Raw genomic sequence first — 57671 nt, 5'->3', positions numbered from 1 at the left:
CTTGTTGGAAGTACGTAAATTGCGTTACTTCCATGCCGTTTAGCCAGATTTCCCAGCCTAAACCCCAAGCACCCAATGTTGGGTTTTCCCAGTTGTCTTCTACGAAACGAATATCATGAACAAGAGGATCGATACCAAGCACTTCTAAAGAACCTAAGTACAGTTCTTGAATATTATCTGGAGAAGGCTTTAACGCTACCTGAAATTGATAGTAGTGCTGCAGACGGTTAGGGTTTTCACCATAACGGCCATCCGTAGGACGACGAGATGGTTGAACATAAGCGGTAGCCATTGGCTCTGGGCCAAGCGCTCGCAGACATGTCATTGGGTGAGATGTACCTGCGCCCACTTCCATATCTAATGGCTGTACAATCGTACAACCCTGTTGTGCCCAATAATCCTGCAGCGCGAGGATCATTCCCTGGAAGGTTTTGATATCGTATTTTTGCATAATTTAATTCGCGCGATCGTTGATAAATATAACCAAGAAGTATACCTCGCAGACCTCTTTGGGAGTAGTGAAAATAGACACTTTGTGTAAATTCACCTCACCTTTGTGGCTGAATATATAAAAACACGACTCATCTTGGTGCTTTATCTCTGTTTGGTGTTGAGGTATGTTGTTAAAACAATCAATACATCCACTCTCTAATTATCACGGTAGTCGTAATGAAGTTTACTCAATTTGGCGAAAAATTTACTCGTTACAGCGGGATCACCCAATTAATGGATGATTTAAATGATGGCTTGCGTACCCCTGGTGCAATCATGCTCGGTGGCGGTAACCCTGCGGGTATTCCTGCCATGCTCGACTACTTTAAAAGTGCCTCACAAAAGATGCTCGATTCAGGTGAGCTGATCGCTGCTATGGCAAATTATGACGGCCCACAAGGTAAGGACAGCTTTGTTAAGGCCCTAGCTAAGCTGCTTAAAGAAACCTATGGTTGGGACATCAGTTCTAAAAACATTAGCCTAACCAATGGTTCTCAAAGTGCGTTCTTTAGCTTATTCAATTTATTAGCGGGAACTTATGCTGATGGCTCTAAAAAGAAAATTTTATTGCCCCTCGCGCCAGAATACATTGGTTATGCCGATTCTGAATTAGAAGTTGATAGCTTTATTTCTTACCGTCCAGAAATTGAATTGCTCGATAATGGTCAGTTCAAATACCACGTTGATTTTAGCCAATTAAAAGTGGATGACACCATAGGCGCTATTTGTATCTCTCGCCCAACAAACCCAACAGGCAACGTGATCACCGACGATGAAGTGATCAAGCTTGATAAGCTTGCGCGTGAAAATAACATTCCCTTAATTCTCGATAATGCTTATGGCACGCCTTTCCCTAATATTATTTTTGAAGAAGTGACGCCGTTTTGGAATGAAAACACCATTCTTTGCATGAGCCTTTCTAAATTAGGTTTACCGGGCTTACGCTGCGGTATTGTGATTGCCAATGAGAAAATGACGGAAGCGATGACTAACCTGAATGGCATTATCAGTTTAGCGCCGGGAAGTATGGGACCTGCGATGGGTTTACACATGATTGAGTCTGGTGATTTATTACGTTTAAGTGAAGATGTCATTCAGCCTTTCTACCGTCACAAATCTCAAGCTGCGGTTAAGATGCTACAAACGGCGATTACCGATCCTCGTTTCCGCATTCATAAACCTGAAGGCGCGATTTTCTTGTGGCTATGGTTTGATGAGCTGCCAATCACAACCATGGAACTGTACAAACGCTTGAAAGCACGCGGCGTGCTGATCGTCCCGGGCGAGTATTTCTTTATTGGTCAAGACGACAGCTGGGATCACGCTCACCAATGTTTGCGTATGAACTACGTGCAAGATGAAGCAATGATGCAAAAAGGCATCGATATTATTGCGGAAGAAGTGTTGAAGGCGTATTCAGAATAACCAAAATAGACTTAGCCTTGAGTCATTAATATGATGACTCAAATAATGGTTTGTTGCTTTGGAATCAGCAATTCTGTTTGTCATCATCAAATGAACAGCGCTTACAAATGCCATCTATTGATGATGGAAAAGCAATAATCCATAAATTCATAGCTCAGCGAATAGCAGACACAAAAAAGGCGCTATCACAGCGCCTTCATTTCAAATCTTTACCAATCTACGATTAGCTTTCCAGTAAATTATTGCCGTTAATAGCAATCTTACGTGGTTGCATCGCTTCTGGAATTTCACGTTCTAAATCAACATGCAGTAAACCATTTTCCATGGTTGCGCCCACCACTTTCACGTAATCTGCTAATTGGAATTTGCGTTCAAAGTTACGCTCTGCAATCCCTTGATATAGGTAGGTTTTTGTTTCATCCGTTTCAGGACGTTCACCACGTACAATCAGCATATTTTCGTGTTGAGTCAAATCGATTTGTTCTTCAGCAAACCCCGCCACCGCCATGGTGATACGGTAGTTATGTTCTGATTTTTGCTCGATGTTATACGGAGGGTAACCGCCATTTGTTTTTGCCGTGTTGTTTTCCATTAGATTGAAAAGACGATCAAAACCAATTGCTGAACGGTACAATGGTGTGAAATCTACATTACGCATAATACTATCCTTTACTTTAAGCAATAGTGAGTACAACTACCCCAAACTTGGGTCCTTAGTTGCCTCTATAAAATTATAAGACTTTCCATTTTGGACAAGTCATTTTTCAGAAGACCCTTTCGGCATCCCCTTCATAACTAGATATGTGGTTCAGCTATTTTACTTTCAAGAGGTACTGACTATTTATTTTTAGATTTAAACTAAAAACACCGCTAACCCCCTGAACAATAAATAAAAACAACCCCTAAATTCCAGATAAAAAAAGCACTGCTAATTAGCAGTGCTTCTTAATTTTCAACTTAAGCATTTATGATTCTAGATGAAGTCAGTTCGTTCTAATTCAAGAAGAAGGCGCGGAGCTTATGAACATAAGTGAGCACCTTCGACGCAGAAGTAGGACTAACTGGCAAAATATAGAATTATAAAAAGTTTAAACGTCTAGGTTAGCTACACGTAAGGCATTTTCTTCAATGAAGTTACGACGCGGCTCAACATGGTCACCCATTAACGTAGTAAACAACTCATCCGCACTTACTGCATCGTTGATAGTTACTTGCATCATACGACGAGAATCAGGATCCATTGTTGTTTCCCAAAGCTGCTCAGGGTTCATTTCACCTAGACCTTTGTAACGCTGTAAGTACACACCACGACGAGAGTCTTTAATTAACCATGCAATGGCTTCATCTAACGTTTCGATCGTTAGTTTACGCTCTCCACGCTGTACGTAAGCGCCTTCTTCAATCAGACCATTCAGTGATTCTGACAATTCAGCAATACGGCCGTACTCTTTCGAGTTAAGCAAATCAGCACTTAGTACGTATTCATGTTGAACACCGTGAGTACGAACAACAAGCTTCGGCTGGTGAATGTTTAACTCTTCGTTAAACTGCAGCGCAGCGGTGTACTGGCTTGCGCCTGTTTCATGCTCATTCAATGCGATAACTAACGCTTCAGTCCATGCTTGAACTGTTGCTTCGTTTTCACACTCATCTTGTGTTAAACGTGATGTATAAACTAAACGATTTAACAATGGCAATGGGTAACGGCGACTCATACGGTCAAGCAGTTTCATTACACTGTTAAATTTACGAATTAAGTTTTCAAGCTCTTGACCAAAAATTGATTCGTGAGGATTAACAAAAAGCGAAGCATTATCTAACGCTTGCGTTATTTGATATTCAGCCATCGCTTCTTCATCTTTAATGTATTGCTCTTGTTTGCCTTTCTTTACTTTGTAAAGAGGTGGTTGAGCAATGTAGATGTAGCCACGTTCAATCAATTCTGGCATTTGACGATAGAAAAACGTCAATAGCAAAGTACGGATGTGTGAACCATCGACATCGGCATCGGTCATGATGATGATGTTGTGGTAACGCAATTTATCCGGATTGTATTCGTCACGACCAATACCACAACCTAATGCAGTGATTAGCGTACCAACCTCTTGAGAAGAGATCATTTTATCAAAACGTGCTTTTTCTACGTTTAGAATTTTACCTTTAAGCGGAAGGATCGCTTGGTTTTTACGGTTACGTCCCTGCTTGGCTGAACCGCCAGCAGAGTCCCCTTCCACTATGTATAGTTCAGATTGAGCAGGATCTTTTTCCTGACAATCCGCAAGCTTACCAGGAAGACCAGCGATATCTAACGCGCCTTTACGACGAGTCATTTCACGAGCTTTACGAGCCGCTTCACGTGCGCGAGCCGCATCAATGATTTTAGAACAAACCATTTTAGCTTCGCCTGGGTTTTCCGCTAAGAATTCAGCTAATTTTTCATTCATTGCCGATTCAACCGCAGACTTCACTTCTGAAGAAACCAGTTTATCTTTAGTTTGGCTTGAGAACTTAGGATCAGGCACTTTAACAGAAACAACGGCAGTTAGGCCTTCACGAGCATCATCACCTGATGCTGATGATTTTGCTTTCTTAGAAAAGCCTTCTTTGTCCATGAACGAATTCAAAGTACGTGTTAACGCAGAGCGGAAGCCAGATAAGTGAGCACCGCCATCACGTTGTGGGATGTTATTCGTATAACAGAAAATGTTCTCTTGGTAAGAGTCATTCCACTGCATCGCTACTTCTACAACAATACCGTCTTCTTTGCGCTCAGCATCAAAATAAAATATTTTCTGGTGAACTGGTGTTTTGTTACGGTTCAAGTGAGTAACAAACGCTTTGATGCCGCCTTCAAACATGAAGTGATCAGATTTATCTTCTTCACGCATGTCTTGTAGACGGATAGATACGCCAGAGTTTAAGAAAGAAAGCTCACGTAAGCGTTTTGCTAGAATGTCATACACAAATTCAATATTTGCGAACGTTTGGTCACTCGGCCAAAAACGGATTTTAGTACCCGTAGTATCTGTTGTACCAATAACGGCTAGTGGCGCCTGAGGAACACCATGACAATAAATTTGTTGGAAAATTTCGCCTCGACGATTAATCGTCAGCTCCACTTTCTCTGATAATGCGTTTACAACCGAAACACCAACACCGTGAAGGCCACCCGATACTTTGTATGAGTTATCATCAAACTTACCACCTGCGTGAAGTACCGTCATGATAACTTCTGCAGCAGATACGCCTTCTTCTTCGTGAATTTCAGTTGGTATACCACGACCATCATCACTTACAGAAACAGAGTTATCTTCATGAATCGTAACTATGATGTCGCTACAGTGACCAGCAAGAGCTTCATCGATTGAGTTATCGACAACCTCAAACACCATGTGGTGAAGACCAGTACCGTCGTCGGTGTCGCCGATATACATACCCGGACGCTTACGTACCGCATCCAGACCTTTTAGTACTTTAATACTCGATGAATCATAATTTTCTGACATGAGTTACTCTCGCGTTTTTATCCTTGGGCTATTTTGCCATGTTCTATCTCAAACATCTTGCTTTCTTCATCATGCATATCTGCAATCTGTTCAGCAGTAATTGAACTAATAAACACCTGTGCCTTTGTTTGTTTCAAATATTGAGCCAACAATTGGCGGCGGTGGCTATCCAGTTCAGAAGCAAAATCGTCTATTAAATAGATGCACTGTTTTCCTGTTGCTTCAGTTAAATGCTGTCCTTGTGCTAATCGTAACGCACATACCATCAACTTTAGTTGACCTCTAGACAGCACATCTTCAACAGGAGTACCGGCAACTTTAATTCTTAAGTCGGCTTTATTTGGGCCGCCGACGGTATAACCCAGCTGCTTATCTCGCTCAAAGTTTCGTTTAAGCAATTCCGCATAAGGAGTCTCTCTCTCCCAACCACGGTAGTATGACAGCTTTATGTCGTATTCTGGTAAGAATGCCTGACATATTTGTTGAGTTGCTTCAGATATGTGATTGATGTAATCCACTCGCCACTGATCTATCTTCTCAGCAAGGCTGGCAAGTTCCAAATCCCAATAACTCAACTCTCGATAGCTTTGTGCCGTTTTTAATAAGGCATTTCGTTGTTTGGTTAACCGTTTCACTCGGCTCCATGCTTCATAAAAAGCAGGTTCCACGTGAAACACTCCCCAATCAATAAAGGCACGACGGAACTTAGGTCCATCAGTTACCAACTCAAACCCTTCAGGATGAATCAGTTGCAGTGGTAAAACCTTGGCTAATTGTGCCAGTTTTTGACCACTTTCTCCGCCTATTTTTACTTCCGTTGTGCCGTCTCTCTGTTTATTTATGCCAATTGGCAATTCAAACTGCTCTGGCGTAGTAAATCGACCATGAATAAAAAGCTCGTCACAGCTATTTCGAATAATTCGACCTGTTAACGAGCTTTTAAAAGAACGCCCGTGTCCGAGCAAGTATATCGCTTCAAGGACACTGGTTTTCCCACTTCCATTAGGACCGATAACAAAATTAAAGCCGGTAGATAATTGAATATCACACGTTTCAATATTGCGAAAATCATTAATAATTAAACGTGATAACGGCATCTATTTTTGTCTTTTACAGACGAATTGGCATAACAACATATTGTGCTTCATCGTTCGCACAATCTTCCACTAATGCACTCGCATTTGCTGTTGTCATCGAAATTCGTACTCGTTCACATTTCAACGTATTAAGTACATCTAGTACATAGCTAACGTTAAAACCAATTTCAATGTCTTCACCTTGGAAATCGACATCTAAGATTTCTTCTGCTTCTTCTTGCTCTGGGTTGTTCGCTGTAATACGCATTTGGTTGTTTGCCAAATTAACACGAACACCTCGGAATTTTTCATTCGATAAAATAGCAGCACGCGCAAACGCTTGACGCAATTCATCACAATCGGCTTCTAGTGTTTTATTACTGCTTTGCGGCATTACTCGTCGATAATCAGGAAAACGACCATCAACAAGCTTAGAAGTGAAGATAAAGTTATTCACTTCAGCCCGTACATTTGAATTACCAAACTGTAACGTAACACTCTGTTCTGGCGAGTCAAGAAGGCGCACTAGCTCTTGAATACCTTTGCGTGGCATGATCACTTGTTGCTCAGGAAGTTCTGACTCTACTGGCATGTTACATACTGCCATTCGGTGCCCATCTGTCGCAACGGAGCGAAAAATAGTCCCCTGAGTTTCAAACATCATGCCATTAAGGTAATAACGAACATCTTGGTTTGCCATTGAGAATTGCGTACTTTCAATTAGCTTACGAAGTTGTGCTTGAGAAAGCGTAATTTCAACTTCACTTTGCCAGCCTTCTATATTCGGAAAATCTTGAGCTGGTAAGGTTGCTAATGTAAATCGGCTACGTCCAGAACGAACTAAAACACGATCGCCTTCCAAAACAATAGTAATATTTGCACCGTCAGGTAAACCACGACAGATATCTAAGAACTTACGAGAAGGCACCGTAATCGCACCCGCTTCAAAATCCCCTTCTAACAGAATATTACTAATAAGTTCTACTTCAAGATCTGTTGCTGTCATCGACAGTTGACCATTTTCAACTTGAAGCAAAATATTACCTAAAATAGGCAATGATGGACGGCCACCTAAGGCTCCAGATACTTGTTGCAGCGGTTTTAATAAATGGCTGCGTTCAATAGAAAATTTCATAATACTCGTTTATATAAAAGTAGATAAATAGCTTACGATGATAATGTTCTGATCAGATTAGAGTAATCTTCTTTAATATCATGGCTTTCTTCGCGTAACTGAGCGATTTTACGACAAGCGTGAAGCACTGTCGTATGATCTCTGCCACCAAATGCATCACCAATCTCAGGTAAACTGTGGTTCGTTAGTTCTTTTGATAACGCCATCGCTAGTTGACGTGGACGAGCAACTGAACGAGAACGGCGTTTAGACAATAAATCAGCCATTTTAATTTTATAGTATTCAGCGACTGTCTTTTGAATATTATCAATTGTCACTAGCTTTTCTTGCAAGGCTAATAAATCTCGCAACGCTTCACGAACAAAATCAATCGTAATCGCACGACCAGTGAAGTTAGCATTAGCAACGACACGGTTCAAGGCGCCTTCCAGTTCACGTACATTCGAACGTAAACGCTTCGCTATAAAGAACGCAACTTCATCCGCTAAGTGAATCTGATGATCTTCTGCTTTCTTCATCAAGATAGCAACACGGGTTTCTAATTCTGGTGGTTCAATCGCAACCGTAAGACCCCAACCAAAACGAGACTTTAGACGGTCTTCTACGCCATTAATCTCTTTAGGGTATCGATCTGACGTTAGGATAATTTGTTGATTGCCTTCCAATAGCGCATTAAACGTATGGAAGAACTCTTCTTGGGAACGCTCTTTATTAGCAAAGAATTGAATATCATCGATCAATAAGGCATCAACACTGCGGTAATAACGTTTAAATTCTTCGATCGCGTTATTTTGCAATGCTTTTACCATATCTTGCACAAAACGTTCTGAGTGCATGTAAACCACTTTTGCGTTTGGTTTACGTTCAAGAATGGCATTACCAACCGCTTGCAATAAATGCGTCTTACCTAAACCAGTGCCGCCATATAAAAACAATGGATTATAAGCCGTTCCTGGATTATCAGAAACCTGACGAGCAGCAGCCAAACCAAGTTGGTTTGATTTACCTTCTACGAAGTTAGTAAATTTGTGTTTAGGGTTCACGTTTGAGCGGTGATTTAGATCATCAACAGGCTCTGGTCCTCTTGATTCCCATGGTTTATGCAATGATTGTCTTGCTTGCATTTGTGCAGGAGCCGACGTTGCAGCAGCGACATCAGCCGCCGTTCTTTGTGGGCGAGGTGGTGCAGATATAGGTTTGCTTCCCACTTCAAAACGTAAAGTAGGTATATCACCACCACAGAACTCATTTAATAACGAGTTAATGCTATTTAAGTATTTATCACGAACCCAATCGAGAACAAATCGATTTGGGGCAAATAGCGTAAGGGTATTGTCATTTAATTCAGCTTGTAGGGGTCTAACCCACATACTAAATTCTGCGGAAGGTAATTCTTCTTGAAGGCGCTGTAAACACTGCAGCCAAAGCGATGAAGACACGGACAACCCCACTCATTATATTAATTGCAAAAGGTCGTTAATTTTATACTGTGGATAACTAGAGTGCCAGTGTTAGATCGAAGATCCAGTGAATAAGATCGAAGTTATTCACACTGATCACGCTTTTTTACCTAGATCGACACACTTTTTACCTTACTTATACCCAAAACCATCAACAGGCGGTTAAAAAATGACTTAAATGATTATTTAGTTATTAAAAATAACCATAGGGTATTTAGAGCTCACTCGCAAAAAACGTATCATGCATATCACAGTCGATAACGAGATATCATTATGAAATGGACAAAACAAATTCTAACCGGTTTAGCACTCACTTTAGCTGCAACTCAATTTGCTCAAGCCGCCACTGAAGTTAAAGTTGGGATGTCTGGTCGCTATTTCCCATTTACCTTTGTTAAGTTGGACAAACTGCAAGGGTTTGAAGTGGATTTATGGGATGAAATTGGTCGTCGTAATGACTATAAAATAGAATATGTAACAGCGAGTTTCTCTGGCTTATTTGGTTTATTAGAAACGGGTCGAATTGATACCATTTCAAATCAAATAACAAAAACAGAAGCACGTGAAGCAAAATATCTATTTGCTGACCCTTATGTTGTCGACGGCGCTCAAATTACCGTACGTAAAGGCAATGAAAGCATTAAAGGCATTGAAGACCTGGCCGGCAAAACCGTTGCCGTGAATTTAGGGTCTAACTTTGAGAAACTGTTGCGAGATAACGACAAATCGAATCAAATTGACATTAAAACCTACGATACAGGCATTGAACACGATGTCGCTTTAGGCCGCTCGGATGCGTTTGTAATGGATCGTCTTTCTGCTGCACAATTGATTAAAAAATCAGGTTTGCCTCTACAACTTGCTGGCGAACCTTTTGAAACCATTGAAAACGCTTGGCCATTTGTAAAAAATGAAAAAGGCCAAAAACTTCAACAAGAAGTAAATAAAGCCCTGTCAGAAATGCGTACTGACGGTACCTTGGCTGAAATATCTCAAAAATGGTTTGATGCAGACGTAACAAAATAACCGCAGTAATATAAAAGTGAGTATTCACTTCGATAAAAATGACACAAAACCCACTATCATTACCCTTTAGTGGGTTTTGTGTTTATTGCTTATCTGATTTATATAGCTGACACTATCTACCGCACTTTTCTTTAAACCAATAATAGAGAGCATCATGGGATTTGATTTTGCGTATATGATTGAGCTCTTACCTATACTATTTAAATACTTAGGTACGACACTCGAAATGGCAGTATGGGGGTTATTCTTTGCCTTAGCGCTCGCGTTAGTGTTAGCGAACCTAAGAGTATTTAAAGTCCCTGTACTTGATCAACTCAGCCAACTTTACATCAGTTTCTTTCGAGGTACGCCTTTATTGGTGCAATTGTTTCTTCTTTATTATGGGCTTCCTCAAGTCTTTCCTATTTTTGTTGGCTTAGATGCATTTAGTGCTGCTGTCATAGGCTTAACACTTCATTTTGCTGCCTATATGGCAGAAAGTATTCGTGCCGCGATTATCGGTGTTGATCGCAGTCAAATGGAAGCCAGTCTTTCGATAGGAATGACAACCTCTCAAGCGATGCGCCGAATCATTCTTCCTCAAGCCACACGAATTGCGTTGCCTTCTTTAATGAATTATTTCATTGATATGATTAAATCGACGTCATTAGCTTTTACACTCGGTGTTTCTGAGATTATGGCAAAAGCACAGATGGAAGCTTCTTCCAGTTTTAAATTTTTTGAAGCGTTTTTAGCGGTTGCTCTTATCTATTGGGGTGTCGTCATTATTCTTACTCAAGTCCAAACTTGGGCTGAAAAAAAATTAAATAAGGCCTATGTACGATGATAAAAATAACCAATCTACATAAAAGCTTTGGAACCACAGAAGTCCTCTCTGGCATCGATTTAACGATTAATAAAGGAGAGATAATTGCGATTATAGGATCGAGTGGAACGGGTAAATCAACGCTACTCAGATGCATCAATTTTCTTGAAACCGCAGACAAAGGCACCATAACAATCGATGATGTCAGTGTTAATACAGAAAAATATACCAAAACAGAAGTACTCGCATTACGACGAAAAACAGGGTTTATCTTTCAAAACTACGCCCTTTTCGCCCACTTAACGGCAAGGCAAAACATTGCAGAAGGCTTAATAACTGTCCACAAGTGGAATAAAGCCGATGCATTAAAACGATCACAACAAATCTTAGATGATATTGGACTCCGAGACAAAGGGGATAGCTATCCTGCGGCCCTCTCTGGAGGACAACAACAACGTGTTGGTATTGGTAGAGCAATGGCATTAGAAACAGAGTTGCTATTGTTTGATGAACCCACGTCAGCACTCGATCCTGAATGGGTAAATGAAGTTCTGACATTGATGAAAAAACTGGCTACCCAACATCAAACGATGTTAGTCGTTACGCATGAAATGCAATTTGCCAAAGAAGTGGCTGATCGTGTTATCTATATGGCCGATGGAAAGATCGTAGAACAAGGAACACCAGAGCAGATTTTTGGTTATCCACAGGATCTGAAATTAAAGAAATTCTTAAATCAAGTTGGGATCGCATAAAGATCCTTGCGCTCTCGCTCACAAAAAGTATAATTCACCGTCCGGAAAATACGTGGAACCTCTTATTGACTATTTTTCTGCCAATGATTACAATTCCGCCTCTTTGTTGAGAGGCGTCGGAATGTACGTCCCACGCCGGGTTTAAATTAAACCTAAAAACTACTGATCAGTAATAAGGTAATACCAATGAAACGCACTTTCCAACCTTCAGTTCTTAAACGTAAACGTTCTCACGGTTTCCGTGCTCGCATGGCAACTAAGAACGGTCGTAACACAATTAACGCTCGTCGTGCTAAAGGCCGTAAGCGTCTATCTAAGTAATCACCAGATTATTTTGATGAATTACGACTTCTCTCGGGAGTTACGCTTGTTAACTCCCGAAGATTACAAATCAGTTTTCAAGCAAGCTCACCGAGCCGGCTCACCTCACTTCACCATTCTTGCCAGAGAAAATTCACTATCACACCCTCGTTTAGGTCTTGCTGTTCCTAAGAAGCAAATTAAAACTGCTGTTGGTCGCAATAAGTTTAAACGTATAACTCGTGAAAGTTTCCGCAATAAGCAACATTCCTTACCTGCGAAAGACTTTGTGGTTATCGCTAAAAAGAGTGCTCAAGAATTGAGTAACGAAGACTTTAACAAGCTATTAGATAAATTATGGCATCGCCTGTCTCGCCCTTCTCGTGGATAGCAATCGGTCTTATCCGTTTTTATCAACTCGTCATCAGTCCAATGATTGGACCTCGCTGTCGATTTACTCCAACGTGTTCACATTATGCAATTGACGCACTAAAGTCACACGGTTTAGTAAAAGGGTGTTGGCTAACTGGCAAACGTCTATTAAAATGTCATCCTTTGAATGATGGGGGCTATGACCCCGTCCCACCCAAGCAGCATAAAGACAGAGAACAATAACGATGGATACCCAACGTAATATTCTGTTGCTTGCACTGGCTTTAGTTTCTTTTTTACTTTTCCAACAATGGCAAGTAGAAACTAATCCGCAGCAACCAGCTACAGTTAGTACCGTTCAACAGACACACAAGAACGGTGATGTTCCAACTTCGTCAACAGCAAACAGTGATGCACCAGTGGATTCAGCTCAGTCTGATAAACTGATCACAATTACGACTGATGTGCTTACTTTAAAAGTAGATACATTAGGCGGTGACATTATTGAATCTGTTCTTAATAAATACGATGCTGAATTAGACTCTAAAGCAAAATTCGTTCTTCTTAAGAATGATGCTGATCATAGCTATATTGCTCAAAGTGGTTTGATCGGTCCTCAAGGTATTGATTCAAATACCGGCCGTGCACAATTTACGGCTAAAAAAACAGATTACGTTTTAGCTGATGGCCAAAACGAATTACGCATTCCTTTAACATTAGAGAAAAACGGTATTACTTATACTAAAACTCTAATCGTTAAGCGTGACAGCTACGCAATTGATGTTGAATATACGGTGAACAACCAATCTTCAGCACCAGCGACAGTAGAAATGTACGCAAACTTAAAGCAAAACTTATTGGATGACGGTGGCAGTTTAACAATGCCTACGTACCGTGGTGGTGCTTATTCAACTGAAGACACTCGCTATAAAAAATACAGCTTTGATGACATGGAAGATAAGAACTTATCTATCGACATGACAAATGGTCAAGGTTGGGCTGGTATGTTGCAACATTATTTTGCATCCGCTTGGATCCCTCGTAACGTTAATGACGCAACACTGACGACTCGTGTTGCTGGTGATTACGGTTACATTGGCGTTCGTATGCCTTCAGTAACGATTCCTGCAGGTCAAGAAGATACGTTGACTGCTACGCTTTGGACAGGTCCAAAACTTCAACCACAAATGGCAGCGACTGCTAAATACTTAGATTTAAGTGTTGATTACGGTTGGTTATGGTTCATCGCTTCTCCACTTCACAAACTATTGTCTTTCATTCAAAGCATCGTTGGAAACTGGGGTCTAGCAATTATGATCCTAACGTTCATCGTTCGTGGTGCAATGTACCCGCTAACGAAAGCACAATATACATCAATGGCTAAAATGCGCATGCTTCAACCTAAGTTGGCAGCAATGCGTGAACGCATTGGCGATGACCGTCAACGCATGAGCCAAGAAATGATGGAGCTTTATAAGAAAGAAAAAGTAAACCCATTAGGTGGTTGTTTACCTATCGTTCTTCAAATGCCAATCTTTATTTCGCTATATTGGGCACTAATGGAATCCGTTGAACTTCGTCATGCACCATTCTTTGGTTGGATCACGGATTTATCAGCACAAGACCCGTACTACATCCTGCCGTTGTTAATGGGTGCGAGTATGTTCTTAATCCAGAAAATGAGCCCTACAACAGTAACGGATCCAATGCAACAGAAGATCATGACATTCATGCCTGTTATGTTCACCGTGTTCTTCTTATGGTTCCCTGCTGGCCTAGTTCTTTACTGGTTAGTATCAAACGTCGTAACGTTAATTCAGCAAACTCTGATTTATCGTGCACTTGAGAAAAAAGGCTTACATTCTAAGTAAGTTAACTTTCTAAAGAAATAAACAAAAGGCGGCCATTGGTCGCCTTTTTTGTTTTATCGGCTTACAATATGCTCAAGCAATAGACATTAAGAATAATCATGACATTACATACAGACACCATCGTTGCACAAGCAACAGCCCCTGGACGAGGCGGCGTAGGCATCATTCGAGTATCAGGTCCTAAAGCTCAACAAGTCGCCCTAGAAGTCGTAGGAAAGACACTTAAGCCGCGTTACGCTGAGTACACGCCATTTAAAGATGATAATGGTTTAGAACTTGATCAAGGTATCGCCCTGTATTTTCCTAATCCACATTCTTTTACTGGTGAAGATGTTCTAGAGCTTCAAGGACATGGCGGTCCTGTCGTTATGGATATGTTGATTAAACGCATCTTAAAAATTGAAGGGATCCGAACGGCTCGCCCAGGAGAGTTCTCAGAAAGAGCTTTTTTGAACGATAAAATGGATTTAGCCCAAGCAGAAGCCATTGCCGATTTAATTGATGCAAGTTCAGAAGAAGCAGCAAAATCAGCACTTAATTCATTACAAGGTGTTTTCTCTAGAAAAATAAACACCTTAGTTGAATCACTTATTTATCTGCGTATCTACGTTGAAGCTGCGATAGATTTCCCAGAAGAAGAAATCGACTTTCTGGCGGATGGCAAAGTGAGTGGTGACTTACAAGGCATTATTGATAACCTTAACGCGGTTCGCCAAGAAGCGAATCAAGGTGCCATTATGCGTGAAGGTATGAAGGTAGTTATTGCAGGTCGCCCAAACGCAGGTAAATCGAGCCTTCTGAACGCATTATCAGGCAAAGACAGCGCTATCGTTACTGATATCGCAGGCACAACCCGTGATGTCTTGAGAGAGCATATTCACATTGATGGTATGCCATTGCATATTATTGATACCGCAGGTCTTCGAGAAGCGTCAGATGAAGTAGAACGTATTGGTATAGAACGCGCGTGGCAAGAAATAGCCCAAGCAGACCGAGTTTTATTTATGGTTGATGGCACAACAACTGATGCAACTGACCCTAAAGTTATCTGGCCTGAATTTCTAGATCGATTACCTAAGAATATGGGTATGACAGTCATTCGAAATAAAGCCGATCAAACCGGTGAAAATCTTGGTATTTGCCACGTTAACGATCCTACTCTTATTCGCTTATCAGCAAAAACAGGTGAAGGTGTTGATGCTTTGCGATTGCATTTAAAAGAATGCATGGGCTTCTCTGGCAATCAAGAAGGTGGCTTTATGGCACGCAGACGTCATCTCGAAGCATTAGAAAAGGCATCTGAACACCTTGATATCGGTCAGCAACAACTTGAAGGTTATATGGCAGGAGAAATCCTTGCTGAAGAACTAAGAATCGCTCAACAACACCTAAGTGAAATAACCGGTGAATTCAGTTCTGATGACTTATTAGGGCGGATTTTTACTTCTTTCTGTATTGGTAAATAAATCCTTCCAGCATAAACACAATCAATAATGGGCTATTACGGCCCATTTTTTATAGGAAAAATTCATGAAAAACGCATCAATTATTACAGGTAGCACCCTTGGTGCTGCTGAATACGTTGGCGACCATATCGCAGATTTATTAGAAGAAATGGACTTTGCTACTGATATTCATAATCAACCAATTCTCTCTGAAATTGATACAAAAGGCCTCTGGATTTTGGTCGTATCAACACATGGTGCAGGGGATTATCCAGACAACATAAAGCCTTTTATTCAAGAGTTAGAAGAAGGTTCGCAAGACTTATCAGACGTCGAGTTCGCCATCATCGCTATTGGTGATTCTAACTACGATACCTTCTGTGCTGCTGGAAAATCATTACAAAAAGTACTTCATAATCGCAATGTAAAAGAAATATTTCCATTATTAGAGATTGATGTCACTCAAAATCCAATACCAGAGGAACCTGCTGAGTTGTGGTTAAAACAACACATATGTTAATAAAATGATGCAATGCATGAGTGAAAGTTATTAAATAAGCAAAACATTTATTGTGGATAACTAGGCTATGATCCAGTGATCAAGTCATAGTTATCCATTGAATAAGATCTTACCCTCTCCCCCCTTGTGGATAAGTAAGCTTTTTACCCACAAGCAGTCCGATCGAAGATCAACGTTAAATAACATCTTTAGATCGATCCAAAGATATTGATCTCGTTGATCATTTAGCACTTATCCACAGAGATCGGCGATCTATATAATAGATCTAATAAGAGATCTCTTTAAAAGATCTTATATATATTAAGTGATCTTAAATTTTAAAACTTCATCATTTTTTCATTTCTCTCAAGCCTAGAAAAAGGGTAAAATACTCCTCCTTGATTAAATTCATCCAACTCTTTAAAACACCTAAGGTCTAATCATGTTTTACCAAGAAAACTTTGATGTCATTGTTATTGGCGGTGGTCATGCTGGTACAGAGGCAGCACTTGCTGCAGCTAGAACCGGACAAAAGACACTCTTACTTACTCATAACATTGATACATTAGGTCAAATGTCGTGTAACCCAGCAATTGGTGGGATCGGCAAGGGCCATTTGGTAAAAGAAGTCGATGCTTTAGGCGGGTTAATGGCTGAAGCCATTGATCACAGTGGTATACAATTTAGAACACTGAATGCATCGAAAGGACCAGCAGTTCGAGCAACTCGTGCCCAAGCCGATCGCGCGTTATACAAAGCCTACGTACGTTCTGTATTAGAAAATCAACCAAACTTAACCTTGTTTCAGCAAGCGGTAGACGATTTGATCATTGAAAATGATAAAGTTATCGGTGCTGTCACTCAAATGGGCCTTAAATTCCGTGCTAAATCAGTTGTACTGACTGCTGGCACATTTTTAGGGGGTCAGATACATATCGGAATGGAAAACTTCTCAGGAGGCCGTGCAGGAGATCCTTCTTCGATCACTCTTGCTCAACGTTTAAGAGATCGTCCGTTTAGAATAGATCGTCTGAAAACAGGTACTCCACCTCGAATTGATGCAAGAAGTGTTGATTTCTCCAATTTAGAAGCACAACCCGGTGATAATCCAACCCCTGTATTTTCCTTTTTAGGTAACCGTCAACAACATCCACAACAAGTAAATTGTTTTATTACTCACACTAATGAAAAAACGCATGATGTCATTCGTAAAAATTTAGACCGTAGCCCTATGTATGCGGGAGTTATTGAAGGTATTGGTCCACGTTACTGTCCTTCAATTGAAGATAAAGTAATGCGTTTTGCAGATAAAGACAGTCACCAAATATTCATTGAGCCAGAAGGACTAACAACCCACGAATTGTACCCGAATGGCATTTCAACAAGCCTTCCCTTTGACGTTCAATTACAAATTGTTCGTTCAATGAAAGGATTCGAAAATGCACACATTGTGCGTCCAGGTTATGCGATAGAATACGATTTCTTTGATCCTCGAGATTTAAAAGCAACGTATGAAACGAAGTTCATTGAAGGCTTATTCTTTGCTGGTCAAATAAACGGAACGACCGGTTATGAAGAAGCGGCTGCGCAAGGCTTAATGGCTGGTTTAAATGCAAGCTTATTCTCTCAAGGAAAAGAAGGCTGGAGCCCGCGTCGTGATGAAGCCTACATGGGCGTATTAATTGATGATTTATCAACGCTTGGCACAAAAGAACCTTACAGAATGTTCACTTCTCGTGCTGAATACCGCTTATCATTACGTGAAGATAACGCTGATTTACGCTTAACTGAACAAGGTCGAGAACTTGGACTTGTTGATGATATTCGTTGGTCTCGTTTTAATGAAAAAGTAGAAAATATTGAAAAAGAACGCCAACGTTTAAAAGATATTTGGATCAATCCAACGTCTGAAAATATAGATCAAGTTAACTCGATCTTAAAAACACCGATCGTTCGTGAAGCAAGTGGTGAGGATCTTCTTCGTCGCCCAGAAGTTACGTATTCATCATTAATGACAATTGAAAAATTTGGTCCTGCTAGTGATGATCAACAAGCGTCTGAACAAGTTGAAATTCAAACTAAGTACGCGGGTTATATTCAACGTCAACGTGATGAAATTGAAAAATCATTACGTCATGAAAATACAAAATTGCCGTTTGATTTGGAATACAACAAAGTTAAAGGTCTTTCAAATGAAGTAGTCGCAAAATTAAGCGACGCAAAACCTGAAAGTATTGGTATCGCATCTCGAATTTCAGGAATTACACCGGCTGCGATTTCAATTTTGTTAGTTCATTTAAAAAAACATGGTTTATTGAAGAAAGGTGAGTAACGTGACCGATTTATCTCAACAATTCGATCGTTTGATTGCTCAAACTGATTTAACTGTCTCTGAATTGCAAAAAGAACAATTACTTGGTTATGTCGCTCTACTTCATAAGTGGAATAAAGCGTATAACTTAACCTCAGTAAGAAACCCAAGTGAAATGGTAATTAAACATATCTTGGATAGTATTGTTGTTAGTCCAAATCTATCTGGTGAGCGATTTATTGATGTTGGTACAGGTCCTGGTTTACCAGGGATACCATTAGCTATCATGAATCCTGAAAAGTCATTTACACTGCTCGATAGCTTAGGAAAGCGAATTCGCTTTATTAAACAAGTGATTCATGAATTAAAAATAACCAATGTCACTCCGATTCAAAGTCGTGTTGAAGACTTCCAACCGGAAGAAAAGTTTGATGCAGTCCTAAGTCGTGCGTTTGCGTCAATGACAGACATGGTGAATTGGTGTCATCATCTACCAAAAGAAGATGGTGTGTTTTTGGCATTAAAAGGGATCTACTCAGAAGAAGAAGCAAATGATCTTCCTGAATGGTGTTCAGTCAGAGATGTAGTGACATTGATCGTTCCGGAGTTAGAGGGTGAAAGACACTTAGTCACCTTAACCGGAAAAAAATAATGGAATGAGGTTAATGTGGGAAGAGTTATCTCTATTGCGAACCAAAAAGGTGGCGTAGGCAAAACAACAACGGCGGTGAACCTTGCCGCTTCAATGGCTGCAACAAATCGTAAAGTATTACTGATTGACTTAGATGCTCAAGGTAATGCTACTATGGCCAGTGGCGTAGATAAATACGATGTAGATGCAACGGCTTATGAGTTGTTGGTTGATGAAGTGCCTTTTGATAAGGTAGTTATAGAAGAAACCTCTGGTGGTTATGATCTCATAGCCGCTAATGGTGACATTACAGCTGCTGAAATTAAATTGATGGAAGTGTTTGCGCGTGAAGTTCGTTTACGCAATATGATCTACCCAGTTCGTGGTAACTATGATTTCATCTTTATTGATTGCCCTCCTGCATTAAATCTCCTTACAATTAACGCCATGGCTGCGTCCGATTCTGTATTAGTCCCTATGCAATGTGAATATTATGCACTAGAGGGGCTAACCGCATTAATTGACACTATTAGTAAATTAGCGGCAGTAGTTAATGCAGATTTGAAAATTGAAGGTCTACTTAGAACCATGTATGACCCTCGAAATCGATTAGCTAATGATGTGTCTGATCAACTTAAAAAACATTTCGGAGATAAAGTGTATCGCACTGTTATTCCTCGTAATGTTCGATTAGCGGAAGCGCCAAGTCATGGTAAACCTGCAATGTATTATGATAAATACTCAAATGGTGCAAAAGCATACCTTGCTCTTGCCGGAGAGATAATCCGCCGTGACGAACTGGAAAAAGAAAGGGAAACAAAAATTCATGAGTAATAAACGTGGTTTAGGGAAAGGACTTGATGCGCTATTAGCGACAAGCTCATTAGCTCGTGAAAAGCAGACTGCCGCTGTTCAAAGTGAGTCATTAGCAAAAAATTCTCAATTAATTGAGCTTGGTATTCATCAATTAACTCCTGGTCAGTATCAACCGCGTAAGATCATGGAAAAAGAAGCCTTAGATGAACTTGCTTTGTCTATTCGTTCTCAAGGGATTATTCAACCTATCGTTGTTCGTGAAATTGCACCATTACAATATGAAATTATTGCAGGTGAACGACGTTTTAGAGCGGCAAAACAAGCTGGGTTAAAACACATTCCATGTGTTGTTAAAGTCGCTGAAGACAAAGCCGCTATTGCGATGGCTCTGATTGAAAACATTCAACGTGAAGATTTAAATGCGATTGAAGAAGCTCAAGCGTTAGAACGTTTACAGAGAGAATTTGAATTAACGCATCAACAAATTTCGGATGTGATAGGAAAATCTCGCACTACGGTTACTAACCTATTACGCTTGAACGCATTATCTGATGAAGTTAAAGCATTAGTTGAAGCTAAATCTTTAGAAATGGGTCACGCCCGTGCTTTGTTAGCTTTAGAGTCTGAATTACAGATTGAATTAGCGCATATTGTCGTGAAAAAGAAGCTGACGGTTCGTCAAACTGAACAACAAGTGAAGAAATTATTAGCGCCTGTTGTTGAAGTGGAAGTCAGTGAGAAAGACGCTCAAATTGAAGCTCTATCTACAAAACTGTCAGAGACTTTGGGTTCAAAAGTCGTTATTACGCAAAATACGTCGGGTAAAGGTAAGTTAACGATTAGCTTTGACGAGGCTCACAAATTAGAACAACTGATTACAAAGCTAGAAAGTTAAATGTGATATAAAGCAGTAGTTGACATTATTATTGTATTTTTCATCGTAAAACTTACTGTTTTGTTCTCATAAATGTAACTATTTGATGCTATTTGATTGCATTCATATTAGTGCAACGTATAATTTTTGCAAAATCTTCACCTTGTGTTGATTTATATCAAGGTAAAGATGCTTTTAAGGAAGAATACATGGTAGCTACGTTAGCTAGACCTGGCCGTTTGCTAGCCAAACGACTGATTATGATCCAGCTTAGCGTGGTTATTTTCATGGCAGTAGGAATGAGCTTAGCCGTTAGTGCTAGCTGGGGGATCTCTGCGCTTATTGGGGGTGGCATTTATGTCATTGCTAATGCGGTATTTGCAGGGTGTGCATTTATGTTCAGTGGAGCAAGAGCGGCTAAAAAGGTTGCTGTTTCTTTCTATGCTGGCGAAGTGTTAAAAATTCTTATAACAGTCGTCTTATTTTCTGTTGCCTACGTGTATATGGAGGTGGAACTTGTTCCCCTCAAACTAACCTATTTGCTGGTACTGGGTATTAATATCTTTGCACCAGTTCTCTTTATTAACAACAGAAAATAGGAAAAGTTATGGCTGCGCCAGGCGAAGCGCTAACACAATCTGGATATATTGAGCATCACCTATCAAACCTGTCTCTTGCGAAACTAGGTATGGTTGCTGATGAAACAAGCTTCTGGAACGTACATATCGATAGCCTGTTCTTTTCTGTGCTTACAGGGATGTTATTCCTTTGGGTTTTTCGTTCTGTAGCAAAGAAAGCAACAACAGGAGTACCAGGAAAGCTACAATGTTTTGTTGAAATGGTCGTGGAATTCGTTGCTGACAACGTTAAAGAAACTTTCCATGGACGCAATCCATTAGTTGCTCCACTGGCACTAACTATCTTCTGCTGGGTTATTTTAATGAACTTGATGGATTTAATTCCAATCGATTTCTTACCATACTCTGCAGCGCATTGGTTAGGTATCCCTTATCTTAAGGTGGTTCCTTCTGCTGATGTGAATATCACCATGGCAATGGCGTTAGGTGTTTTTGCGTTGATGATCTATTACAGCATCAAGGTTAAAGGACTTGGCGGGTTCGCTAAAGAATTAGCACTTCACCCGTTTAATCACCCAATCATGATTCCATTCAACCTACTATTGGAAGTTATTTCGTTATTAGCGAAGCCTCTTTCTTTAGGTATGCGTTTGTTTGGTAATATGTTTGCTGGTGAGGTGGTGTTTATTCTTATTGCGGCAATGCTACCGTGGTATTTACAATGGGTAGGTGCACTACCTTGGGCTATCTTCCACATTTTAGTTATTTTGATTCAGGCGTTCGTATTCATGATGTTGACAATCGTTTATCTGTCAATGGCTCATGAAGATCCTGATCATTAATTTTAATAAAATATATTTATCAATGGCACTTTGCCGACAACAACAAAACTGGAGAAAGTAAATGGAAACTTTACTGAGCTTTTCTGCAATCGCCGTAGGCATCATTGTAGGTCTTGCTTCACTTGGCACAGCGATTGGATTCGCAATTCTTGGCGGTAAATTCCTTGAAGGCGCTGCACGTCAACCTGAAATGGCTCCAATGCTACAAGTTAAGATGTTCATCATCGCTGGTCTATTGGATGCGGTTCCAATGATCGGTATCGTTATCGCGCTACTATTCACATTTGCTAACCCATTTGTTGGTCAACTAGCGGGCTAATTGCCACTGCTAATTGAATTTTTGTAGCTGATTCTTAACGAGGGGTAGCTGTTTTGAATATGAACGCAACTCTGCTTGGTCAAGCAATCGCTTTTGCTCTGTTTGTTTGGTTCTGCATGAAATATGTATGGCCACCAATCATGGAAGCGATAGAGGAACGTCAGAAGAAAATTGCTGACGGTTTATCTGCCGCTGAACGCGCAGCTAAAGACCTTGACTTGGCACAAGCGAATGCTTCTGATCAATTGAAAGAAGCAAAGCGCGCTGCAACTGAGATCATCGAACAAGCAAATAAGCGTAAAGGTCAAATTTTAGATGAAGCTCGTGAAGAAGCTCTGACAGAACGTCAGAAGATTCTTACTCAAGGTGAAGCTGAACTTGAAACTGAACGCAACCGTGCTCGCGATGAACTGCGTAAACAAGTTGCAACTCTGGCTGTGATTGGTGCTGAGAAAATCTTGGAGCGTTCTATTAATTTAGAAGCGCAGAAAGATATTCTTGATAACATCACTGCGAAATTGTAAGTAAAAGGGGCCAAGATATGTCGACAATGACAACCATCGCACGCCCCTACGCGAAAGCAGCTTTTGACTTTGCGGTCGAAAAGAACGAATTGAACCAATGGGTTCAAATGTTAACTTTTTGTTCAGAAGTTACAAAAAATAAAGACATGGCTCAATTGCTAGATGGTGCAGTTGCACCAGAAAAATTAGCGGAAATCTTTATTTCTATTTGTGGCGAACAACTGAACGAGTTTGGACAGAATCTTATTCACATAATGGCTGAAAACGGTCGTTTGAAGGTTCTACCTGATGTGTTAGATCAATATATCTTTTTACAACATGAGTTTGAAAAAGTGATTGATGCTGAAATTATTTCGGCAATTGAACTAACTGAACAGCAGAAAGCTGACATTGGCGCCAAACTTGAAGCTCGTTTAGAGCGCAAAGTGAAGCTGAATTGTAGCGTAGATGAGGCCCTGTTAGCTGGGGTCATAATTCGAGCCGGAGACCTAGTCATTGATAACTCAGTTAGAGGCCGTTTGAGCCGACTGAGTGAAACATTGCAGTCTTGATGGGGAATGGAGCATGCAACTTAATTCCACGGAAATTAGCGATCTGATCAAACAACGTATTGAAAAATTCAACGTTGCAAGTGAAGCTCGTAATGAAGGTACAATCGTTTCTGTAAGCGACGGTATTATTCGTATCCACGGCCTTGCTGATGTTATGCAAGGCGAAATGATAGAACTACCTGGTGGCCATTATGCACTAGCACTTAACCTTGAGCGTGACTCAGTGGGTGCTGTTGTAATGGGCCCTTATGCTGACTTACAAGAAGGCATGAAAGTTACAGGTACTGGTCGTATCCTTGAAGTACCAGTAGGCCCAGAAATGTTAGGTCGTGTTGTAAACACACTTGGCGAGCCTATTGATGGTAAAGGACCTATTGATGCGAAATTAACTTCTCCAGTAGAAGTGATTGCACCTGGTGTAATCGATCGTAAATCAGTAGACCAACCACTACAGACTGGTTATAAGTCAGTTGACTCAATGATCCCAATCGGCCGTGGTCAGCGTGAGCTAATCATCGGTGACCGTCAGACTGGTAAAACAGCAATGGCGATCGATGCGATCATTAACCAGAAAGATTCTGGTATTTACGCTATCTATGTTGCGATTGGCCAAAAGGCATCAACAATTGCTAACGTAGTTCGCAAATTGGAAGAACATGGCGCACTAGCGAACACTATCGTTGTTGTTGCCTCTGCTTCTGAATCTGCTGCGCTGCAATATCTTGCACCGTATTCAGGTTGTGCGATGGGTGAATACTTCCGTGACCGCGGTGAAGATGCTCTGATTGTTTATGATGATCTATCTAAGCAAGCAGTAGCTTATCGTCAGATTTCTCTACTATTGAAACGTCCACCGGGCCGTGAAGCGTTCCCTGGCGATGTATTCTATTTACACTCCCGTCTACTAGAGCGTGCTGCTCGTGTAAGCGAAGCGTACGTTGAGAAATTCACTAATGGTGAAGTGAAAGGTAAAACAGGTTCTTTGACTGCTCTACCTATCATCGAAACTCAAGCTGGTGATGTATCTGCATTTGTACCAACTAACGTAATCTCGATTACTGATGGTCAGATCTTCCTACAAACAGAACTGTTCACCGCTGGTGTTCGTCCTGCTGTAGATCCAGGTATCTCTGTATCTCGTGTAGGTGGTGCTGCGCAAACTAAGATCATTAAGAAACTGTCTGGTGGTATTCGTACTGCTCTTGCACAGTATCGTGAACTTGCAGCATTTGCTCAGTTCTCATCTGATCTTGATGAAGCGACTAAAAAGCAACTTGATCACGGTGAGAAAGTAACTGAGCTTATGAAGCAGAAACAGTACGCTCCAATGTCTGTTTTTGATCAAGCATTAGTTATCTTTACAGCTGAGAAAGGCTATTTGAATGACATCGAGCTTTCTAAGCTTGCGGATTTCGAAGAAGCGTTGCTGTCGTATGCTCGTGGTCAATTTGCCGATCTAGCAAAAGAGATCGACTCATCGGGTGCTTGGAATAAAGAAATTGAAGATCAGTTCGTGAAACTGGTTGAAGATTTCAAAGCAACCCAGACCTGGTAATTCGTTGGTGGCCTGTTATGGGTCACCCGAAAACGGAGAGTAACGATGGCCGGTGCGAAAGAGATTCGTAACAAGATCGGGAGTGTTAAAAGCACTCAAAAGATCACGAAAGCAATGGAAATGGTAGCCGCTTCTAAAATGCGTCGCTCGCAAGAGTCGATGGCAGCGTCTCGTCCGTATGCTGACACAATGCGTAAAGTAATCGGTCATTTAGCGCTTGGTAACCTTGAGTATCGTCATCCGTATCTTGAGGAACGCGAAGCTAAGCGTGTTGGTTACATTGTTATTTCTAGTGATCGTGGTTTGTGTGGTGGCTTAAACATTAACTTGTTTAAAAAAGTCATGGCAGGAATGAAAACATGGTCAGAAGATGGTGTTGAAATTGATTTAGCCGTTATCGGCTCTAAAGCAACAGCATTCTTTAATAACTATGGTGGTAACGTGATTGCTCAAAATTCTGGTCTAGGTGATAAACCTAGCTTAGAAGAGCTGATCGGTACTGTTGGCGTTATGCTTAAGAAATACGATGAAGGCCAACTGGATCGCTTGTATGTAGTGAACAATAAGTTCATTAATACTATGGTACAAGAGCCAACAATTGACCAATTACTTCCTTTGCCTAAATCTGAAGATGAAGCAATGAAACGCACTCATGCTTGGGACTATATTTATGAGCCTGAGCCAAAACCATTACTAGATGCCCTATTGGTTCGATACGTTGAATCACAAGTGTATCAAGGTGTGGTTGAGAATTTAGCCTGCGAACACGTAGCGCGAATGATTGCGATGAAAGCAGCAACTGATAACGCTGGTGACATTATTGATGAACTGCAACTTGTGTATAACAAAGCCCGTCAATCGGCTATTACACAAGAGCTTTCTGAAATTGTTTCAGGCGCATCAGCGGTTTAAGCATAGGTATTTAAACAGTTTAGAGGATTAACGATGACTACAGGTAAGATCGTACAGATCATCGGTGCGGTAGTCGATGTAGAGTTCCCACAAGGCAGTGTACCTCGTGTATACGATGCTCTGAATGTTGTTGATGCAAAAGAACGTCTTGTTCTTGAAGTTCAACAGCAGATTGGCGGTGGCGTTGTTCGCGCAATCGTAATGGGTAGCTCAGATGGTTTACGTCGTGGCTTAACAGTAGAAAATACTGGCGCGCCAATTACTGTTCCAGTGGGTACTAAAACGTTAGGCCGTATCATGAACGTTCTTGGGGACGCGATTGATGAGTGTGGTGAAATTGGTGCTGAAGAGCATTATTCAATTCACCGTGCAGCGCCTAGCTATGAAGAGCAGGCAAACTCGACTGAACTTCTAGAGACGGGTGTTAAAGTAATCGATTTGATTTGTCCATTCGCTAAGGGTGGTAAAATCGGTCTATTCGGTGGTGCTGGTGTAGGTAAGACTGTCAACATGATGGAACTTATCAATAACATCGCACTACAGCACTCTGGCCTATCTGTGTTTGCAGGTGTAGGTGAGCGTACTCGTGAAGGTAATGATTTCTACTTTGAAATGCAGGAAGCTGGTGTTGTAAACATCGAACATCCTGAAGAATCAAAAGTAGCGATGGTTTACGGTCAAATGAATGAGCCACCGGGTAACCGTTTACGTGTTGCTTTGACTGGTCTAACAATGGCAGAGCGTTTCCGTGACGAAGGTCGTGACGTTTTACTATTCATTGATAACATCTATCGTTATACGCTTGCCGGAACTGAAGTATCAGCTCTGCTAGGTCGTATGCCATCAGCAGTAGGTTACCAACCTACACTAGCTGAAGAGATGGGTGTTCTTCAGGAACGTATCACTTCAACTCGTAGTGGTTCTATCACTTCAGTTCAAGCGGTATATGTACCTGCGGATGACTTAACGGATCCATCTCCAGCAACAACGTTTGCTCACTTAGATGCGACAGTTGTACTTAACCGTAATATCGCATCTATGGGTTTATACCCAGCGATTGACCCGTTAGATTCTACATCTCGTCAACTTGATCCACTTGTTGTTGGTCAAGAGCACTATGATATCGCACGTAATGTACAATCTACATTACAGCGTTATAAAGAGCTAAAAGACATCATTGCTATCCTAGGTATGGACGAGCTATCTGAAGAAGATAAGCAAGTTGTATCTCGTGCCCGTAAGATTGAGAAGTTCTTAACTCAACCTTACCATGTAGCAGAAGTATTCACAGGCGACCCTGGTATTTACGTATCACTTAAAGACACATTAGCTGGCTTTAAGGGTTTATTAGCTGGTGATTACGATGACGTTCCTGAGCAAGCCTTCATGTACTGCGGTAGAATTGAAGATGCGCTTGAGAATGCGAAGAAGCTATAAGGCTGATTAGGAGGCGATATGGCAGCAATGACCTTTCATCTGGACGTTGTAAGTGCTGAGAAAAGTTTATTCTCAGGGCTTGTTGAAACGATTCAGGTGACCGGTAGCGAGGGTGAACTTGGTATTTTCCATGGACACACACCGCTGCTGACCGCTATCACGCCTGGTATGGTGCGTATTGTTAAACAACATGGCCACGAAGAGTACATTTATGTCTCTGGTGGTATTGTTGAGGTTCAACCTGGTTCGGCAACTGTTCTCGCAGATACCGCTATCCGTGGTGAAGACCTAGACGCAGCTAAGGCAGAAGAAGCTAAACGCAAGGCTGAGGAAAATATTAAGAATCAGCATGGCGACATTAACTTCGCTCAAGCGGCCAGTGATTTGGCTAAAGCGATCGCACAGCTTCGAGTTATCGAACTGACAAAACGTTCGCGTTAATCAAGCACCATTAGAAAGAAGGCGGCCTATTGGTCGCCTTTTCTTTGGCTGTTTTTCGCAATTCTTACTTATCTTTCATCTTATTCCATGCTTTTTAGCATATAATTTAGCCCGCATATTAATTCCATTGGTTATTTATGAATAATATTCATGAAGTAAATAATGGATTTAGTGTTTTTGGTATTTAATAAAGCTAGGCAAATTAAGTCAGCATAAAAAATAGAATGGGCTTTTTATGAACTTCAGTGCAGTAATTCTTGCAGCGGGTAAAGGCACTCGCATGTATTCAAATAAACCTAAAGTACTTCATACTTTAGCGGGTAAACCGATGGCAAAACATGTGATCGATACGTGTGAAGGCTTAGGGGCTAAAAATATTCACCTTGTTTATGGTCACGGTGGTGATCAAATGCAAGCTGAGTTAGGCCAAGAGAGAGTAACTTGGGTACTTCAGGCTGAACAACTGGGTACAGGTCATGCCGTTAATCAAGCATCACCAGAGTTTGCTGATGATGAAAAAGTATTGATCCTTTATGGCGATGTTCCATTGATCAGTACTGCAACGGTTGAAAACTTATTAGATGCTCAACCTACTGGTGGTATTGCTCTTTTGACTGTCGTCTTAGATAACCCGATGGGTTATGGTCGTATTATTCGTCGTAATGGCCCTGTCATTGCGATTGTAGAGCAAAAAGACGCGACAGAAGAGCAGAAGCTCATTAAAGAGATTAACACCGGTGTGATGGTTGCTACGGGCGGTGATTTAAAGCGCTGGTTAGCGGCGTTGAAAAATGAAAATGCACAAGGTGAGTATTATCTAACGGATATCATTGCTGCTGCTCATGATGAAGGTCGTGCAGTTGAAGCGGTACACCCTGTTAGCCCTATTGAAGTTGAAGGGGTGAATGATCGTGCACAATTGGCTCGTTTAGAGAGAGCATATCAAGCAGCGCAAGCTCAGAAACTGCTAGAGCAAGGCGTAATGCTTCGTGATCCTAGTCGTTTCGATCTTCGAGGATCATTGCAATGTGGTATGGATATTGAGATCGATGTCAATGTGATCATTGAAGGTAATGTTACCTTAGGTGACAATGTTGTCATTGGTGCTGGTTGTGTACTTAAAGATTGTGAGATTGATGACAATACAATTATTCGTCCGTACAGCGTGATTGAAGGCGCAACGGTTGGTGAGAAGTGTACTGTTGGTCCATTTACTCGTTTACGTCCAGGTGCAGAATTGTGTAATGATGCGCATGTAGGTAATTTTGTTGAAGTCAAAAATGTACGTTTAGGTGAAGGCTCAAAAGCAAATCATTTAACGTATTTGGGTGATGCAGAGATTGGTAAGCGTGTAAATGTTGGTGCTGGTGTTATTACTTGTAATTATGATGGTGCAAATAAATTTAAAACCATTATTGGTGATGATGTGTTTGTTGGCTCAGATAGCCAATTAATTGCTCCTGTTACTATTGGTAATGGTGCAACGATTGGTGCGGGTTCTACAGTGACTAAAGATGTCGCCGAAAATGAATTAATGATCAGTCGTGCAAAAGAGCGCCGAATTGAACATTGGCAACGACCAACAAAAAAGTAAGATGAGTTAATCAAATTAAGAAGAAGTCATTATGGCTTCTTTTTTTATGCCTATTCGCTTGATATTTATTCGTGTTATTTAAATAACAGGTAAAAAAAATGCTGACCGAAGTCAGCATTTTTTAAAATTCAATTCGAAAGTTCGAATTATTCGCCAACAACGTTGCTAGCTTGTGGGCCTTTTTGACCTTGTTCAACTTCGAAAGAAACCTTTTGGCCTTCTTTCAGAGTTTTAAAACCTTCAGATGCGATTGCACGGAAGTGAACGAATACGTCAGCGCCGCCGTTATCTTGAGTAATGAAGCCGAAACCTTTCTCTTCGTTAAACCACTTAACGATACCAGTTGTTTTAGACATAGTGTATATCCTAATTTTTTTAATTAAATAATTCGCATAATGCGAAGTTGTAGCCATAAAGAATTATTTATTTGAGGTAAAACATATGTAAAAAAGCTTCAAGCATAACTGGTAAAGCAGTATAACGAAGGTTTCAAAATCATAATATTACAGATAAATAGGTCTGTTTACAGGCCGAGAAAAATAATAGCACTTTTTAACTGATTGTATAGCATAATTTCAAAAATCTATGAAAATAAGGCCAGTTTTTTTCTGACCTTACTCATTACTTATGGTGTTATGAGAGAAAGAATTGATAAGCTGGGTTATTAGTTTCATCTTTGCATTGATAGCCAAGCTCTTCTAAATGCTTAGAAAAATCAACAAGATCTGAATCTCTCAACTCAAAGCCACATAAGACTCGACCGTAATCAGCACCGTGGTTACGGTAGTTAAATAAGCTTATATTCCAATGTGTACCTAATGTACTTAAAAATTTAACAAGTGCACCGGGGTATTCTGGAAATTCGAAGCTGTATAGACGTTCTTTAAGTGGTTTTAGTGGTTTTCCACCGATCATATAACGGATATGAAGCTTTGCCATTTCATCATCAGAAAGATCAACAACAGGATAGTCACCTTGTTGTAAGTCATGAATGATATTATTCAGCTCTTCTTGCCCATCTTGTAAACGAACACCCACAAATATATTGGCTTTTTTATCGTCATGATAACGATAATTGAACTCTGTAACCGCCCTTCCACCAATAAGATTACAAAACTCAAAGAATGCTCCCTGACGTTCTGGAATAGTAACGGCAAGTAACCCTTCTCGTTTTTCGCCTAATTCACAGCGTTCTGATACATAACGTAACCCATGAAAATTAGTATTTGCACCTGAAAGTACCGTACTTAGTTGCTTATCTTTAAGTTGATGCTGGTCAGCGAATTTCTTTAATCCAGCTAAAGCGAGTGCACCTGATGGCTCGGCAATTGCTCGAGTGTCTTCAAAGATGTCTTTTACTGCGGAACAAATCTCATCGCTAGAAACGGTAATATGACCATCAATATATTGTTGGCATAAACGGAACGTTTCATCACCAATTCGTTTAACGGCAACCCCATCAGCGAACATACTCACTTGATCGAGAACTACAGGCTCTCCTGCATCTAAAGCGGCTTTTAAACAAGCTGAATCTTCTGGTTCTACGGCGATGACTTTTATCTCAGGCATGAGCTGTTTAATGAGAACGGCAACTCCCGCGGCTAAGCCACCACCACCAACAGGAACAAATATATAATCTAAATGTCCATTTTGTTGCAGCATCTCCATACCAATGGTTCCCTGACCAGCAATTACTAATGGGTGATCAAATGGAGGAACAAAGGTATAGCCATGAAGCGTGGCTAATCGTTCGGCTTCGGCTTTGGCTTCATCAAAATTTCGACCATGTAATATAACGTGACCGCCAAAACCTTTAACCGCTTCTACTTTTATATCAGGGGTGGTGCGTGGCATTACTATCGTGGTTTGAATACCGAGTTTCGTGCCTGATAACGCCATTCCTTGTGCGTGATTTCCTGCAGAGGCTGCAATAACGCCAGCTTTCTGTTGCTCTTCGGTCAAGCTCGACACCATATTGTAAGCGCCGCGAAGTTTAAACGAGTGAACGGGTTGACGATCTTCTCGTTTTAATTGAACTCGGTTTTGAATTCGCTCAGACAAACGGGGCATGTCTTGAAGCGGCGTTACTGTCGCCACATCATAGACCGGTGCCCGTAAGATCTGACGCAAGTATTCTGCGCCAGTTTGATAAGAAGGTGTTGTCATAAATTTACCCTTCTAACTTAGATCTATCACGTACCGCGCCTTTATCTGCACTGGTCGCCATCATTGCGTAAGCTTTTAGTGCAAAAGAGACTTCACGTTGACGATTAACAGGCTTCCAACCTAACTTATCTTGCTCTGCACGACGCTCGCTTAATTCCGCTTCTGGTACATCAAGCGTGATAGAGCGGTTTGGAATATCAATAGTGATGATATCTCCTGTTTTGACTAAACCAATTGTGCCACCACTTGCGGCTTCAGGTGAGGCGTGACCAATAGAAAGACCAGAAGTGCCACCAGAGAAACGGCCATCAGTAAGAAGTGCACACGCTTTACCTAATCCCATTGATTTTAGATAAGTCGTTGGGTACAACATTTCTTGCATACCTGGGCCGCCTTTAGGACCTTCGTAGCGAATAACAACCACATTTCCTGCTTTTACTTTTCCGGCTAAAATACTTTCTACAGCGGTATCTTGGCTTTCAAAAACAATGGCAGGGCCTTGGAATTTAAGGTTATCTTCATCAACACCAGCGGTTTTTACAATACAGCCGTCAACCGCGATATTACCAGAAAGAACCGCTAGGCCACCTTCTTGGCTAAAGGCATTTTCTTTGGTTCGAATACAGCCATTTTCACGGTCATCATCAAGGCGATCCCAACGACAATCTTGTGAGAACGCTTTTGTAGTACGGATTCCTGCAGGGCCAGCACGGAAGAATTTAAGTACCGCCTCATCGTCTGTTTGCATGATGTCGTATTGTGCTAATTGTTCTTTCATGGTTAAACCAAGCACAGTATTGGTATCGTTATTAAGTAACCCTGCACGATCTAACTCACCAAGGATAGCCATAACGCCACCTGCACGGTGAACGTCTTCCATGTGATATTTAGGTGTTGAAGGTGCCACTTTACATAGATGAGGTACTCGACGAGACATCTCATCAATATCATCCATATCAAAATCGATTTCGCCTTCTTGAGCGGATGCTATTAGGTGAAGAACGGTATTACTTGAACCACCCATCGCAATATCTAGCGCCATTGCATTTTCGAACGCCGCTTTGTTGGCAATATTACGTGGAAGAGCCGAATCATCGCCTTGCTCGTAATAACGCTTAGTTAGAGTAACGATGCGTTTACCTGCATTGATAAACAATTCTTCACGATCGGCATGAGTAGCAAGCATTGATCCATTACCCGGTTGAGATAACCCTAATGCTTCAGTTAAACAGTTCATTGAGTTGGCGGTAAACATACCAGAACATGAACCACAAGTTGGACACGCTGAACGTTCTATTTGCTCGCTTTGTGCATCAGAAACCGTTGGATCAGCGCCTTGGATCATGGCATCAACTAAATCAAGTTTAATGATTTGATCTGAAAGTTTAGTTTTGCCTGCTTCCATTGGGCCGCCAGAGACGAAAATTACTGGGATATTTAGACGCATTGCTGCCATCATCATTCCTGGAGTAATTTTGTCACAGTTTGAAATACATACCATGGCATCAGCACAGTGTGCGTTTACCATGTATTCAACGGAATCTGCGATCAGTTCACGAGATGGCAATGAGTACAACATGCCTCCGTGTCCCATTGCGATGCCATCATCGACAGCAATGGTATTGAATTCTTTGGCGATACCACCTGCTTTCTCAATCTCGCCTGCCACTAATTGCCCCATGTCTTTAAGATGAACATGACCGGGTACAAATTGGGTGAATGAATTCACTACGGCAATAATTGGCTTGCCAAAGTCTTCTTCTTTTACACCAGTAGCACGCCATAATGCGCGTGCGCCAGCCATATTACGGCCATGAGTGGTGGTAGCTGAACGGTATCTGTTTTTAGGAGTGGTAGACATATTGTTTAATCCTTTAAATTTTTATCTTATGTTCGATGTAATGTAGCGACATTAACGGTGGTTATGTCCCAAAGCTTCTCTATTTGATTCGTTAGAAGGCTAATGGGACGATCGCTTTCAACAATAATTTCGATAGCGGCGACACCATCTGATTGGTTTTGAGTCGCAAGCACTTGTTTAATGGCAAAGCCACGGTGACGAATGACGCGCAATACTCGTTCTAATAGAACGGGCTTATCCGTCGCTTTTATTTCTAAAATATAACGTTGTTGCATGCTCTATCCCTCTACCATGTCTTGGTTTGCTGCACCCGGTGGAACAAGTGGCCATACGTTCTCTTCTTCAGAGATAAGTACATGCAACATATAAGCTGTTTTGCTTTCTAACATCTCTTTTAATGCTGGTTCCACTTCTTCTTTACGTGTGATCGTTTTACCTGGAATGTTGAAGGCGGCGGCTAATGCGACAAAGTCAGGGTTATCATCAAGAATTGTTTCACTATGGCGGCCATCGAAGAACAGTGATTGCCATTGGCGAACCATGCCTAAACGTTGGTTGTTTAGTAGAACCATTTTTACAGGAATTTGCTTACGTTTTAATGTGCCTAATTCTTGAACGTTCATCATGAACGAACCATCACCAGTGATAAGAATGGACTCATCATTAGGGCGAGCGACTTTCGCGCCCATGGCAGCCGGTAAGCCAAAACCCATGGTGCCAAGGCCAGCTGATGTTAAGTAATTTTCAGGAGCTCTTGGTTGAATGTGTTGTGCAGCCCACATTTGGTGTTGACCAACATCGGTAGCAACAATAGAACTGTCAGGCATCATGTCTGATAATTGTTTAAGCAATAATGGGGCGTAGATAAGATCACCAGGATGATCGTAGGACCACTTAAACTCACTGCGGAGTTCTGATACATGAGCGAGCCACAATGATAAATCTTGATTAGCATGAAGTTGTGGCAAAATCACATTAATATCACCACGTAATGTCGCATGGGCATGACGCAGTTTATTAAATTCAGCCGCATCAATATCAATATGAATGACTTTTGCGTGAGGTGCAAAGCTTTCTAGTTTTCCAGTTACTCGGTCATCAAAACGAGCGCCGACTACCACCAGTAAATCCGATTCTTGAACGATTAAGTTTGCGGCTTTTGTTCCATGCATCCCAACCATCCCCAAATAATGAGGGTCGTGGCGTTCAATGGAACCAAGTCCTTTTAATGTACTAACGGAAGGCATTGGATTGGAGATTAAGAAATCACGAACGGCATCTGTCGCATGGCCTAATTGAACACCACCACCGACGTATAGTACTGGTTTCTGGCTTTCTTGTAGTAATGCGATCGCGGCATCGAGACTTGCTTGGCTTGCTACTGGGATTTTTGGTGGCTCAAAATGAGGCAATACCGTCACTGGCGCTTCAGCGACTTGCACATCTTTGGCTATATCAATCAGAACAGGCCCGGGACGACCTGATTTAGCGACTTCAAATGCCTCTGCAATAACAGGAGCGAGATCATTAATATCAGTCACTAGGTAGCTGTGTTTCGTACAAGAAAGTGACATACCAATGACATCCATTTCTTGGAAGGCATCAGTACCAATAAGGTGACTAGCGACTTGGCCAGTAATTGCAACGAGAGGGATAGAATCAAGCATGGCATCAGCAAGACCAGTAATTAGGTTAGTCGCACCCGGCCCAGAAGTCGCAAGACATACTGCGACACTTTTAGTAGAGCGAGCCATACCAATAGCTGCCATTGCAGCCCCTTGCTCATGACGGCAGAGAATGTGTTCTACGCCACCATCATAGAGTGCATCATAAATTGGCATGATGGCTCCACCTGGATACCCAAATACGGTAGTGATCCCTTCTTGTAATAAGGCATTAACAACTAACTGTGAGCCATTCATACACTGTCGCTCCCTGCGTGAGTGATTGTTTCTCTATTCTTGCACATCATGCGCTCCCATTTCTTCCTGAATTCATAAAAAAACCCCCTTGCTTTTGGCTTGGGGGTTTTAAGTGTGCGTTGCAATTGCGACTTTTTGCTCACTCATCCCCGAGCGGTGATCAGAATCACCACTAGGACGTTTATAATGAGAATATTGAGCTGAGCAAAAAAGGTCATGGTATTTATCCGTATACGTGTTTTTTTTGATATTTCGTTACATTAACTAAGTGGTAACACAGACATGCCTCTCATGACAAGAAAAAACTCTCATTTTATTCACAATTCTCGTTCATTTAGCGCTTATATATAACAAATCAATGAAAGACGTTGAGATTATTGGGTTATAAATAATTGGGAATAAGAATGGGATTAGCAATAATACACAGTCGAGCATGCGTTGGTGTTGAAGCGCCAGAGGTTACCGTTGAAGTTCATATTAGTAATGGAATGCCGGGTTTTAATTTAGTTGGGTTACCAGAAACAACAGTAAAAGAAGCCAAAGACAGAGTAAGAAGCGCGATAATAAATTCAAACTTTGAATTTCCATCAAAAAAGATCACCGTAAACTTAGCGCCTGCTGATTTACCAAAAGAAGGTGGGCGATTCGATCTCCCGATAGCCTTAGGTATTTTGGCTGCCTCAGATCAAATCCCAAATCATAAATTAAAAGATCATGAGTTCGTGGGTGAGCTTGCTTTGTCTGGTGAATTACGACGAGTGAAAGGTGTGCTACCTGCGGCTCTCGCGTCATTAAAAGCCAATCGCAGTTTAATTGTTCCTGATGAAAATGGAGATCAAGCGGCTTTGGTTGGTGCGAATGTACATAAGTCTGCGCCTCACCTTCTATCGGTTTGTGGCTTTTTATGTGGGCAACAGCAATTGGGTTTATTTACGTCTCCGGTTATTGAGCACATTGATTTGCCTTTAGAGCGTGATCTCCAAGATATCATTGGACAGCAACAAGGTAAGCGAGCGTTAGAAATCGCAGCGGCGGGGGGACATAATTTATTGTATTTAGGCCCTCCAGGAACGGGGAAAACAATGTTGGCGTCACGAATGAGCGATTTGCTGCCTGAAATGACAAACGATGAAGCGTTAGAGACTGCCGCAGTCGCGTCACTGACTCATCAGCATATTAATGAATCAAACTGGCGTACTCGTCCTTTCCGTTCACCACACCATTCGAGTTCAATGGCGGCTTTGGTTGGTGGTGGTTCGATTCCCAGACCGGGTGAAATATCATTGGCTCACAATGGCATCTTATTTTTAGATGAAATGCCAGAGTTTGAAAGGAAAGTATTAGATTCTTTGCGAGAGCCATTAGAGTCGGGTGAAATTATTATTTCTCGTGTCGCTAGCAAAATGCGGTTCCCTGCCCGATTTCAATTGGTTGGTGCATTAAACCCGAGTCCGACTGGATACTATGAGGGGAACAATACGAGAACAAACCCTCAATTGATTTTACGTTATTTGAATCGAATATCCGGTCCCTTGCTTGATCGTTTTGATATGTCATTGGAGATCCCTCTTTTGCCTAAAGGGACGTTAACAGAAGGCGGAGATAGAGGTGAATCAAGTCTCCAAGTTAAAGAAAGGGTTAGGCTTGCTCGTGTGAAAATGCTAGAGAGAAGTGGAAAAATTAATGCATTATTGAGTAGCCGAGAGGTTGAAACTTATTGCCCACTAGAAAAGGAAGATGCGGTTTTTCTAGAAGATACACTATATCGATTGGGGCTTTCTATTCGTGCGTATCATCGAATAATTAAAGTGGCCAGAACCATTGCTGATTTATCTGGATCAGAGAACATTCAGCGTATCCATTTGGGTGAGGCCGTTGGTTACCGTGCTATGGATAGATTATTGAAACAATTAAGTGCTCAAGCGGTGTAGTGTCTTTTTCTTAAGATGAGAGAAAAGAGGGATAACAAAAAAAAGTCAGTCTTGGTATTATTAGCGCAATTTTTATCCCGCTAATCAATGAAGATTTTTATGTTTGCTAATATTCGACTCGTCATTAGTGCTTTGCTTGTAATCCTAAATACGGCTCTGACGTCATTTATTATCAGCTTTTTTGCTGTAATTAAACTTATTCTGCCTTTTCCTTTCGTGAAGAAATTAATGGTATCAATGGCGAATAAAACCTTATGGTGTTGGGCTACGTTGAATTTATGGATGCTCAATATTAACAATACAATTGATTGGGTTGTTGATGGGGGGGAAACGCTATCCCAAGAAAAGTGGTATTTATTATTATCTAACCACGTAAGTTGGGCTGATATCGTTATTTTATCCTCCGTGATGAAAGATAAAGTGCCAATGACTAAGTTCTTTTTGAAATATGAATTGCTCTATGTTCCCTTTGTCGGACTTGCATGTTGGGGGGCGGATATGCCCTTTATGCGCCGAAACCCTGAACGCAAAGACGATGACTTTAAAGCGATTCAAAAGTCGTGTGAAAACTTTCGCTCAGTGCCGACGACGGTGGTTAATTTTGTTGAAGGAACACGAGCGACGCCTGATAAATTAAAAGAAGCGCGTACGCCTTATCAACATTTGTTCAAGCCAAAGATTGGTGGTGTGGCATTTACGTTATCAGCGATGGGTGAACTGTTTGATGGAATCGTTGATGTGACGTTAGCTTATCCTGAAAATCAAGACTCTCCATTTATAGATATGCTACAAGGCAAATTAACCAAAGTGGTTGTTCGGATAACACTTCATGCTAATGATGAAAAAGTGAACGGCGATTATTTTGGAGATAAAGTATTTAGACGCGGTTTTCATCAATGGATTAATGACTTATGGAAAGAAAAAGATGAGTATCTACAGCGTATCTTGAAAAGATAACCTCTTTATTCTATAGATAAAAAAAAGGGAGCGATTATCGCTCCCTTTTCTATTTAAATCGTTAATTTACTTTTTAAGCAACCAGTTAACTAATTCGTAGTATTCTTCGGTGCTTTTGATTTTGCTTGTCTCAACCAGATATTTATTATTAACAATAAGCGCTGGAACACCAGTCAATCCACTGTCTTGGAATGATTTATCGAAACGGTTAACCATAGAGTTAATAGCAAAGCTGTTGTATGTGCCATCAAACTCATCTGCATTTACGCCTTCATCTAAGAAAATTTGACGTAATTCTTTGTCATTACGTGGTGGCTTTTGCATAGAATGGATACGATTAAACATCACAGGAACCATCTTGTCTTCAATACCAAGAGAAACCATTGTTGCGTATGCTTTACTCATTGATAGGCCCATTTTTCCGCCCATGAATGAAACGTGAGTTTTCTTAAAAGTAGCGTTTTCTGGCAGCGTTTTTTTCAGACCTTGGATCAGTGGTTCAAAGCTATTGCAGTGTGGACAATAGAAAGAAAAGAACTCATTTACTGTCGGTGTTTTTGATTCTGGAAGGTTAAGAACCTTGTAATAATCGCCTTCAGTGAAGTTTGCTGCATTCACTGAAAAACTAAGAACTAAAGCACCAAACAGTGCCATCATTGTTTTCATCATGTTTAACTTTCTCCAATCCATTTGTGTTTGTTTTATTGTATTTTTATTACCATTGAGGCATCAACTTTAAAGGTGCTTCGTTTAACGCTGCTATTTGCTCTTTAAAACCAAGTACCTGACTTTCCCAATATTTTGCATCTGAAAACCATGGGAAAGCAATAGGAAACGCGGGATCTTGCCAACGTTTTGCTAGCCATGCCATGTAGTGTACCATTCGTAGACCACGCAAAGGCTCAATTAGTTTCAATTGGCTATGGTCAAAATCGCAATATTCAGAATAAGCTTCAACGAGAATATCTAACTGAACTAATTTATCTTGGCGATCGCCATTAAGCAGCATCCACATATCTTGTGCTGCAGGGCCATTTCTTGCGTCGTCCAAATCGACGAACAATGGACCATCACGCCATAAAATATTGCTTGGGTGGCAGTCACCATGTAGGCGAATCGCTTTACTTGGTTGCCAATGTTGTTCAATTCGACTAATTAACAGGTCGAGATCGGAGAAGAAACTGTTTTCTAAATAAGAGGGAATGAATGAACTATTCTCTAACAGCTTTCGTGGTTGATAGAGGTACTCATCTAAGCCTACCGTTGGACGATGAGTAAATAGCTCCGCTTCACCTACTTTATGAATTCGGCCTAAAAATCGTCCTACCCATTCAAGCTGATCAAAATTATCCACTTCAAAGGTGCGCCCGCCTAGACTATCAAAAAGAGCAAACCAATAACCTTTAGCGAAATGAAGTGTTTTGCCATTTATTTCTAACGGCGCAGCAACGGGAATGTCTTGTTGTACAAGTTGTTTCGCAAATAAGTGTTCTTCTAATATTTGGGCTTCTGACCAGCGCTGAGGTCGATAAAATTTCACAACGAACCGACGCTTGTGTTCATCGCTAAATTGATAAACGCGATTCTCATAACTGTTTAAGGCGAGGAATCCTGATTCAGCTCTTACGCCAATATCTGCGAGGGCATACCACAATAAATCAGGAGTAAGTGTACTGAAATTAAAAGCGTGTTCAGACATAGGGTGCTCTCAAATAAAAAGGGCTCATCATGAGCCCTTTGAGTCAATAATAGAGTGATTATAGCGGTTTAAAGAAACGGCTTTCTGTTTTTATCACTTGTTCATCATCATTTTTAATCTCAAAAACAATCGTGGTTATCGTCTTGGTTAAGTTCTCACTACTCGCCCCTAGGCTCATTGGAAGACTTAATACCTCACCGGGTTTAACGTTCACATTTTGTGGGCCGTACCAAGTTGTGTTTTCAATACCAGAAACAGATAATTGGTAATGTTGTGGTTGTTGGGTTTTATTTATAATTTTTAAAGTATAAGTGTTTTCAACCAAACCAGAATTGTTCATACGCGATAACTGATTTCTGTCGCGCAAGATATCAAGCCCCATCGGATCGACTGTCGCTATTTGAGCTAAGAACAACCCAACCATTAAGATCATGACAATGCCATAACCTATCAGTTTTGGTCGCATTACGTGCGTTTTGTGTCCCGCTAATTTATGTTCCGTGGTGTAGCTAATGAGATTTTTTTCGTAACCCATTTTATCCATGGTTTCGTTACATGCATCGATACAAGCGCCGCAGTTTATGCATTCATATTGAAGACCATCTCGAATATCAATTCCCGTAGGACAAACCTGAACACATAAATTACAGTCAATACAGTCTCCTAACCCTAGTGCTTTGTGGTCTTTTTTACGAGAGCGAGGTCCTCTACTCTCTCCACGCTTTGGATCGTAACCAACGATGTAGGTGTCTTTATCAAACATGGCTGATTGAAATCGAGCGTAAGGACACATATGCAAACAAACGATAGAACGCATCCATCCCGCGTTTCCATAAGTACATGCGGCAAAGAATAAAATCCAAAATGCAGGTAGAAAATTGATATTTAAGGTAAAAAAATCAATAACGAGTTCTTTTACAGGAACAAAATACCCAATAAAAGTGATGCCAGTAGCAATGGCAATAGCAATCCACGCACAATGTTTGAGTGTTTTTCTAAGCAATAAACTCGATGTCATTGGTAGTTGATCTTGCTTTCTTCGCTTATTGGCTGAACCCTCTAATTTTTCTTCGAACCAAATGTACATAAATGTCCAAACCGTTTGAGGACATAAGTAACCACACCAAACACGGCCTAAAAAGGTGGTGATAAAAAAGAGACCGAAGGCGGCAATGACAAATAAAAGAGCAAGTAACGTGAGATCTTGAGGAAATAAGGTCGTGCCAAAAAAGTTGAATTGTTGGCTTCCAATATCCAATAAAATGGCTTGACGATCACCAAAGGAAATCCATGGGGTTAATACGAATAGAGCTAATAAAAACCAACCACCGTAACGGCGTAATTGTTGAAATGTGCCTTTACTTTGGCGAACATAAATACCCGTGCTGGGATTAAAGCGGTCACCGCTGGATTTGTGGGTTTTTGGGTTGAATTGCTTTGGAGTCACATCCTTGATGTCGATTTTATCCTGACTCATGTTTATTCCTAATTATTATTATGGGGTATATATCAGCGATATTATGTTGAGCATTGTTGTATTTATGCAGATATATAAAGACATTGCGGTTGAATTATAACTTGATGATGAGAAGGAATACGTAAGAGGGTTCAAATTTAGTTAAAAAAGTGTGTTTTATTTGGTTGGAAAACGATCTAATTCGTTAGAATAAATTAGATCGTTAAACGGAAATAAGCGAAAGGCCTACAGTAACCCGCGCGCTTTTAAGATGGCCGTTTTAAAATCGGTTTCGTGGTCTTTGGCTAAACCTGGGATCATGTCTGTTTTTTTGCTGTTACGCATTTTCAGATGATAGATAAGAACATCATCGGTTAGATCTTCAATTTTCCCTTCGTATTTTGTTTCTTCTGCTAGTTTTACAATAAATTGCATTAAGTTTAGTTCGGGTTCTTTTTTCCATTCTGGATGAATGAGTTCGATTAATTCGTTAACGCGATGGCATTTCATTGAGCAGTCTCCTTATAATTATTAAGGATAAGTATATCGAAATTTTATGGGAAGTTAGAGAGGGAATTGCAGGATTATAAAAAGAAAAAAGCGCAGACAAGCTGCGCTATTTTATTATGCCGCACATGAAACTACTTTCGGAGCTTCGATTTTTTCTGAAACAATTAATGTCATTTCAGGAACGTTCTTTTTTGCTACCGATGCTTTTACAAAATGAGAACGGCGGCGATCCACACTGTGCGTTGAAGCAGAGTGTGAAGACCTGACAGTCATAGGACGCATGTATTATCTCTATAGCCAGGCTCATCCATGGCCAAATTAATGACCTAACTATTCATGAGAACACGTAAAGTGAACTCTTTTAGCTTGCGCTAATCCAAATGAATAGTCAGGAGTTTGTGTTTATAAAACACCCATTAAGAGTATCATAAACTGCCTATTAGTCGAGGTACATCTCAGTGTGATATTGGGATGTAGGTAATAATATTTGTATAATAAATTTGTCGATAGAACAAAATTAATGACGGAGGGAATATGTCATTTTTAAAGAAAACACTCGCATCGTTAGGAATAGGTTCTGCTAATGTAGATACAATTATTCACCATGAAGCCTTAATACCTGGGCAAAAAATAAAAATCACGATTGATATTACGGGTGGAGCAACGGCTCAAAGTATTGATAATATTGAGTTGAAACTGTGTTGCCAATATAAAAAAGAAGTTGAGCGACAAGGTGAGAATAATTCACGTAAAGCAATCATCAAGCAAACCTATGTGCTTGCTGATTGGAGCTTGCCCTATGCGTTTACGATTGAACCTAAGCAACAGCGTCAATTTGATATTGATTTGGATCTGCCATTAAATACACCTATTACGATTGGTGAGACAAAAGTATGGGTAGAAACGGGGTTAGATATTTCTTTGGGATTAGATCCCACCGATAAAGATCCGATAACCGTTAGACCAGATGAATTATTTGAGGGTGTATTAAGTGCGCTTGAAGGCGAAGGGTTGCGAATTCGTCAAGTTGAATGCGAAGCGGCGAGTGGATTTGAATTGCCTTTTGTACAAGAATTTGAATTTGTTCCATTTGATGGACCTTATCATGGTCGCTGGCGTGAGCTTGAAATTATTGCTTATAGAGACAGCGATAAACTCCAACTGTGGTTTGAGGTTGATAGACAACAAAAAGGATTGTCAGGTTTATTATCTACTTTTATTGGTAGTAATGAGCTGAAACGTTATTTGGAAATACCATCTGATACCCCTTCGGATATTGCGGGTCAGCAAGTGATTGATTTTTTAAATCAAACCACGTAAAGCAATAAAATGTATTTTAAAGTGCCACATTTAAGCTTACAGTTGTACGCTTAAATGTGGCATACTGCTTTTATGTTGAGTAATCACTCTATGAGAGTCCTATGTCTACCACTACTCCTTATTCAAAAAAAGAAGAATTAGCCAATAGTTTAAGCCATGGTTTAGGGCTTGTTTTTGGTGTTGTTGCGTTAGTTTTATTATTGGTAAAAGCAAATGCAGTGGATGCAGACTGGTTAACCATCGCAAGTATGTCTGTTTATGGGGCCAGTATCATTTTATTGTTTTTGGCTTCAACGCTTTATCATTCTATTGCCGCACCTAAAGCGAAACGTTTATTAAAAACGCTCGATCACTGTGCCATCTTTTTACTTATTGCTGGCAGTTATACGCCATACTTATTAGTGAGTTTACGTACTCCACTTGCATACTGGTTAATGGCTGTGATCTGGGCTATCGCGTTGATAGGTATTATTGGAAAGATTGTTTTTGTCTATCGTTTTAAAAAACTATCCCTTATTACCTACCTTATCATGGGTTGGTTATCGGTTATTGCGGTGTACCAATTAGTGATTCATATCGATATTAATGGGGTGATTTTATTAGGCCTTGGAGGGGTAATTTATTCTCTTGGGGTTATTTTTTATGTGTCGAAGAAGATCCCATACAATCATGCTATTTGGCATCTGTTTGTTTTAGGCGGTTGTGTGACGCAATTCTTATCTATTTATTATTATGTTCAACCAGTATAAATAATTAGTATCGTTACTATAAAAAATGGCACTAGAGAGTCTCTGTTTATAAAGAGATCCTAGCGCCATTTTTGTATTGAGTTGAATGCGCACTTACCCTTTCCAAAAAGCAGGGAAGAAAAGAACCAATACCGTTAATATTTCTAGTCGGCCCATTAGCATTCCAATACTTAATATCCATTTAGCCGCATCAGGTAAGGTCGAAAAGTTACCTGTTGGCCCGACAATATGCCCCATTCCGGGACCTACGTTGGCAACTGCCGTGACGGCACTTGTTATGCTCGTTATTGGGTCAAGTCCTAGACTGCCTAACAATGCAGAGATAACGATGATGGTTAAGAAAAAAGTAAAAACCAAAGCAACGACAGAGCGTGCGATATCATCAGTAACTTGTCGTCCGTTATAACGTTGAACAAAAATACCGGATGGATGAATTAGCTTCATCATTTGTTTTTTCAACATGGTTGCTGCTATTTGAAAACGGAATATTTTTATCCCACCAGCCGTTGATCCTGAACATGCGCCCGCCATCATAACAAAAGCAAAGATAATTGCTGGGAATGCGCCCCAAGCGGTAAAGTCATCTAAACCAAATCCCGTCGTCGTAATCACTGAAATGATGTTAAATACGGACACTCGCAATGCATCCATAATTTCATAGTCATTATGATAAACCAACCACGCGGCTACCGATAAGCTAGTGATCAATATGAGTTTGAGATAACCAATAACTTGGGCATCTTTAAATAGGACTTTTGGATCTCGTTTTTTCAATACTTGGATAAAAAGTAAAAACGGTAAACCGCCGGTAAACATAAAGAAGGCTGCAACCCAATGGGTGCTATTGGAGAAGCGATTCATTGAGCTATCAGAGGTAGAGTACCCTCCTGTCGATAGCGTAGTGAAGGCATGGTTTATGGCTTCGAACGGTGTCATACCAGTAACGAGATAACTTAGAAAACAAAGTAAAGTTAAGGTTAAGTACACGTTTACAATGTATTTTGCGACATATTTAGTTCGAGGAGCACTTTTATCTGACCAGTCGGAGGACTCCGTTTGGAAAAGCCTCATACCACCGACATTCAGCATTGGAAGTACGGCCACTGCCATTACGATAAAGCCAACGCCACCTAACCACTGCAACGTCGATCGCCACAATAGAATACTTGGAGCCATCTCATCAAGACCACTGAGAACAGTCGAACCTGTCGTTGTAATACCTGACATTGTTTCAAAGTACGCGTCAGTAAAACTGATGTGGTTGATGAAGACAAAAGGCAGGGCAGCAAAGGCACTGGCAATCGTCCAGACTAGTGTCGTGATAAGGAACATATCCCGAACGCTCATTTTAAACTGTTTACTGCGACCAAAAGTTAAACAAGCAAATGCTACTATGTGAGTAATAGCAACCGCTTGTGCAAACTCAATAAAGCCAGCTGTACCAGTAAAAAGAGCAACAAGAGTTGGGATATACATGAATAGGGCTAGCTTAGACAGCACAAGCCCTATAACAAATAAGATCGGTTTATAATTGACCATAATTACAGAAAGAACGGGCTCGGTTGGAATAGGCGTTCAACATCCTGAACGTATTTTTTATCCACTAGGAACATAACAACGTGATCATCCTGTTCTATCACGGTTTTATCGTGAGCGATCAAAACTTCTTCGCCACGAACGATGGCACCAATGGTGGTACCCGGGGGGAGTTTAATATTTTGTACTTCTTTCCCGACGACCTTAGAGGTTGTTTCGTCACCATGCGCAATGGCTTCTATCGCTTCTGCAGCACCACGACGAAGAGAGGATACATTGACGATATCAGCACGACGAACATGGGTTAGTAAGGCTGAGATGGTTGCTTGTTGTGGAGAAATAGCAACATCGATCACTCCACCTTGAACTAAATCGACGTAAGCACTGCGTTGGATCAGTACCATTACTTTTTTGGCTCCCATGCGCTTGGCGAGCATGGCAGACATAATATTCGCTTCATCTTCATTGGTTACGGCGATGAAGACATCCACTTGGTCGATGTGTTCTTCACTGAGCAACTCTTGATCTGCCGCGTCGCCACAAAAAACGATACTTTCTTCGAGTAATTCGGATAATTGCTCTGCACGTTTTAAATTACGTTCGATCAGTTTTACGCTGTAATTCTGTTCTAAACGTTTTGCTAAACCGGCACCAATATTACCGCCACCAACGATCATTATGCGTTTATATGGTCGTTCAAGGCGTTGTAATTCACTCATTACAGAACGAATATGATTACTTGCCGCAACAAAGAAAACCTCATCATCCGCTTCAATAACGGTTGTTCCTTGCGGACGAATAGGACGTCCTTGACGGAAAATAGCGGCTACGCGAGTATCAATATGAGGCATGTGGTCGCGAAGCGCTGATAACGCATTACCAACCAATGGGCCTCCATAGTAGGCTTTTACCGCAACTAAGCTGACCTTCTTTTCAGCAAAGCTAGCCACTTGCAGTGCCCCTGGGTATTCAATCAAACGTTCAATATAACCGGTAACCAATTCTTCAGGAGCAATTAAGTGATCCACTGGAATTGCATCAGATTGGAATAAACGTTCTTTTTCTTTTAAGTATTCTGGTGAACGAATACGAGCAATACGGTTTGGTGTATTAAATAAGGTAAATGCGATCTGACAAGCGATCATATTCGTTTCGTCAGAGTTGGTGACAGCAACCAACATGTCTGCATCTTGTGCCCCTGCTTCTCTCAAAGTATCAGGATGGCTAGCAAACCCTTGAACAACGCGTAAGTCATACTTATCTTGCAGCTCACGTAATCGCTCTGAGCTTTTATCTACAACGGTAATATCGTTGTTTTCGCCCACCAAGTTTTCAGCTAATGTGCCGCCAACCTGCCCTGCACCTAAGATTATAATTTTCATACCGATTGCTCGCTCGTGAGTCGATTATGCTTTTTGTAGAACGGCGTAATAGAAGCCATCCATATTTTCTTCACCAGGAAGAATTTGACGTCCAGGTTTTGCTGGGTCTGTATTATCCACCAGAGACGCGTTTTCAGTACGTTCTAAAAAGGCTTTTACTTGATCACAGTTTTCTTGTGGTGTGATTGAGCAAGTTGCATACACCATGGTGCCGCCTGATTTTAGTTGTAGCCACATTGCATTAAAGATTTCACTTTGTAACTCTGCAAGTGCCTTGATGTCTTCTGAACGACGTAGCCATTTAATATCTGGGTGGCGGCGGATAACTCCGGTTGCAGAACAAGGCGCATCTAATAAAATGCGATCAAATTGTTCACCTTGCCACCATTCTTCAGGGTGACGAGCATCGCCACAAATCACTTTAGCTTCAAGATTTAAACGTTCTAGATTTTCGTAAACACGGGTTAAGCGAGTTTCATCACAATCAATAGCGACAACGTTGGTGTTTTTAGTGCGCTCTAGAATGTGCGCCGTTTTACCACCTGGAGCGGCACAGCAATCTAAAATCAGCTCACCATCTTGTGGTTGTAGATACTCAACAGATAGCTGTGCAGCGGCATCTTGTACGGATACCCACCCTTTTTCGAAGCCTGGCAATGTAAATACATCACGCGCTTTATCTAATAACAAAGCGTCTGTTGCTTGGCTGTGAGGGGTTACTGCAATCTCTTCTTTTTCAAGTAATGCAATGTATTCATCACGAGTGTGGTGTTGGCTATTAACTCGTAACCACATAGGTGCTTTGCTGTTGTTTGCTTCAACAATCGATTCCCATTGTGTTGGGTACGCTTCTTTTAGCATTTTTAGCAACCAACCAGGGTGACCGTATTTACCTGAATCGTGACTGATTGATTTTGCATCTAATTCTTCTTGGCTACGTTGGTAGCTTCGAAGTACACCGTTGATCAAACCACGCAGTTTTGGACCTTTTAGGTTTTTAGTGCCTTCAACGGTTTCGCCTACCGCAGCGTGTGCAGGAATACGCATGAAACTAAGTTGATAAATACCAACTAGGATCAGATGATGGAAAACACGTTGCTTTCCTTTTAATGGTTTATCCATTAAGGATTGAGCAACCGACTCTAAACGAGGAAGAAAGCGCAGTACGCCGTAGCAAATTTCTTGCAATAAGGCTTGGTCACGAGGTTTGATCTCAGATTGAGCCTTTGGAAGCGCTGAAGAGAGAGAATGACCCTGATCGACAACTTGATAAATAACTTTGGCTGCCGCAGCACGAACGTTCATGTCATCACCTAAATATGATTGGCAAAATAAAATGGCAAATACGATATTTGCCATTTAAAAAGTAAGGTGGCGATTATGCCACCTTTTTTATGTTTTGAAGAGTTAGTTCAGTGTATTACCCACTTCGAACCATTCTTTACGAGAATTCAAAATATCTTGAACGCCCATTGCTTTCTTTCCGGGTACTTGCAGTTGTTCAAATACGATCGCATTTGAGCTTGTTGCTACATAAATACCGGTTTTATCTGCCTGAATGATCGTACCAGGCGTTGCATCACCTTCGTAGGTTTCAACACGGGACTGCCATACTTTGATGGCCTTATCGTCCACAGAGAAGTGACTCATCGGCCAAGGATTAAACGCTCGAACACAACGTTCAATCGTCTCTGCATCCATTGTCCAATCGATTTTAGCTTCTTCTTTACTTAATTTTTTTGCGTAGTTGGCTTTTTCATCATTTTGTTTTTCTGCAAGGGCATTGCCGTTTGCAATATCCGATAAGCAATTAACTAAAGCAATAGGACCAAGCTCTGCAAGTTTGTTGTACATCGATGCGCTTGTATCGGTCGCTTCTATTGGCAGAGTGGTGATATTTAGCATGTCACCAGTATCTAAACCGATGTCCATTTGCATAATCGTCACGCCAGTTTCTGCGTCGCCAGCCCAAATTGAACGTTGGATAGGAGCGGCACCACGCCAGCGAGGTAAAATAGAACCGTGAACATTAATACAACCGAGTTTTGGTGTATCAAGCACTGCTTGTGGTAATAATAAACCATAAGCAACCACAACCATTAAATCTGCATTTTGGTCAGCTAATTCTTGTTTCGCGTCATCGCTTTTAAAGTTCTCTGGTTGGAAAACTGGAATCGCATGTTTTAGTGCCAATTCTTTCACAGGACTTGCCGTGAGTTTCTTCCCTCGACCCGCAGGGCGATCTGGCTGTGTATAAACACCAATAATCTCGTGATGAGAATCAAGTAGAGCTGCTAAATGGCGAGCCGCGAAATCAGGCGTACCTGCAAATATAATGCGTAAGGGTTTGTTCAAGTTAACCTCGGTCATCATGACTAATTTTTTTCGTTGAATTTTTTGATTTTTTCTAGCTTCTCTTTGATGCGTTTGCGCTTTAATGGCGACAAGTAATCAACGAATAATTTACCTTCAAGGTGATCTAATTCGTGTTGCACGCAGATTGCTAGTAAATCATCAGCATCAAAGCTAAATTCATTTCCATCACGATCCAATGCCGTTACTGACACTTCAGCAGAACGAGGAACCATTCCTTTTGCGCCAGGAACAGATAAACAACCTTCTTCTATACCGTCATCACCACTTTTTTGTGTAATAACAGGATTGATTAATACCATTGGTTCATCGCGTGTCTCTGATACATCGATAACCACGATACGTTGATGGAAATCGACTTGCGTTGCAGCAAGGCCAATGCCTTCTTCGTCATACATGGTTTCAATCATGTCATCGATGAATGTTTGGATTTCAGGTGTTACTGTTTTTACCGGTTTTGCTACGGTGCGTAGACGGTCGTCCGGGAACGTTAATACTTCTAATACGGCCATAATTACTCTAAATATTGAACTGCGCCGAAAACGGCATAAACCTAATAGCTCCAATTCTAGACATTTTATTAAGCAAATGACAGCATCGGTTCGAATGTCTGACAAGGAAAGCGGACCATGTTTAAAAAAATGCTGATATTAACCTCACTATTCACCACTATAACGCTATCTCCACTGTCTTTTTCTAATGAAGATAAGTTGATGTTAAAAAAGGATTACCCTGACACGTATACCGTAGAAAAAGGGGATACGTTATGGGATATATCCGCTCTCTTTCTTGATAATCCTTGGTTTTGGCCAAAGCTATGGAAAATTAACCCTGATATCAATAATCCTCATTTAATTTATCCTGGAGATAAGTTGAGCTTAAGTTGGCATAACGGAAACCCTGTTTTAAGTCTTAAGCCGTTGCAAAAATTATCACCCAAAGCTCGGATCATAGAAAAAGAAGCGGTTCCGACGTTAGCGCCTAGTTTAGTTGTTCCCTATTTAAAATCAGATCGTTTAATTGATGATGTTAATTATCGAGCGGCTTATCGAGTGTTGGGTACGAGTGACGGACGTAAGTTTCTTAGTTCAAATGAGCGAGTCTATGTTGATGGTGAACTTTCACATAAGGAATGGGGTATTTATCGCGTAATTAATGAATTTAAACGTAGAGATAATAAAGAAAAAGCGTACGCACTGAAATCGATAGGTACTGCAGAATTGGTAGACAGCACGGAAGAATTTAGTGGATTGAGAGTCCTTAAACAACAACAAGAAATCACGATAAATGACATTGTTTTACCGTTAGACGGTAAGAGTAACTTATCACTAACCACTACGTTTTATCCGTTGCCCGCCCCAACAAATAGTAAGGCTTCATTATTGGGTTCTATTGATGGCGGAGACTATTTGGCGGTTAATCAAGTGGCGGTGATAGATAAAGGGACAAATGACGGGTTACAACAAGGAAGTATGTTCGCATTAAAAGAAAAAGGGTACGCAGTAAAAGGTGATAAAGGTGAATATCATTATGATGACGAAAACAATAAAAAGAGTATTCAGTTACCAGAAACGGTGGTTGGAGAGCTGATAGTGATTCGTCCTTATGAATCATTTAGTTTAGCGTTAATAACTCGCAGTGAAACGCCTATTCATAAGCGAATGATTGTGACCTCACCACAGACAAAATAGAGGGATTGATGTTTAACTCAGATAAACACTTATCTGCATGGTTAACTCTGTGCTTTTGTCCTCGAATTGGTGGGAAGGTAATGTCTCGCCTACTTGCCATTGATTCTGTTGAAAATATTGTAAAGTACGATAAGGATAAATTGCAATCGATAGGGCTTTCTTGTGCGCAAATTGCTTACATCCAGGCTGTGAATCATGAAGAAGTAGATAAATGCTTATTGTGGGAAGATGGAGATTCTCTTAATACCATTTTAACGTTATCTGATCCTCGCTATCCGAAGTTATTATCTGAAATAAGCGCCCCGCCGCCAGTATTATTTGTTAAAGGTGATGTTTTGGCGCTATCTGAACCTCAAGTGGCTATTGTCGGTAGCCGTAATGCTAGCCTAGAAGGTTTAGAATGTGCGAAGCAATTTGCGGCTTCCATTGTGCAGCATAATTATGTCGTTACTAGTGGTTTAGCTCTTGGGGTTGATGGATACGCCCATCATGGGGCGATTGAAGCGAAAGGACAAACTATTGCAGTACTTGGTTCAGGGTTAAACAAGGTATATCCAGCAAAACACAGAACGCTGGCTGATCGTGTGATTCATAATGGGGCTTTAGTTTCTGAGTTTAGGCCAGATTCTCCCCCACGAGCGGACAATTTTCCTCGTCGAAATCGCATTATTAGTGGGTTATCTACCGGGGTACTCGTTGTGGAAGCGGCTGAACGTTCTGGTTCTTTGATTACTGCAAGGTATGCGAATGAGCAAGGGCGAGAGGTGTTTGCTTTACCGGGATCAATACATAACCCTACAGCTCAAGGTTCTAATTCTTTAATTAAAGCCGGTGCAAAGCTGGTTTCGTCACCGGAAGACATTTTTGAAGAGATCGGAGCATTAACCTATTGTGCAATCTCTCATCAACCTTCGCTTTTTGAGCAAGAAGTTGTCACAGAACAATTGCCATTTCCCAAAGTGTTCGCTACCGTAGGCATAGAGGCGACGCCTGTTGATATAATAGCAGAGCGATGTCAGACGCCTGTATATGAAATCATGATGCAATTACTTGAATTAGAGTTGCAAGGTTTCATCACTGCAGTCCCAGGGGGTTACATTAAAAAGCGGAGGGGCTAATCATGATGGATGTTCTGATGTATCTATTTGAAACGTATATCCATAGCGATATCGAATTAACAGTAGATCAAGAAAAACTAGAAGACGAATTACTAAAAGCAGGGTTTCACCAAGAGGCGATATATAAAGCGCTTGATTGGTTAGAAGACCTTGCTCATTTACAAGAAACTGACTCTCATGAGCATATTGCTAAGAGTACGTCGACGGCCATGCGAATTTATACTCAGCAAGAAATTGATGGTATTGATACGGTTTGCCGTGGGTTCTTATTGTTCCTTGAGCAAATTAAAGTATTAACGTGTGAAACTCGTGAAATGGTCATTGAACAAGTCATGACGTTAGAAACGGAAGATCTTTCTCTTGATGATCTGAAGTGGGTTATCTTAATGGTGCTATTTAATGTACCAGGACAAGAAAGTGCGTATACCCAGATGGAAGAGTTACTTTATACTTCAGATACAGGTATGACTCATTAAGGTTAATGAATGTCAGGTAAAATAAACAAGCAACTGTTTCAAGCGCATGAACATGCATTAGATCATGAATCTTGCCCACAATGCAGTGGTGAACTTGCCATTCGTTATGGTAAGCGTGGTCCGTTTTTAGGTTGTGGTAATTACCCTGAGTGCGATTATATTCGCCCTCTTAAAAGTAATGACGGTCATGTAGTTAAAGAGCTTGGTATTCCCTGCCCTGAATGTGACAGTGAACTTGTTTTACGACAAGGCCGATATGGAATGTTTATAGGGTGTTCTTCATACCCAGAGTGTTCTCATATTGAATCGTTAGAACAGAAAAAAGAAGAACCTAAAGAGCTATTGGCTTGCCCTAGTTGTCATTCTGGATCTTTGCATGAGAAACAGTCTCGTTTTGGTAAGACTTTCTATGCTTGTGATGCTTATCCTGTTTGTCGTTTTGTTGTTAATTTTGCGCCAGAAAAAGGCATATGTCAGCAATGTGGTTTTGAGTTGTTGCTAAGAAAAGAAATGGCAACAGGTTTAAAATTGGTTTGTGCAGATAAAAAGTGCAGTGTGGTACAAGATATAAAAAAATAGAGCATTGATGAATGCTCTATTCTATTGAGGTGTATCTGTTTATTTTGATAATACTTGAAATGCGTTTTTATCTAATAATTCAGAGAGTGCCATTAATTCTTTTTCTAAAGCCTCTGGTGATGATGCACATACATTTATATGTCCCATCTTCCTACCAACACGTTTTTCTTTGCCATACCAGTGAATATGGCAATGAGGCATAGTGAGGAGTTTTTTCGGTAAGGAGTCTTCACCTAAGATATTAATCATGGCGGTTGAACGAATCAATTCTGCTCCGACTAATGGTAAATCACATACTGCACGAATATGCATTTCAAATTGACATACATCGGTTCCCTGTTGGGTCCAATGGCCAGAGTTATGTACTCTAGGTGCAATTTCATTAACAAGCAGTTGACCATCTACATCAAAAAACTCAATAGCAAGTACGCCAATATAATCAAGTTCATTCACGATTGCAGAGAACATGTCATCAGCTTGTTGCTGTAATAAGCTTGTTCCTTCTAATGCGGTAGATAACGCTAATACACCATTAACATGAACGTTCTCTGTTAATGGGTATGTCACTATATCGCCATTCTTATTACGGGCACCAATTAAAGAAACTTCGCGATTAAACGGAATAAATTGCTCAGCAACGATGGCTTGATTTGGTGTGCTCTGAATTAGTTCATTCATTTCTTCCCAAATATGATCAATTTGAGAAGCTTCCTTTAAGCGCCATTGCCCTTTTCCGTCGTACCCACCTAGAGCACTTTTTAACACCATAGGAAGACCTACGCTACTAATTGAGTCTAAGAAGTCTTGCTTAGTTGTAATTATATGGTGTGTTGCATTGGCCACATTGGCATTATCAAGTAGTGTTTTCTCAATACGACGATCGCCGCCAGCTTTAATGGCTTCGGGGGTTGGCTGAAACTTACCACTTTGACTGCAAATATCTAAGATGTCGTAAGGAATGTGTTCAAATTCTGCGGTAATAACATCTACGCTATTAATTGTTTGCTCTAAAGTCGTATCCATGACCTGTTGCGTTAATGGGTGTACAATTTTGTTGTTGTTCACATCATAAGCGATAATGTCGATATTTAGTGGAGCACTCGCTAAAGACATCATGCGAGCGAGTTGACCAGAACCGAGTACAAGAACTTTCATCATTAATCCTCTGATGGATCTGGATTTGCTAAGACAGTATCTGTTTGTTCTTTACGGAAAGCTTCTACTGCTGCCATTACTGCTTCATTTGATGTACCAATGATTTGAGCTGCGAGGATACCTGCATTTGCAGCGCCAGCCTCACCAATCGCGAGTGTACCTACAGCGATCCCCTTTGGCATTTGAACGATAGAAAGTAGAGAGTCTATCCCTTTTAATGCTTTTGATTGAACAGGGACGCCTAAAACAGGAATACTCGTAAATGCAGCTGCCATGCCTGGGAGGTGAGCTGCACCACCAGCACCTGCAATAATAACTTTGATACCGCGATCTTTTGCTTGAGTTGCATAATCAGCAAGTAATTGTGGAGTTCTATGAGCAGAGACCACTTTGGTTTCGTAAGGAACATTAAAGCGCTCAAGCATTTCAGCGGCTAGTTTCATTGTTGGCCAATCTGATTTCGAACCCATGATAATACCGACTTTCATTGTGAACTCCTTGGATAAAGATAATGGCAATATATAAAAAGTTGGCAGCATTATACGGTTATTTAATAGGAAGGAAAACGTTTGCGTCAGGAAAAGTACAAGTTATTAACGATTATTCACAATTGAAAAATGGAAAGCGGTTGTTTGATTTCGTCTTATGAATAGAATAGAGCGATTAATAGAGTTAATAATGGTGCAAGAGTGAAGAATCTAGATCAAGTCGTAAAAGCCTTAAATAACGGTGATGTAATTGCCTATCCTACGGAGGGGGTTTTTGGTGTTGGCTGTGATCCGGATAATGAATTTGCCCTCCATCAATTATTAAAAGTGAAACAACGCCCGCGAGAAAAAGGGTTGATTTTAATTGCGGCCTCTATTGAGCAATTGCTTCCTTATATTGATTTAGCGCAATTAAATAATGATCAAATTAATAGAATTAAATTCACTTGGCCGGGTCCCGTAACTTGGATTGTCCCTGTTAATAAGAACACGTTACCTTTAGTGACTGGCCAGTTTGATAGTATTGCCGTTAGAGTCTCAGATCACCCTCAAGTTAAAGCTATTTGTTCTGCGTTTGGGAAGCCGATTACGTCAACTAGTGCAAATCTTTCAGGTTATGAACCTTGCCGAACGGTTTTAGAAGTTGAAGAGCAGCTAGGTGATTTAGGCGTGGTGGTTTTTCAAGGCGAAATTGGCAACCGAACTCAACCAACAGAAATCCGTGATGCAAAAACTGGAGAGACATTACGCCAAGGCTAATGCATCTACTATTTCTTTCAGGTAAGGTTGGTTCAGTTTAACTTTAATCATTGAAAGGAATCACTCATGGATAAGTATGCAGTCTTTGGTCATCCCATTAAGCAAAGCAAATCTCCTTTTATTCATACATTATTCGCTCGTCAAACAATACAACCTTTGGAATATGTTGCTATTGAGGCTCCAGTGGATGGCTTTCTTAATTCGGTAACTCATTTTTTTTCTAATGGGGGTAAAGGCTGTAATATTACCGTACCCTTTAAAGAAGAAGCATTTCAATTTGCCGATCAATTAACAGATAGAGCAAAATTGGCTGGTGCGGTTAATACGCTAAAAAAGCTGGATGATGGAATTATTCTGGGTGATAACACGGACGGTGAAGGATTAGTTCAAGACTTACTGCAATATCAGGTACCACTTCAAGATAAGCGTATCTTATTAATTGGAGCAGGAGGGGCAGCACGAGGTGTACTTCTTCCCTTATTAAAACAAAACCCCTCTTCTATTACCGTAGTTAATCGCACTTATGAAAAAGCAGAAGCACTCGCTGAGATATTTTCAGCGTATGGTGCTGTAGAGGCGGTTTGCATGAGTGACGTGACACGATCGTTTGATGTGATAATTAATTCAACGTCTGCCAGTTTATCTGGAGAGTTACCTAATATTAGTCCAGTGATTTTTTCTAAAGGCAGTATCAGCTATGACATGATGTATGGCAAAGGTAAAACGGTCTTTAATCAATGGGCATTAGATAATGATGTATACCAAGCTTATGATGGATTAGGAATGTTAGTTGGGCAAGCTGCGGAAAGCTTTACTGTATGGAGAGGATTACGTCCTAGCAGCAAACAAATACTACGAGAGCTTCGCAAAAATTTAGAAGGTATGTAATGAATCAATCAATTCTCTTTTCTGATGGGCAACAATGGAACCCTGAAAAGCAATGTATTATTTTATATGCTCAACAAATGGGTAATTTAATACCATGTCTTGTCTTTGTTTCATGGCTTACGTCAGAAAGTGGAGAAACAATAACAAATGAGCTTGATGCTTTACGTATTTTTGAGGAATATCGTTTTGATATAGAGGAACATGCAGAAGCATTGATTGAAGATGAAGAGTTCAATGCTTCTGGGGAAGTTGAGATTAAATAGCTTCCTCTTTTATATAACTATTTTTAAATGAAACGTAATTCATCGCTGATTTTTTTAGAAAACCAATTTCATCAGTTGATAACGATCTTACTTGTTTTACCGGGCTACCTATATAAAGGTAGCCACTCTTTAATATTTTATTGGGTGGAATTAAGCTACCAGCTCCAATCATGACATCCGATTCAATAATAGCATTATCTAAAATGATGCTTCCCATACCAACAAGAACACGATCCTTTATTTCACACCCATGAAGAATAACTTTGTGACCAATAGTTACGTCATCTCCAATAAGTAATGGGGCTCCTTTCGGGTTTTCTGGATTTTTATGTGTGACATGTAAGATGGAACCATCTTGGATATTGGTTCGTTGTCCTATTACTATTGAATTCACATCACCTCGAGCTACAACTAAAGGCCAAACACTGCAATCATTACCAATATTGATATCTCCAATTAAAATGCTTGATGAATCTATATAAGAGCGTAAGCCAATAGTAGGAAAGGTTGATTTATAGCTACGTAATGATGAATTCATATGATATCCCTTGAAAATGATAATTTAGTGTTAATTAAATGGGGTGATAAAGCTAATTTAGTATTGGTTTGTACGGACTTTAACCATAAAAACATAAAATCAAAATAATAGTAAAAAAGAACTTGCCAATGTGATCGAACTCTCTATAATGCGACCTCACTGACACGGAGAGCCCACCCCATAAGGGATTCGCAATCAGGTTAGTCAGGATGGTTTAGAAATTAAGTTTCGAATAAGTGCTTGACACTGAGGCTTAAAACGATAAAATGACCGTCCTCTTCACAGAAAAGCGAAAACGCTTT

Annotated in this window: 59 protein-coding genes (1 of these 59 running past the window's edge); 35 read left to right on the top strand and 24 right to left on the bottom strand. The window is 40.7% G+C overall.

Features of this window, described 5'->3' with window-relative positions; genetic code table 11:
• On the bottom strand, positions 1–451 hold the 5' portion of the coding sequence (gene glyQ, locus AACV33_RS21310) for a glycine--tRNA ligase subunit alpha (RefSeq protein ID WP_023604442.1). Its footprint begins 482 nt before the window's first position; 451 of the gene's 933 nt are visible here — the first part of the coding sequence; its start codon is at positions 449–451; its stop codon lies off the left edge, out of view.
• Positions 452–669: 218 nt separating this feature from the next.
• Between glyQ and AACV33_RS21305 the strand changes: the two genes are divergently transcribed.
• Positions 670–1917 (top strand): valine--pyruvate transaminase, encoded by a 1248-nt coding sequence (locus tag AACV33_RS21305; protein ID WP_182699617.1) that lies wholly within the window; start codon positions 670–672, stop codon positions 1915–1917.
• Positions 1918–2140: 223 nt separating this feature from the next.
• On the opposite strand, the gene ibpA is transcribed toward AACV33_RS21305, so the two are convergent.
• The 5 genes from ibpA to dnaA all read right to left on the bottom strand — a co-directional run bounded on the left by ibpA (position 2141) and on the right by dnaA (position 9073).
• Complete coding sequence (gene ibpA, locus AACV33_RS21300) at positions 2141–2575, bottom strand: small heat shock chaperone IbpA (protein ID WP_065611932.1); 435 nt, start codon at positions 2573–2575, stop codon at positions 2141–2143.
• Between the two features lie 430 nt (positions 2576–3005).
• Entirely contained in the window at positions 3006–5423 is a 2418-nt protein-coding gene (gyrB, locus tag AACV33_RS21295) for a DNA topoisomerase (ATP-hydrolyzing) subunit B (protein ID WP_065611933.1), read from the bottom strand.
• Between the two features lie 17 nt (positions 5424–5440).
• On the bottom strand, positions 5441–6520 hold the full coding sequence (gene recF / locus AACV33_RS21290; RefSeq protein WP_017020778.1) for a DNA replication/repair protein RecF: 1080 nt from the start codon (positions 6518–6520) through the stop codon (positions 5441–5443).
• Positions 6521–6533: 13 nt separating this feature from the next.
• Positions 6534–7634 carry a DNA polymerase III subunit beta gene (gene dnaN, locus AACV33_RS21285; protein ID WP_017020779.1) on the bottom strand — a complete coding sequence of 367 codons (1101 nt, stop codon included), beginning with the start codon at positions 7632–7634 and terminating at the stop codon, positions 6534–6536.
• Positions 7635–7666: 32 nt separating this feature from the next.
• Positions 7667–9073 (bottom strand): chromosomal replication initiator protein DnaA, encoded by a 1407-nt coding sequence (dnaA, locus tag AACV33_RS21280; protein WP_017020780.1) that lies wholly within the window; start codon positions 9071–9073, stop codon positions 7667–7669.
• Positions 9074–9367: 294 nt separating this feature from the next.
• On the opposite strand from dnaA, the gene AACV33_RS21275 reads away from it, so the two are divergent.
• The 23 genes from AACV33_RS21275 (at position 9368) to glmU (ending at position 29552) form a co-directional block, all read left to right on the top strand.
• Entirely contained in the window at positions 9368–10120 is a 753-nt protein-coding gene (locus tag AACV33_RS21275) for an amino acid ABC transporter substrate-binding protein (protein WP_017020781.1), read from the top strand.
• Between the two features lie 154 nt (positions 10121–10274).
• Positions 10275–10946 carry an amino acid ABC transporter permease gene (locus tag AACV33_RS21270; RefSeq protein WP_012548917.1) on the top strand — a complete coding sequence of 224 codons (672 nt, stop codon included), beginning with the start codon at positions 10275–10277 and terminating at the stop codon, positions 10944–10946.
• A complete protein-coding gene (locus AACV33_RS21265; protein ID WP_065611934.1) occupies positions 10943–11680 on the top strand; it encodes an amino acid ABC transporter ATP-binding protein in 738 nt (245 codons plus the stop codon). The genes AACV33_RS21270 and AACV33_RS21265 overlap by 4 nt, the downstream gene beginning before the upstream one ends.
• Positions 11681–11866: 186 nt before the next feature.
• Positions 11867–12001: a 50S ribosomal protein L34 gene (rpmH, locus tag AACV33_RS21260; protein WP_012548915.1), complete on the top strand. Its 135-nt coding sequence runs from the start codon at positions 11867–11869 to the stop codon at positions 11999–12001.
• 16 nt (positions 12002–12017) lie between these two features.
• Positions 12018–12371 (top strand): ribonuclease P protein component, encoded by a 354-nt coding sequence (gene rnpA / locus AACV33_RS21255; protein WP_012548914.1) that lies wholly within the window; start codon positions 12018–12020, stop codon positions 12369–12371.
• On the top strand, positions 12338–12595 hold the full coding sequence (gene yidD / locus AACV33_RS21250) for a membrane protein insertion efficiency factor YidD (RefSeq protein WP_081091604.1): 258 nt from the start codon (positions 12338–12340) through the stop codon (positions 12593–12595). The genes rnpA and yidD overlap by 34 nt, the downstream gene beginning before the upstream one ends.
• 2 nt (positions 12596–12597) lie before the next feature.
• Positions 12598–14223: a membrane protein insertase YidC gene (gene yidC / locus AACV33_RS21245; RefSeq protein ID WP_017020783.1), complete on the top strand. Its 1626-nt coding sequence runs from the start codon at positions 12598–12600 to the stop codon at positions 14221–14223.
• A gap of 98 nt (positions 14224–14321) precedes the next feature.
• The gene (gene mnmE / locus AACV33_RS21240) at positions 14322–15689 is read left to right on the top strand and encodes a tRNA uridine-5-carboxymethylaminomethyl(34) synthesis GTPase MnmE (protein ID WP_012548912.1); all 1368 of its coding nucleotides are present in this window, start codon (positions 14322–14324) and stop codon (positions 15687–15689) included.
• Between the two features lie 64 nt (positions 15690–15753).
• The gene (gene mioC, locus AACV33_RS21235) at positions 15754–16188 is read left to right on the top strand and encodes an FMN-binding protein MioC (protein WP_012548911.1); all 435 of its coding nucleotides are present in this window, start codon (positions 15754–15756) and stop codon (positions 16186–16188) included.
• Between the two features lie 421 nt (positions 16189–16609).
• Entirely contained in the window at positions 16610–18499 is a 1890-nt protein-coding gene (gene mnmG / locus AACV33_RS21230; protein ID WP_017020784.1) for a tRNA uridine-5-carboxymethylaminomethyl(34) synthesis enzyme MnmG, read from the top strand.
• A 1-nt stretch (position 18500) separates the two neighbouring features.
• Entirely contained in the window at positions 18501–19130 is a 630-nt protein-coding gene (gene rsmG / locus AACV33_RS21225) for a 16S rRNA (guanine(527)-N(7))-methyltransferase RsmG (RefSeq protein ID WP_012551452.1), read from the top strand.
• A 15-nt stretch (positions 19131–19145) separates the two neighbouring features.
• Positions 19146–19943, top strand: coding sequence for a ParA family protein (locus AACV33_RS21220; RefSeq protein ID WP_012551451.1), 798 nt, complete (start codon positions 19146–19148; stop codon positions 19941–19943).
• A complete protein-coding gene (locus tag AACV33_RS21215; RefSeq protein ID WP_023604447.1) occupies positions 19936–20820 on the top strand; it encodes a ParB/RepB/Spo0J family partition protein in 885 nt (294 codons plus the stop codon). Before AACV33_RS21220 ends, AACV33_RS21215 begins: the two co-directional genes overlap by 8 nt.
• 188 nt (positions 20821–21008) lie before the next feature.
• A complete protein-coding gene (locus AACV33_RS21210) occupies positions 21009–21398 on the top strand; it encodes a F0F1 ATP synthase subunit I (protein ID WP_012551449.1) in 390 nt (129 codons plus the stop codon).
• 8 nt (positions 21399–21406) lie between these two features.
• Positions 21407–22219, top strand: a complete 813-nt coding sequence (gene atpB, locus AACV33_RS21205; RefSeq protein ID WP_012551448.1) for a F0F1 ATP synthase subunit A — start codon at positions 21407–21409, stop codon at positions 22217–22219.
• 61 nt (positions 22220–22280) lie between these two features.
• Positions 22281–22538 carry a F0F1 ATP synthase subunit C gene (gene atpE / locus AACV33_RS21200; protein WP_012551447.1) on the top strand — a complete coding sequence of 86 codons (258 nt, stop codon included), beginning with the start codon at positions 22281–22283 and terminating at the stop codon, positions 22536–22538.
• A gap of 53 nt (positions 22539–22591) precedes the next feature.
• On the top strand, positions 22592–23062 hold the full coding sequence (atpF, locus tag AACV33_RS21195; RefSeq protein WP_017020785.1) for a F0F1 ATP synthase subunit B: 471 nt from the start codon (positions 22592–22594) through the stop codon (positions 23060–23062).
• 17 nt (positions 23063–23079) lie between these two features.
• Positions 23080–23613, top strand: a complete 534-nt coding sequence (gene atpH, locus AACV33_RS21190; protein ID WP_023604449.1) for a F0F1 ATP synthase subunit delta — start codon at positions 23080–23082, stop codon at positions 23611–23613.
• 13 nt (positions 23614–23626) lie between these two features.
• Complete coding sequence (atpA, locus tag AACV33_RS21185; protein WP_017020787.1) at positions 23627–25168, top strand: F0F1 ATP synthase subunit alpha; 1542 nt, start codon at positions 23627–23629, stop codon at positions 25166–25168.
• A 45-nt stretch (positions 25169–25213) separates the two neighbouring features.
• A complete protein-coding gene (gene atpG / locus AACV33_RS21180) occupies positions 25214–26080 on the top strand; it encodes a F0F1 ATP synthase subunit gamma (RefSeq protein WP_017020788.1) in 867 nt (288 codons plus the stop codon).
• A gap of 33 nt (positions 26081–26113) precedes the next feature.
• Complete coding sequence (gene atpD, locus AACV33_RS21175; RefSeq protein ID WP_012551442.1) at positions 26114–27517, top strand: F0F1 ATP synthase subunit beta; 1404 nt, start codon at positions 26114–26116, stop codon at positions 27515–27517.
• Positions 27518–27535: 18 nt separating this feature from the next.
• Positions 27536–27958, top strand: a complete 423-nt coding sequence (locus tag AACV33_RS21170; protein ID WP_012551441.1) for a F0F1 ATP synthase subunit epsilon — start codon at positions 27536–27538, stop codon at positions 27956–27958.
• Positions 27959–28193: 235 nt separating this feature from the next.
• Positions 28194–29552, top strand: coding sequence for a bifunctional UDP-N-acetylglucosamine diphosphorylase/glucosamine-1-phosphate N-acetyltransferase GlmU (gene glmU / locus AACV33_RS21165; protein ID WP_182699616.1), 1359 nt, complete (start codon positions 28194–28196; stop codon positions 29550–29552).
• Between the two features lie 146 nt (positions 29553–29698).
• Here the strand turns inward: glmU and cspE are convergent, their stop codons facing one another.
• The 5 genes from cspE to ilvG all read right to left on the bottom strand — a co-directional run bounded on the left by cspE (position 29699) and on the right by ilvG (position 35501).
• Positions 29699–29908, bottom strand: coding sequence for a transcription antiterminator/RNA stability regulator CspE (cspE, locus tag AACV33_RS21160; RefSeq protein WP_012548956.1), 210 nt, complete (start codon positions 29906–29908; stop codon positions 29699–29701).
• Positions 29909–30185: 277 nt separating this feature from the next.
• Positions 30186–31718 carry a threonine ammonia-lyase, biosynthetic gene (ilvA, locus tag AACV33_RS21155; protein ID WP_182699615.1) on the bottom strand — a complete coding sequence of 511 codons (1533 nt, stop codon included), beginning with the start codon at positions 31716–31718 and terminating at the stop codon, positions 30186–30188.
• Between the two features lie 4 nt (positions 31719–31722).
• Positions 31723–33579 (bottom strand): dihydroxy-acid dehydratase, encoded by a 1857-nt coding sequence (ilvD, locus tag AACV33_RS21150; protein ID WP_017023499.1) that lies wholly within the window; start codon positions 33577–33579, stop codon positions 31723–31725.
• 26 nt (positions 33580–33605) lie between these two features.
• Positions 33606–33854 (bottom strand): acetolactate synthase 2 small subunit, encoded by a 249-nt coding sequence (gene ilvM, locus AACV33_RS21145; RefSeq protein WP_012548959.1) that lies wholly within the window; start codon positions 33852–33854, stop codon positions 33606–33608.
• Between the two features lie 3 nt (positions 33855–33857).
• Positions 33858–35501: an acetolactate synthase 2 catalytic subunit gene (gene ilvG, locus AACV33_RS21140; RefSeq protein WP_017023500.1), complete on the bottom strand. Its 1644-nt coding sequence runs from the start codon at positions 35499–35501 to the stop codon at positions 33858–33860.
• A 404-nt stretch (positions 35502–35905) separates the two neighbouring features.
• Here ilvG and AACV33_RS21135 point away from each other — a divergent pair, with 404 nt between their 5' ends.
• Complete coding sequence (locus tag AACV33_RS21135) at positions 35906–37432, top strand: YifB family Mg chelatase-like AAA ATPase (protein WP_012548947.1); 1527 nt, start codon at positions 35906–35908, stop codon at positions 37430–37432.
• Positions 37433–37531: 99 nt separating this feature from the next.
• Positions 37532–38389, top strand: coding sequence for an acyltransferase (locus AACV33_RS21130; RefSeq protein WP_255458494.1), 858 nt, complete (start codon positions 37532–37534; stop codon positions 38387–38389).
• 66 nt (positions 38390–38455) lie between these two features.
• On the opposite strand, the gene AACV33_RS21125 is transcribed toward AACV33_RS21130, so the two are convergent.
• The 5 genes from AACV33_RS21125 to AACV33_RS21105 form a co-directional block, all read right to left on the bottom strand.
• Complete coding sequence (locus AACV33_RS21125; protein WP_026469807.1) at positions 38456–39055, bottom strand: thiol:disulfide interchange protein DsbA/DsbL; 600 nt, start codon at positions 39053–39055, stop codon at positions 38456–38458.
• A 49-nt stretch (positions 39056–39104) separates the two neighbouring features.
• The gene (locus tag AACV33_RS21120) at positions 39105–40088 is read right to left on the bottom strand and encodes a serine/threonine protein kinase (RefSeq protein ID WP_182699613.1); all 984 of its coding nucleotides are present in this window, start codon (positions 40086–40088) and stop codon (positions 39105–39107) included.
• Between the two features lie 58 nt (positions 40089–40146).
• Complete coding sequence (gene ccoG, locus AACV33_RS21115) at positions 40147–41565, bottom strand: cytochrome c oxidase accessory protein CcoG (protein WP_182699612.1); 1419 nt, start codon at positions 41563–41565, stop codon at positions 40147–40149.
• A gap of 225 nt (positions 41566–41790) precedes the next feature.
• Entirely contained in the window at positions 41791–42054 is a 264-nt protein-coding gene (locus tag AACV33_RS21110) for a YihD family protein (protein WP_017023506.1), read from the bottom strand.
• Positions 42055–42168: 114 nt separating this feature from the next.
• Positions 42169–42336: a hypothetical protein gene (locus AACV33_RS21105; RefSeq protein WP_017023507.1), complete on the bottom strand. Its 168-nt coding sequence runs from the start codon at positions 42334–42336 to the stop codon at positions 42169–42171.
• 252 nt (positions 42337–42588) lie between these two features.
• Here AACV33_RS21105 and AACV33_RS21100 point away from each other — a divergent pair, with 252 nt between their 5' ends.
• Together AACV33_RS21100 and trhA are read left to right on the top strand one after the other, a co-directional pair.
• Positions 42589–43374 (top strand): sporulation protein, encoded by a 786-nt coding sequence (locus tag AACV33_RS21100; RefSeq protein ID WP_182699611.1) that lies wholly within the window; start codon positions 42589–42591, stop codon positions 43372–43374.
• A 101-nt stretch (positions 43375–43475) separates the two neighbouring features.
• The gene (gene trhA / locus AACV33_RS21095) at positions 43476–44123 is read left to right on the top strand and encodes a PAQR family membrane homeostasis protein TrhA (protein WP_017023509.1); all 648 of its coding nucleotides are present in this window, start codon (positions 43476–43478) and stop codon (positions 44121–44123) included.
• A 93-nt stretch (positions 44124–44216) separates the two neighbouring features.
• Here the strand turns inward: trhA and AACV33_RS21090 are convergent, their stop codons facing one another.
• The 5 genes from AACV33_RS21090 to def form a co-directional block, all read right to left on the bottom strand.
• Positions 44217–45662: a TrkH family potassium uptake protein gene (locus AACV33_RS21090; RefSeq protein WP_023604457.1), complete on the bottom strand. Its 1446-nt coding sequence runs from the start codon at positions 45660–45662 to the stop codon at positions 44217–44219.
• A 2-nt stretch (positions 45663–45664) separates the two neighbouring features.
• Complete coding sequence (trkA, locus tag AACV33_RS21085; RefSeq protein ID WP_012548968.1) at positions 45665–47041, bottom strand: Trk system potassium transporter TrkA; 1377 nt, start codon at positions 47039–47041, stop codon at positions 45665–45667.
• Between the two features lie 24 nt (positions 47042–47065).
• Complete coding sequence (rsmB, locus tag AACV33_RS21080) at positions 47066–48346, bottom strand: 16S rRNA (cytosine(967)-C(5))-methyltransferase RsmB (protein WP_182699610.1); 1281 nt, start codon at positions 48344–48346, stop codon at positions 47066–47068.
• A 102-nt stretch (positions 48347–48448) separates the two neighbouring features.
• Complete coding sequence (fmt, locus tag AACV33_RS21075) at positions 48449–49396, bottom strand: methionyl-tRNA formyltransferase (RefSeq protein ID WP_023604459.1); 948 nt, start codon at positions 49394–49396, stop codon at positions 48449–48451.
• Positions 49397–49416: 20 nt separating this feature from the next.
• The gene (def, locus tag AACV33_RS21070) at positions 49417–49926 is read right to left on the bottom strand and encodes a peptide deformylase (protein ID WP_012548971.1); all 510 of its coding nucleotides are present in this window, start codon (positions 49924–49926) and stop codon (positions 49417–49419) included.
• Between the two features lie 117 nt (positions 49927–50043).
• Between def and AACV33_RS21065 the strand changes: the two genes are divergently transcribed.
• From AACV33_RS21065 to AACV33_RS21050, 4 genes are read left to right on the top strand one after another with little or no spacing between them, the layout of a single operon-like run.
• Positions 50044–51105, top strand: coding sequence for a LysM peptidoglycan-binding domain-containing protein (locus tag AACV33_RS21065; RefSeq protein ID WP_182699609.1), 1062 nt, complete (start codon positions 50044–50046; stop codon positions 51103–51105).
• An 8-nt stretch (positions 51106–51113) separates the two neighbouring features.
• Positions 51114–52223: a DNA-processing protein DprA gene (dprA, locus tag AACV33_RS21060; RefSeq protein WP_065611938.1), complete on the top strand. Its 1110-nt coding sequence runs from the start codon at positions 51114–51116 to the stop codon at positions 52221–52223.
• Positions 52224–52225: 2 nt separating this feature from the next.
• Positions 52226–52699 (top strand): DUF494 family protein, encoded by a 474-nt coding sequence (locus AACV33_RS21055; protein WP_012548974.1) that lies wholly within the window; start codon positions 52226–52228, stop codon positions 52697–52699.
• A 9-nt stretch (positions 52700–52708) separates the two neighbouring features.
• Positions 52709–53278 carry a DNA topoisomerase family protein gene (locus tag AACV33_RS21050; RefSeq protein ID WP_023604462.1) on the top strand — a complete coding sequence of 190 codons (570 nt, stop codon included), beginning with the start codon at positions 52709–52711 and terminating at the stop codon, positions 53276–53278.
• Positions 53279–53317: 39 nt separating this feature from the next.
• Here AACV33_RS21050 and AACV33_RS21045 read toward each other — a convergent pair whose 3' ends face one another.
• Both AACV33_RS21045 and purE read right to left on the bottom strand, forming a co-directional pair.
• Positions 53318–54433 (bottom strand): 5-(carboxyamino)imidazole ribonucleotide synthase, encoded by a 1116-nt coding sequence (locus AACV33_RS21045; RefSeq protein WP_023604463.1) that lies wholly within the window; start codon positions 54431–54433, stop codon positions 53318–53320.
• 2 nt (positions 54434–54435) lie between these two features.
• Positions 54436–54921 carry a 5-(carboxyamino)imidazole ribonucleotide mutase gene (gene purE, locus AACV33_RS21040; protein WP_023604464.1) on the bottom strand — a complete coding sequence of 162 codons (486 nt, stop codon included), beginning with the start codon at positions 54919–54921 and terminating at the stop codon, positions 54436–54438.
• A gap of 201 nt (positions 54922–55122) precedes the next feature.
• Between purE and AACV33_RS21035 the strand changes: the two genes are divergently transcribed.
• The 3 genes from AACV33_RS21035 (at position 55123) to AACV33_RS21025 (ending at position 56831) form a co-directional block, all read left to right on the top strand.
• Positions 55123–55680 carry a Sua5/YciO/YrdC/YwlC family protein gene (locus tag AACV33_RS21035; RefSeq protein ID WP_017023516.1) on the top strand — a complete coding sequence of 186 codons (558 nt, stop codon included), beginning with the start codon at positions 55123–55125 and terminating at the stop codon, positions 55678–55680.
• Positions 55681–55746: 66 nt separating this feature from the next.
• Positions 55747–56568, top strand: coding sequence for a shikimate dehydrogenase (gene aroE / locus AACV33_RS21030; protein ID WP_065611939.1), 822 nt, complete (start codon positions 55747–55749; stop codon positions 56566–56568).
• Entirely contained in the window at positions 56568–56831 is a 264-nt protein-coding gene (locus AACV33_RS21025) for a DUF1488 family protein (RefSeq protein ID WP_023604466.1), read from the top strand. The genes aroE and AACV33_RS21025 overlap by 1 nt, the downstream gene beginning before the upstream one ends.
• Here AACV33_RS21025 and AACV33_RS21020 read toward each other — a convergent pair.
• Entirely contained in the window at positions 56824–57369 is a 546-nt protein-coding gene (locus AACV33_RS21020) for a gamma carbonic anhydrase family protein (RefSeq protein ID WP_182699608.1), read from the bottom strand. The genes AACV33_RS21025 and AACV33_RS21020 overlap by 8 nt on opposite strands.
• Positions 57370–57671: the final 302 nt, after the last annotated feature.

Source organism: Aliivibrio sp. SR45-2, assembly GCF_963890165.1.
In the GTDB taxonomy this organism is placed as follows: Bacteria; Pseudomonadota; Gammaproteobacteria; order Enterobacterales; family Vibrionaceae; genus Aliivibrio; species Aliivibrio salmonicida.
This window is presented reverse-complemented; position numbering and strand designations above follow the sequence as displayed.

Bases quoted from the DNA above. Each gene is read 5' to 3' on its own strand.
- mnmG (WP_017020784.1), top strand. From the start codon at position 16,610: ATGTTTTACCAAGAAAACTTTGATGTCATTGTTATTGGCGGTGGTCAT.
- ilvM (WP_012548959.1), bottom strand. From the start codon at position 33,854: ATGCAACAACGTTATATTTTAGAAATAAAAGCGACGGATAAGCCCGTT.
- AACV33_RS21130 (WP_255458494.1), top strand. From the start codon at position 37,532: ATGTTTGCTAATATTCGACTCGTCATTAGTGCTTTGCTTGTAATCCTA.
- rpmH (WP_012548915.1), top strand. From the start codon at position 11,867: ATGAAACGCACTTTCCAACCTTCAGTTCTTAAACGTAAACGTTCTCAC.
- yidD (WP_081091604.1), top strand. From the start codon at position 12,338: ATGGCATCGCCTGTCTCGCCCTTCTCGTGGATAGCAATCGGTCTTATC.
- AACV33_RS21265 (WP_065611934.1), top strand. From the start codon at position 10,943: ATGATAAAAATAACCAATCTACATAAAAGCTTTGGAACCACAGAAGTC.
- yidC (WP_017020783.1), top strand. From the start codon at position 12,598: ATGGATACCCAACGTAATATTCTGTTGCTTGCACTGGCTTTAGTTTCT.
- ccoG (WP_182699612.1), bottom strand. From the start codon at position 41,565: ATGAGTCAGGATAAAATCGACATCAAGGATGTGACTCCAAAGCAATTC.
- AACV33_RS21125 (WP_026469807.1), bottom strand. From the start codon at position 39,055: ATGAAAACAATGATGGCACTGTTTGGTGCTTTAGTTCTTAGTTTTTCA.
- AACV33_RS21120 (WP_182699613.1), bottom strand. From the start codon at position 40,088: ATGTCTGAACACGCTTTTAATTTCAGTACACTTACTCCTGATTTATTG.
- rnpA (WP_012548914.1), top strand. From the start codon at position 12,018: ATGAATTACGACTTCTCTCGGGAGTTACGCTTGTTAACTCCCGAAGAT.
- ilvG (WP_017023500.1), bottom strand. From the start codon at position 35,501: ATGAATGGCTCACAGTTAGTTGTTAATGCCTTATTACAAGAAGGGATC.
- glmU (WP_182699616.1), top strand. From the start codon at position 28,194: ATGAACTTCAGTGCAGTAATTCTTGCAGCGGGTAAAGGCACTCGCATG.
- atpE (WP_012551447.1), top strand. From the start codon at position 22,281: ATGGAAACTTTACTGAGCTTTTCTGCAATCGCCGTAGGCATCATTGTA.
- atpH (WP_023604449.1), top strand. From the start codon at position 23,080: ATGTCGACAATGACAACCATCGCACGCCCCTACGCGAAAGCAGCTTTT.
- cspE (WP_012548956.1), bottom strand. From the start codon at position 29,908: ATGTCTAAAACAACTGGTATCGTTAAGTGGTTTAACGAAGAGAAAGGT.
- AACV33_RS21055 (WP_012548974.1), top strand. From the start codon at position 52,226: ATGATGGATGTTCTGATGTATCTATTTGAAACGTATATCCATAGCGAT.
- ilvD (WP_017023499.1), bottom strand. From the start codon at position 33,579: ATGTCTACCACTCCTAAAAACAGATACCGTTCAGCTACCACCACTCAT.
- trkA (WP_012548968.1), bottom strand. From the start codon at position 47,041: ATGAAAATTATAATCTTAGGTGCAGGGCAGGTTGGCGGCACATTAGCT.
- rsmB (WP_182699610.1), bottom strand. From the start codon at position 48,346: ATGAACGTTCGTGCTGCGGCAGCCAAAGTTATTTATCAAGTTGTCGAT.
- AACV33_RS21215 (WP_023604447.1), top strand. From the start codon at position 19,936: ATGAGTAATAAACGTGGTTTAGGGAAAGGACTTGATGCGCTATTAGCG.
- AACV33_RS21105 (WP_017023507.1), bottom strand. From the start codon at position 42,336: ATGCGTCCTATGACTGTCAGGTCTTCACACTCTGCTTCAACGCACAGT.
- AACV33_RS21020 (WP_182699608.1), bottom strand. From the start codon at position 57,369: ATGAATTCATCATTACGTAGCTATAAATCAACCTTTCCTACTATTGGC.
- aroE (WP_065611939.1), top strand. From the start codon at position 55,747: ATGGATAAGTATGCAGTCTTTGGTCATCCCATTAAGCAAAGCAAATCT.
- AACV33_RS21110 (WP_017023506.1), bottom strand. From the start codon at position 42,054: ATGAAATGCCATCGCGTTAACGAATTAATCGAACTCATTCATCCAGAA.
- dprA (WP_065611938.1), top strand. From the start codon at position 51,114: ATGTTTAACTCAGATAAACACTTATCTGCATGGTTAACTCTGTGCTTT.
- AACV33_RS21090 (WP_023604457.1), bottom strand. From the start codon at position 45,662: ATGGTCAATTATAAACCGATCTTATTTGTTATAGGGCTTGTGCTGTCT.
- ibpA (WP_065611932.1), bottom strand. From the start codon at position 2,575: ATGCGTAATGTAGATTTCACACCATTGTACCGTTCAGCAATTGGTTTT.
- gyrB (WP_065611933.1), bottom strand. From the start codon at position 5,423: ATGTCAGAAAATTATGATTCATCGAGTATTAAAGTACTAAAAGGTCTG.
- def (WP_012548971.1), bottom strand. From the start codon at position 49,926: ATGGCCGTATTAGAAGTATTAACGTTCCCGGACGACCGTCTACGCACC.
- recF (WP_017020778.1), bottom strand. From the start codon at position 6,520: ATGCCGTTATCACGTTTAATTATTAATGATTTTCGCAATATTGAAACG.
- mnmE (WP_012548912.1), top strand. From the start codon at position 14,322: ATGACATTACATACAGACACCATCGTTGCACAAGCAACAGCCCCTGGA.
- dnaN (WP_017020779.1), bottom strand. From the start codon at position 7,634: ATGAAATTTTCTATTGAACGCAGCCATTTATTAAAACCGCTGCAACAA.
- AACV33_RS21050 (WP_023604462.1), top strand. From the start codon at position 52,709: ATGTCAGGTAAAATAAACAAGCAACTGTTTCAAGCGCATGAACATGCA.
- atpB (WP_012551448.1), top strand. From the start codon at position 21,407: ATGGCTGCGCCAGGCGAAGCGCTAACACAATCTGGATATATTGAGCAT.
- trhA (WP_017023509.1), top strand. From the start codon at position 43,476: ATGTCTACCACTACTCCTTATTCAAAAAAAGAAGAATTAGCCAATAGT.
- AACV33_RS21170 (WP_012551441.1), top strand. From the start codon at position 27,536: ATGGCAGCAATGACCTTTCATCTGGACGTTGTAAGTGCTGAGAAAAGT.
- purE (WP_023604464.1), bottom strand. From the start codon at position 54,921: ATGAAAGTCGGTATTATCATGGGTTCGAAATCAGATTGGCCAACAATG.
- atpA (WP_017020787.1), top strand. From the start codon at position 23,627: ATGCAACTTAATTCCACGGAAATTAGCGATCTGATCAAACAACGTATT.
- AACV33_RS21045 (WP_023604463.1), bottom strand. From the start codon at position 54,433: ATGAAAGTTCTTGTACTCGGTTCTGGTCAACTCGCTCGCATGATGTCT.
- AACV33_RS21100 (WP_182699611.1), top strand. From the start codon at position 42,589: ATGTCATTTTTAAAGAAAACACTCGCATCGTTAGGAATAGGTTCTGCT.
- ilvA (WP_182699615.1), bottom strand. From the start codon at position 31,718: ATGACAACACCTTCTTATCAAACTGGCGCAGAATACTTGCGTCAGATC.
- atpG (WP_017020788.1), top strand. From the start codon at position 25,214: ATGGCCGGTGCGAAAGAGATTCGTAACAAGATCGGGAGTGTTAAAAGC.
- AACV33_RS21065 (WP_182699609.1), top strand. From the start codon at position 50,044: ATGTTTAAAAAAATGCTGATATTAACCTCACTATTCACCACTATAACG.
- AACV33_RS21135 (WP_012548947.1), top strand. From the start codon at position 35,906: ATGGGATTAGCAATAATACACAGTCGAGCATGCGTTGGTGTTGAAGCG.
- mioC (WP_012548911.1), top strand. From the start codon at position 15,754: ATGAAAAACGCATCAATTATTACAGGTAGCACCCTTGGTGCTGCTGAA.
- AACV33_RS21275 (WP_017020781.1), top strand. From the start codon at position 9,368: ATGAAATGGACAAAACAAATTCTAACCGGTTTAGCACTCACTTTAGCT.
- AACV33_RS21025 (WP_023604466.1), top strand. From the start codon at position 56,568: ATGAATCAATCAATTCTCTTTTCTGATGGGCAACAATGGAACCCTGAA.
- AACV33_RS21210 (WP_012551449.1), top strand. From the start codon at position 21,009: ATGGTAGCTACGTTAGCTAGACCTGGCCGTTTGCTAGCCAAACGACTG.
- atpD (WP_012551442.1), top strand. From the start codon at position 26,114: ATGACTACAGGTAAGATCGTACAGATCATCGGTGCGGTAGTCGATGTA.
- AACV33_RS21270 (WP_012548917.1), top strand. From the start codon at position 10,275: ATGGGATTTGATTTTGCGTATATGATTGAGCTCTTACCTATACTATTT.
- AACV33_RS21305 (WP_182699617.1), top strand. From the start codon at position 670: ATGAAGTTTACTCAATTTGGCGAAAAATTTACTCGTTACAGCGGGATC.